We start from the raw sequence: 56,817 nt of genomic DNA, 5'->3' as shown, positions 1-56,817 counted from the left end.
GCGGAACCCGGCGTCGCCCCGCGCGTCAGTTCGGCCGCCAGTCGCAGACGGAACACCGCGCGGATCCTTCCTCGTGGAGCGCACCGCACTCGGGACATTGGAGCTTGTTATAGGATCGCTCCCAGCGTACGATCTCTGTCTCGTGGCCGTGGTCGGACAGGAACTCGTCGAACACGTCGTCGTCCGAGCTGGGTGCACTACTGGACATGCGTGACATGGTATGCCACACCAGCATATATATCTTTCTGCCGTTCTCGTCGCTGCGAATTACGAGAACGAGTGATCAGTTCCCGAGAGAAAACAGTTCGGTACGGAACTTCTCGACGAGCCGCTCGCCGGAGAGCGAACTCCCGCCTCCGCTTACCACGGCTCGTTTTTGACGCCGAGCGCGTACGCGCCGACGTTCGTGACGACGTGGAGGACGGGCGTCATCACGAGGACGACCGCGAGGACGCGCGGCGTGAACACCGCGAGCGCCCAGTCGGCGTCGACGAGGAAGACGAGCCCCAGCGCACCGACGACGAAGTCGAGCTGGTCGAGCCCGGGGAACGCGGCGCCGCGCTCGCGCCCGGACCGCCGCTTGAGGAACGAGGCGCCGATGTCGCCGCACATCGCGCCGAACGCGAGCGCGAACGCCGCCGGGAGCGCGAACGTCGGCAGCTCGGCGCCCAGCGCGGCGCTCGCGGGGTCGTTGAGGCGGTTGAGCGCGAGCGCGAGCAGCACGCCGACCAGGGTCCCCACCGCGGTGCCGCGCCACGTCTTCCCGTCGCCGAGCAGCCGCGCGCCGCGCCACTCGCGGCCGCCGTCGATGGGGCGCCCCCCGCCGGCCAACACCGCGGCGTTGTTCGGGACGTACGCCGGGAGCATCGCCCAGAACGCGGTCGCGACAAGTGTTCCGATCATGTCTCCACGGGCGACGCGCGGCGTGTTATAAAGCTCGGATCCGGCTCCCGGTCACGGCCGCCGGGTCGGCAAAGGTAAAGTTCGCTCCGTCCGGAAGTCATCGTATGATCCCCCCCATCGCCCGGCGGTTCGTCGCCGGCGAGAGCGTCCCGGCGGCCCTCGACCACGCCCGCGCCGCGAACGAGGGCGGCGTCGCGGTCATCCTGAACCTGCTCGGCGAGCACTACGACGACGCCGCGGACGCCCGCGCGGACACCGACGCCTACCTCGGGCTGCTCGACGACATCGCCGACAGCGGCCTCGACGCCTGCGTCTCGGTGAAGCCCTCCCAGATCGGGATGGACGTCTCGGCGGACCTGTTCGAGGAGCACTACCGCGAGATCGTCGCGCGCGCCGACGAGCTCGACGCGTTCGTCTGGTGCGACATGGAGGACGCAGACACCACCGACGCCACCCTCGACGCCTTCGAGTCGATCGCCGCCGACTACCCGTGGAGCGTCGGCCAGTGTATCCAGTCGAACCTCAAGCGGACCGCCGACGACCTCGACCGTCTCGTCGACGTTCCCGGCAAGATCCGGCTCGTGAAGGGCGCCTACGACGAGCCGTCGTCGATCGCGTACACGGACAAGGCGCGCGTCGACGAGGCGTACCGCGACGACCTCCGATCCCTCTTCGAGCGGCGGGACCGAGGGATCGCGGTCGGCAGCCACGACCCCGAGATGATCTCGCTTTCGGACCGGCTCGCGCGCGAGCACGGCGCCGACTACGAGATCCAGATGCTGATGGGGGTCCGCGAGGACGCCCAGCGCGACCTCGCCGCGCAGGGGGTCGACGTACACCAGTACGCGCCGTACGGCGACAAGTGGCTCTCGTACTTCTACCGTCGCGTTCGCGAGCGCAAGGAGAACCTGACGTTCGCGGCCCGGGCGGTGTTGGGGCAGTAGGCGGGGTACTCTCGACCCCGGTGACCGCGCGCCGTCGGCGCGTAGAAGCCCCTTTAAGGATTGCCGACACATACCAACGCGATAGATGTCCACGTGGAAACGCGACTTCGCCAGCGGCCTCATCGTGCTGGCGCCGCTCCTCGTTTTACTGCTCGTCCTCCGCTGGATCTACCAGTACATCGCGTCGATCCCGCTGATCGAGGGGCTCCAGCCCGAGGTCATCCCGGCGCCGCTGGAGCCCGTCTCTCGGGTGGTGATCGCGTTCGCGGTGTTCGCGACCGTCGTCCTCGCGGTCGGGTACTTCATGCGGACCACGGTCGGCCGCTTGGCGGAGTCGGCGGTGGACGACGCGATAAACCGGATCCCGGCGCTGCGGGTGGTGTACAACGCCTCGAAGCTCGCGATCGAGACGGCGATCTCCGGCACCGACGAACTGCAGAGCCCGGTGTACATCGAGACGTGGCCCGGTATCCGGATGACCGCGTTCCGGACGGGGAAGAAGACCCGCGACGGGAAGATCGTCCTGTTCATGCCGACCGCCCCGAACATCACCACCGGCTTCGTTATCGAGGTCGAGCCGGAGCGGATCGAGGAGACCGGCGAGACCGTCGAAGAGGGGATGACGCGGGTCCTCTCGGCCGGGTTCGCGGAGTCGGCCCACCAGGTCCCCGTCCACGAGGAGAGCCCGGGCGAGGGCGACGGCGCGGACACCGCCGACGGGTTCGGACACGTCCGGACCGACGGGACCCCCGGCGACGGGGAGGGGTCGGCGGCCGAGGGACGAGGGTCGGCGAGTAGCGGTTCGGGGAAGTAGCGGTTCGAGTGACCGACGGTTCGGGAAAAACTAACCCTGCGAAACGCGGATGAGGCGGGTTACAGGTACGTGAACCACTCGTCGTGGTCGTCCGTCCGCCGCTCGACCAGGTCGAAGAAGGCGCTCTGGAGCTCCTCGGTCACCGGCCCGCGGGTGCCCGCGCCGATCTCGGTGTCGTCGACCGAGCGGATCGGGGTGACCTCGGCGGCGGAGCCGGTGAAGAACAGCTCGTCGGCGGTGTACAGCTGGCCGCGCGAGATGACGGCCTCGTCGTGGACCTCGTAGCCGCGCTCCTCGGCGAGGGCGATCACGGTGTCGCGGGTGATCCCCTCGAGGATGGACTGGGCGGGCCCCGTGGTGTAGATCTCGCCGTCGTTGACCATGAAGATGTTCTCGCCCGGCCCCTCCGCGACGTTCCCCTCCTTGTTGAGGACGATGGCCTCGACGTAGCCGTTCCGGCGCGCCTCCTCGCCCGCCAGCATGGAGTTGACGTAGAGGCCGGTGGTCTTCACGTTCGTCGGCACCTGCGAGGAGGCGTGCTTCCGCCACGAGGAGACCATCACGTCGACGCCCTCTTCGAGGGCCTCCTCGCCGAGGTACGCGCCCCACGGCCACGCGGCGAGGACGAGGTCGGTCGGGCAGTCCTTCGGCGAGACGCCCAGCGAGTCGTAGCCGTAGTAGGCGATCGGCCGGACGTACGCGGAGTCGAGGTCCTGCCGGTCGAGGAGTTCGAGGGTGGCCTCGGTGATCTCCTCCCGGGAGTGCTCGATCTCCATGTCGTACATCTTCGCGGAGTCGAACAGCCGGTCGAGGTGCTCCTCCCACCGGAAGATCGCCGGCCCCTGCTCGGTGTCGTAACAGCGGACGCCCTCGAACACGCCGCTCCCGTAGTGGAGCGCGTGGGTCAGAACGTGGGTCGTCGCGTCCTCCCAGTCGAGGAACTCCCCGTTCTTCCAGATCGTGTCGACGTCCATCTCATCGAATCCCATAGTGCGTGGTTGCGGCCGGCGGGCTTAAAACTGTGACAACCGGTCGGGGTTGTCGCGACGGATCGAGTTCTGATCCCTCTGACGAAGCAACGATAACCGCTTACAAAGCTCAGCCGCTCGGCGATACGTGATCGACGATTCCGCGGTGAACACCTCCAAAGCCCCAGCCGGGAGGACTCGCGCGACTCGTTGCGCTCCTCAGTCAGTCGCTACCGCTCCTTCCTTGCGGTGCTTACGTCGTCGNTCCAAAGCCCCAGCCGGGAGGACTCGCGCGACTCGTTGCGCTCCTCAGTCAGTCGCTACCGCTCCTTCCTTGCGGTGCTTACGTCGTCGTGCTTCGTCCTCCAGGCTGCCCCTTTGAGTCCCACCCACAACCGCACGGCAACCGCACCTCTCACCTCCCCAGCCTCGTCGGTCGCCGTCGCTTCGCTCGGCGACCGACTCCCTCGCACGCGCTGGCTCGCGGTCGCCGAGGGCGACCGCTCGCAGGCGCGCGCCGACCGCAGCGGCGGTCGATTATTTCAGCGCCTCGACGAGGGCCGCGCCCTCGACGTACGGGATGTCGCGGCGGGCCGCGTAGGCGGCGGCGTCGGCGGGCGAGAGCGCGTCACCCGTCTCGTCGTCGAGCATCTCGCAGACGACGGCGGCGGGCGCGGCCCCCACGGCCTCGGCCATCGCGAGGCCGAGTTCCGTGTGGCCGGTCCGCCCGGCGAGACCGTCGCGGTCGCCGCGCAGGACGTGGACGTGGCCGGGGGCGCGGAACTCCGCGGCGAAGTCCTCGGGGCCGTAGCCCGTCGGGTCCTCTCGGACGCGGCCGGCGGCGTTCGCCACCTCGACGATGGTCTTCGCGCGGTCCGCGTCCGTGATCCCGGTGAACGTGTCGCGGTGGTTCACGGGGAGCGAGAACGAGGAGCGGTCGTCGTAGTCGGGGTCGTCGTCGACCGCGGGGTGGTCGAGCGCGTCCGCGAGGAACGGCAGGTCGAACGCGTCGCCGACCGCGTCGCTCACGGCCACGCAGATCAGGCCGCCGGCGTCGTTGCGCATGTGCGCGACCGCGGCCTCATCGACTGCGCCCGCGGGGTAGACGATGTCCGTCTCGCCCTCGCGGTCCGCGAAGTCGTGGACGCAGACGGGGTCGCCCGCGCGGAACGCGTCGAGCGCGCGCTCGACGGAATCGCTAGTCTCCGCGGCGTCCGCCTCGGTGGCGTCGGCCTCGCCGGCCGCGCCCGCGTTCGCCTCCGCGTCGGCGTCGACGTCGGCGCGCATCAGGCGGCCTCCGTCTCGACCGCGGTCGCTTCCGGCTCGTCCGCGCGCGTCGTCGGCTCGACGCGGACCTCCACCGCGTCGCCGTCCGCGAGGTCGAGCGCGTCGCGGAGCCGGTCCGGCGCGATCAGCTCGAGCTGGTCGTCGTCGTGGTGGGTGCGGTCGGGGACGATGGCGTGGACCGCCTCGTAGCGCTCGCCGTCCGCGACGAGGGTGACCCCGTAGCAGGTGGCGGCGCCGTAGGTGCGGTCCTCGCCCTCCCACGCGTCGATGGGGACGGCGTCGATGCCGGCCATCTCGCCGCGGCGGCGGACGCTCTCCTCGGTGAGGTCCACGTTCAGCGTGCCCGGGAACGGGTCGTAGCCGAGGCGCTCGCGGAACTGCTCGGCGTACCCCGGCAGCGTGATGTAGTGGCGCCCCTCGCCCATTCCGCCGGTGACCGAGCCGCGGAGCGAGAGCTCGACGTCCGACTCGAACAGGCGGCGGTAGTCGGCGTACTCCGCGCGGAGCGCGGCCTCGCCCGCGTCCGTCACCCGGACCCACTGCCCGTCGCTGACCACGTCGCGCTCGACGTAGCCCGCGGATTCGAGCGTCTGGAGGCGCCGGGAGGCGGTCTGCGTGGAGGCGTCGAGTCGGTCGCCGAGCGCCGCGCACGACACCTTCGTCTCGGAGAGGCCGCCGACGAGCCCGACGTGTTTGAGGGCCGCGAGCGCGGCCGGATCCACGTCGGTGTCCGCGTTCGTCGCCGTCGCGTCTGACATACGATACGGTCGGTCGTCCGCGGGCAAAAGGGTAACGAATATGGAACGCATCTCAAAACCGTTAATCGGTCGGAGGAACCGACCGAAGACCGCTGGAATTGTTGGTTCCCGCGCTGGATATGTAATCCCGTCGGTGCCGGTCGGCTTCGCGCCGTCTCCAATGTTTCCCCGAATCGGTTCGGTTCTCGGATGTGAGCGTCTCCCGCACCGGTCAGCGAAAGGTAAGGTACAAATACGAACGGGGATTGATTCGTGATGAGGGCTCGTAGATCAGTGGCAGATCGCTTCCTTCGCAAGGAAGAGGCCCGGGGTTCAAATCCCCGCGAGTCCATTCAGTTTTCGAAGCCGCCGAATGACTGTATTTAGCCCTTAGAGGGCCTACTACATCAATATACGTATTCAGGAACTACCCGAGAAGACCATTTGACTCCGTCTCGCGGCCCGAATTGCCGCCAACATTTGATTCGGTAATGGGGTCGCGGGTGAGCCGTGGTGGGGTTTTGACGAAGGAAGAAGACTGGGGGGAATACCGAGTTCGACAGTCGGTAGCCCCTGTGTAGTCCTCGCTGCGAGAGAAGCCCGCGAGATTGTAGCCGGGTCAGGAGGTGCGACAACGTATCCGTGGAGGACCGCCGGGACGCTCTCGACCGGATGGGCTGAACGTCGGGGCGGTCGGCGTGGGGGTTCCACGGCGGTATCTTGGGGGAACCTCGCTAGAACTCCCCGGTATCGATCGGCACCCACAACTCCGGAAGCTGGACTGGATACGCGTCTTATTTACGGCCCTGTTGGGCTGTATCAGCCGGTAGAATGTGCTTGCGAATTGACTACCTATCTGGAATTTTGGACGACATGAACGATTGCGCCGGTGGCGGCGGCGGCGATGAAACAACCGAATCCATATATAAATGCGATCGAAAAGAACGGTCCCAAACCCTGTGCCAGTAACTCTGGACTCCCCGCCTCGATCGCGGCACGTACACTGCTACCGAATCCGAAAACTCCTGCGAACACGACGGCAGTAAGTACGCCCGCTTTCGAACTCTCGATTACCGATTCCGCGATATCGGTACTTCTCCTGCCGATGGTCCCGCCTGCCACCGCTCCGCCAAGCGCCCACCCGTCCGGGCCGATGAGTACTCCTGCGATAATACCAACTGCCGAACCGACGACTACACCCGCAATGACGGTTCTACTAAAAAATCGCATACTTCGACATGTACTTGTTCTTTTTTAAAATTATGGGGCCGACTCCATTACAGAATCGGATGGAAATACTAACTGGGGTGTAGTACTGAGCGATCTGTGATTCATCTGTGCTAATCGATGCTTGAGTCCCCTGTACTGACCGGATCGGGGAAGGAATCGTATTGCGGTAGAACCGGCCGGCGAAGATGGACCGTTCTGGCGCTCCGGTATGCCGAGCAAAAGACCGCGGGCGGCGGGGTTCTATCCTATTCAGGAAGTTCGCGCGGGCCAGCGGCGTAGCAGTTGAAGCATGGGAGATCCGAGAGGCTGGCACATTCAGTACACTCGGTGTCAGTTGAATCGTCGGCCGGACTCCGACCGCCGTCAGCCTTCAATTTCTCCGAGGCGGTCGTCGTCGTGGTTGCCCCTGTCGGTCCGTGGTTCGGAGAGAACGCCCGCGCAGCTTCCAGTAGAGTCGGACCGCCAACCGTAGCCACGGCCAGCATGTGCTTTCCGACGCGCCCGTTCGGTCCGTGGTGGTACTCGAAACCGGGGCATGTACAGGAGACCGGCACGCCCTGCTCGTCAATCATGACTCGGTACGTGTGGTCCTCCGCGAGGTGGCCGTAACTTAGGTTGCGGACCTCGATCTCGAAAGGCGCGACAATCGTGAAGCTCCACTTGGACCAAGCGACGCGCTTTGCGGTTCTGTTGTCGAACGCGAGTTTCTCAAAAACGTTACTGCTTTCAACCGTGTCGGTGTTAATTTCCATCGGCTTTCTCCCACAGAAGGCCACCGTCCGGCGTCCTACCGCCGGGCGTTTCCGATACGCCCCGAGGGACGGGTCCTCCTTACCACTACCTACGTAGGAATAGGATATAGCTGTATCGGTTGCCCTCGAAGGAACTGGAAACGACTATCTGGTTCGGGAGAGAACCGCCCGATATGGCCGAGGACAATCGCAAGCGGTCAGACGACGGCACCTACTCCGAGACCGTCGCTCCCGAGGACGTACTGGCGCTGTTCACCGATGCCGAACCCCGGACCGCAACCGAGGTGGCGGACGAACTCGGGATCGTCCGTCGGACAGCCTTGAACAAGCTGAACGAACTGGCCGAGGAGGGCCGAATTCATAAGAAGAAGGTCGGCGGTCGGGCCGTCGTTTGGTGGGTTTCGGGCGACGAGAAGTGACCGGGCAGGGTAGCGTCAGACGGCCGAGGATGGCTCCTATGGGCTTCAAGAAACTGACTCGTATGGATGGGTTTCTCTCAATCAAAGACGTACCACGGGGCTCACCGGCAACGTGGTGGCGTATGTAGGGGTCGGCTCAAAGGCCCATGGATGGATTGTACGGCGTCCTGAAACCCGTTAGCATGGAAGGATCTCGTTTGTGGTCTGGCGCGCCCCACGGGCCTCACCGTAAACCCCGCGAGCGACAGAACCGCCCGGTGATTGTTCATCGGTTCGGGGGTGGGTTAGAACACGGTCAGGCCAGCCCTTCGCGTGACACGGAGTTACCCGAGAATTGCTGAGGCGATTTTCGGCCGACCCTATGGGATTCGTGGATGGCGAGCGGAACTGCTCACGGTCAGGGTGCGGGTGTCGACGGGCCTTCCCCTCGGGCCGTCCATGTGGGTAGTTGCGGTTGACTGCGACTTCAGCGGCGTTCTATCCCGGACACGGTCTTCCGGAAACTGTCTAAATTAGGCCTTTTTGGCGACCTTCCACGAAACCGGTGTCTGTCTCCTGATTAACGGGTCCCCGGCTGGTCCGAAATGACACTATTCGGACCATGAACGTAACCATCTCGATAGACCAGCATGCGCCCGTCAAATACATCCGGTTTCTGATATATGTATGCGCCCCCCGAGCCACTCCCTTCACCGCCCGGACGAGTATACGGAACCGTGTTCGACTCTCGAAGTTCTTGAAGACAGCCGCGGAGTCTCCTATTAGTCTTCTTGTCTTCCCCGTACCTACGCTCCACGGCCTCGAAAACGTCGCTGGACTTCCAGCTCCCCTCCGCGAGGTCTTCACGTATCACGGTTAAGACCTGCCCCATACCCTTTGACTGCTCCCATAATCTCGGGTGTAAGATCATCTGTTCCGGTTCAACCCACTCCGGAATCGCGGCCGTGTGTAAGTAGACGTGTGCCGGTTGCTGGTTGCGATTCGGTTCTCGGGCGAACCGCATGGCAACTTGTAGGACCTGATTCTCCCGAAGCGCCACCAGAATCGGGTCGCCGTCCTCGCCAAATGTCTTCCTCGATCCACGGAGAATCGTGCCGTTCTCTCCCTTCTCGGGCTTCAGCGACAGGCCAGCGAACGCACCCCACATCTGAATCCGCGGATGGCTCGGTTCGTTACATCCCGCCACAATACCGATCCGAATGTCGCTGAACTCGTTGCTCCCTTTCAGGTCTCCGTAGTGCCCTCGTACATCCACAAATTCGTCAAGTCCGTAGTCTTCGTAAACCTTGATCGCGCCCTTCGTGGATATGAATCCGAGCGGTCCCGCGTCCGTCTCCTGCTGTGCGATCCACCGGAATGCGAGCATGTCTTTCCGGGCGACTCGGTCATCATCAATATAATCAGAACTACCCTCGGGTCGTTGTCTGGTCAACGAGTCGGCTTTCCCGTAGGGTTTCGTGCTTTCCGAGGTCTGAATAAAGCGGATACCGAGACCATCTCGCAAGTACTTACGTCGGCCTTCGTCGTTCCCGTGGATCGACGCCAATTCGGTATCCTCGCCCAACAATATTCTCCATAGTCCGATTGAAGGAGTACCGTCAAGAGCGACGACGCCCCGAGCGAGAGTCTCGGTCGGTGGCTGACGGAGGATGTGTGCGTTCCCCCCGTTCATCGCAACACGGGCACTTGACCCGAGATCGGCCCGCCACCATCCGTTTTTTAACGGCTCCCGGGATAAGGCTGCCCACAGTAATGCCGGCGCGTTGGGGTCGTCCCTGTCAGTAGGCCCGGATAGCCCGGGATCGAACAAACTACCCCCGTTCTTTGCGATCCATGCGTCGATCAAGGATTGTTCATCGGAATCGAAGCCGGCGTGCGAAGCCACCTCGATTTCGTCGAATGTATCATACGGTAGCTCCGGTATCCGCCCAAGTAGGCCCGTAACCACGTCCTCGTAGCCCTCGATTGTGTTGATTATGTCTTCCTCGGGGAACTCGTCGAACGCGATATACCGGTCTTCGATGTACCTGCCTTCGGGAAATGGAAACTCAGGGTAGCTGGAGTAGACGTGAAGATAATGGCCCGCAATAACGTCGTAATCCGAAGCGTCGAACCCACGGTATCTCTCGACGTAGGGGCAGTCTCCGTCGGTCTGACAAGGAAGACCATCGTGATTTTTGTGGACTTGGAATGCGCTCCCATACTGCGCTAACAGCGTATCGAACTTTTTCTCCCAATCCGTGCCATCGGCCGGTACTTCCACGTCGCCACTATATTTCACACCGAGGGGGCAATCCCGACGTTGAGATGGAACGTGTCCGAAGGAAACACCGAACTCCTCGGCCCACTCCTCATATTGATCCCGTACATCGTGTCGACCGGTCAGGATCGTGAGTTGGTTTCCGGTCTGACTGGCCCATTCGACTACACCCCGACTCTTGCCGCTGGCTGGGAGCGCCTCAACGACGACAGGATGGTCTGCTTCGAATGCGTCTCGAATGGTGTCGTGGAGAGTAGACCGGACGGTTCTGACGACAGCAGGGAGTTCTGATTGAGTTGATGACATGGGTAGACCTCGGCCGGATCCGGATAGACCGAAGTCCACCGACAGCCGGCAAATGAAACACTCCCGCGGGCGAGAATGTTCGTATGCTAATGTCGGCCAGCCAAATTATAGCGTTTTCGTGACACGTGATGGCAGGCACCCCTCGTGAGTGGGACTTACAGGGGCCAAAACACCAAATAACTGATATTTGAACACTAATAATACCTCTTGCGGGATTAAACGGGGATATGGAAAAACCATATCAGCACATTTTGTACTATTCGCCGTCACACATCCAGCAGCTATTTTTTGATCGAATAGATGACAAGACACAAGTCACGAGACAAAAAGAATCGTGGGGAGCCTTGAAGGCTGGATTGAGTGCCTTTCTGCCGGGGAGCATAGGCGGCACGAAAGGGAATCGCAGGAAGGTCATGGAATCCGTGAATCAAAGTGAGGAATATATTCAGACCAAGCGAGTGGTTAATCACCTTCTTGAAGATGAGAACATACCTCGTTTGAAACAACTTGACCCAGACAATCTTTCCTCGCTGTATCGCTTTTCGTGCGAGTGCCAATTCTTGCCCAAAGATGGAAAGGGTACTGAGGACAAGCGGATGATCGAAATTGTTGGCAAGGAAGGTAGTATCGAGTTTAATGGACTCACATCGTATGAAAACTGGAGTTCTCTTAGTGATACTATGATGGCCATGGAAAATGAACTCCCATACCCTCTTGAAGGGATTGTACAAGTACGTGATATACAGGATCAAATGCTGAGAGAAGAACTTAATGGCGAATATACACTTGAACGAGCGACCTGCTTGGTCAACTTTGTTTTTGTCTGTCAATCAAACCGGGACGAGTTTCAAAAGTGGATGAACAGAAAATCTCTGGTAAATGAATACCATCAGCAAGGGTACGATAGCGAATAATACCCGGGTTTCAGATTAGATGTCCTTCAAATATTCCCTCCGCCGTTCGGCCTTCTCGTCGTGCGACCCCTTGTCGTAGTGCCGATCCAAGATCGACCCGCTCATGTTCACCCGATCGCCGGTCACGTCCTTCGGTTGCCCTGCGTTCCGTGCGGCCGTCACGTATCCCCGGCGAAGCGCGTGGGGGCTAACGGAACCCGGACACTTCGAGGCTTGGCCCCACCCGGTTGCCTGACACTCCTGCGGATCCTCGTTGAACGGGCAGGTTCCGCCGTTGTAGAAGCACGGTGACGTGGACAGGTAGACGTGCTTGGTGATGGTCGTTCGACTCGCCCGCCCGTGTGCCGTGGCTATCAGGGGGGTTCTATCGTAATCATCGGTCACGTCCGGGCGCGTGGTTTCGATGTAATCAGCGACCACTTCGGCGGTGTCCGGGGTAATGAACACGTCCCGCTCGCTGTCCAGTTTTCGCTTGAGTGGCGTCCGGGTTCCGGGCCGGTGTCGGATCTCGATCGCGGGCCGTCCCTCATCGAAGTCCTCCACGTCGAGCGCGCGGAGGCCGCTGATCCGCATCCCGCACTTCCAGAGGAGCAGGAAGACGACGTGCCGGGTGCTGGCGTAGTCGAACTTCGAGAGTCGATCCAAGATTGCCACGGCCTCCTCCCGCGTCACGAAGTCGTCGCACACTTCGTCCCCGGGCTTGACCTTCGTGACTTGGATCAGCTCGTGTAGTCTGGCGGGAACGGCCTGAATCGACTCGCAGAACTGGATGAAGTTCTTGACGATCCGCATGTCGTTCCGGCAGGTGATGGGCTTGACAGACCGCAGGCGGTGTTCCTCGAACCGGGCAATCGTGTCGCTGGTCACGTCGCGCATGTCGGCGGTTCCCTCGCTGTCGAGGAAGTCGAGGAACTGACTCAGGGTGGCGTCGTAGTTGTGGATCGTCTTGTCGGTGACGTGGCTACGCTTCTTGTTCAGGAATCGGGTCTTGGCGTCGGTCGGGGGTGTGGTCTTCAGATTCATCGCTGATGCCAGTCACCCGTAATCGGCCTCCTCGCATGGTTCTACCCCGGAGTTCAAATCCCCGCGAGTCCATAATTTTGCGCCGCGAGCAATGTCGCGAGCGGCGCAAATCTGTAACGAGCGCGGATTTGAACCCTACCAGTCGCGCGCAGCGAGCGAAGCGAGCGAGCACGTCTGGTTCTGGTTCAAATCCCCGCGAGTCCACTCCTGCGCTCACTTCGTTCGCTTAGTCGTTCGCTCGCGTGGTCCCACTCGCTCACTCCGTTCGCTCGCGTGGTCCCACTCGCTCACTCCGTTCGCTCGCGTGGTCCCACTCGCTCNGTGGTCCCACTCGCTCACTCCGTTCGCTCGCGTGGTCCCACTCGCTCACTCCGTTCGCTCGCGTGGTCCCACTCGCTCACTCCGTTCGCTCGCGGGACCCCCGCGAGTCCATAATTTTGCGCCGCGAGCAGCGAGCGAGCACGTTTGGTTCCGGTCAAGATCCAGCGAGTCCACTTCCTCCGTTGGAAGCGATTAAATACTCTCGGCTAATCCCTCCGCGTATGGGCGTCTCCGAGATACTCGAGGGCACGAACCTCACGCACCGTCAGATGGGGGTCATCATGGTCGCGTGGATCCTGTTGGTCTCGATCGCCGCAGTCGGGATGTTGCTGTACACCTCCTCGATATAGCGCCGGCGACGGCGTCGGCCGCGAGCGACCGATCCGGCGGACGGGGCCGCGAGCGCAACCCTCTTTTAGTCGTTCGTTGTCGGGGTCGGTATGGCACGCGACAGCGACGCACACGACGGTGACGGGGCCGAGGCGGACGGCGGCGACGCGGGAGAGACGGACCGCCGACTCGTCGGCGGCTGGGAGGGACGCTACTACGAGGACTTCGAGGTGGGGGACGTGTACAAACACCCCTACGGGCGGACGGTGACCGAGACGGACAACGTCTGGTTCACAAACCTCTCGATGAACCTCAACCCGATGCACTTCAACGAGGCGTACGCCGCCGAGACGGAGTTCGGCGAGCGGCTCGTCGACGGCACCTTCGTCATCGCGCTGGCGGTCGGGATGAGCGTCATCGACGTCAGCGCCAACGCCACCGCGAACCTCGGCTACGACGAGATCCGCCACCACGCGCCGGTCTTCCACGGCGACACGCTGTTCGCGGAGTCCGAAGTGATCGAGAAGCGGGAGTCCTCCTCCCGGGACCACGTCGGCATCGTCACCACGGAGCTGCGCGCGTACAACCAGAACGACGAGCTCGTGCTCTCCCTGGAGCGCACGCCGATGGTGCTGAAGCGCTCGCACGCGCAGCCGAGCGCCGCGCAGCCGACTGGCTGGCCCGAGGGGATCGGCACCCAGCCGGAGGACCTGGAGTGACGCCCGCGCCGTCCGGCCCCGCGGCGCCGACGCTCGAGGATCCGGTCCCGGCGACGCGGCTCGGCGGCGACCTGCCGTTCGCCTCCCCCGAGGAGGCGGCCGCGCTCGTCCCCGCCACCGCCACGCTACTCGTCTCCGGGTTCGGCGGCGTCGGCTACCCGAAGCTCGTCCCCGAAGCGATCGCCGCGGCCGACGAGGAGCGCGAGCTCACCGTGGTCTCCGGCGGCGGCGTCGGCGACGAGATCGACCGCGACCTCGTCGAGTCCGGCGACATGGCCCGCCGCTACCCGTTCGTCCCGAACGAGACCTCCCGCGGGGCGGCCAACGACGGCCGGCTCGCCTTCCACGACCGTCACATCTCGCGGCTCGCCGACGAGGTGCGGTTCGGCGGGCTTCGCGCGGGGATGCGCGGCGAGACGATAGCGGTCGTCGAGGCGGTCGCGGTCGGCCCCGACTGGCTCGTCCCCTCCACGTCCATCGGACACACGCCCGCGTACGTGGGCGCGGCCGACCGGATCGTGGTGGAGGTGAACCGCGCGCAGCCGCTCGACCTCGCCCGCGTCCACGACGTCCACGTCCGCGACGACCCGCCGAACCGGTCGCCGATCCCCCTCGACGACCCCCTCGGCGAGACGGGCGGGCCGGCGGTCCGGTTCGACCCCGAGAAGCTCGCCGCGGTCGTCGAGACGGACCGGCCGGACGACCCCTACGAGTTCCGCGAGGTCTCCGCGACCGACGAGGCGATCGCGGCGAACCTCGGCGAGTTCCTGGAGGCGGAACTCGACCGCAACCCCCTGCTCGCCGACGCGGTGAACCTCCAGTTCGGCGTCGGCAGCCTGGGCAACGCCCTGATGGGCGCGCTCGCGGACGTCGACTTCGGCGACCGCGACGTGGCGTACGTGGGCGAGGTCGTTCAGGACGGCCTCCTCGACATGCTCGACGCGGGCGACCTCCGGGGCGCGAGCGCCACCTCGCTGGCGCTGTCGAGCGAAGGCCAAGAGCGCCTGTTCGCGGACGTCGAGCGCTACGCCGAGGACGTGGTGTTGCGGCCGGCGGACGTCTCGAACGCGCCGGAGCTCATCGACCGGTTCGGCGTCGTCGGCGTCAACAGCGCCGTCGAGGTCGACCTGTACGGCAACGTGAACGCGACCCACATCGGCGGCACCCGCGTCGTCAACGGGATCGGCGGCGGCGGCGACTTCGCGCGCAACTGCCGGCTCGGCGTCGTCGCGCTCCCCTCGACGGCGGTCGGCGGCGACGTCTCGCGGGTCGTCCCGCTGACGCCGCACGTCGACCACTCCGAACACGACGCGAGCGTGGTCGTCACCGAACACGGCGTCGCCGACCTCCGGGGGCGCTCGCCTCGCGAGCGCGCGGAGGAGCTGATCGCGGTGGCCGACCCCTCGTTCCGCGAGGACCTCGAGGCGTACCGCGCGCGAGCGGACGACGGCGGCGGCAACACGCCGCACCATCTCCCCTCGGCGTTCTCATGGAACTCGACTGATACGTGATCGAGGGCGATCCGTTTTTCCAACTCGTAAGCGGTGAAAAAACACGGAAAGTAACTCGCTCCGTAGTATCGTTTCCCGGCCGATCCCCTCGCTTTCCGTCAATTCTCGGGTGCGACGATACCCTTTTACCAATCCACAGTATTGCTGAATCTACATGGTAGATAGTGACAAGACGACTCGACGCGACGTTGTGAAGGGCGCGGCCGCGATGGGCGCCGTCGGACTCGCCGGCTGTTCCGGCGGCGACGGCGGCGACGGCGGCGACGGCAGCGGCGACGTGACGGTCACCATCGGCGGGACGTCGACCGGCAGTTCGACGCAGGCGGCGGGGCAGGCGCTCGCCCGCGCCGCCTCCCAGCACAGCGACTTCCTCAACATCTCCGTCCAGGAGACGCAGGGCTGGACGGCGAACCTCTACGCGTACGACAGCGGCGACATCCCGGCGATGGGCGTCGACAACAACTCGCTGTCGAAGGCGCTCAACGAGGAGGGCCCGTTCGCCGACGACCCGGTCGACACGCTCCCCGACCAGGGGTTCCTGTTCACCTCGCTGCAGATCCACTGGGTCGGCTTGGAGAGCAGCGACGTCGAGTCCGTCGCGGACCTCCGCGAGGGCGGGTACACGATCTACCCGATCCAGCCCGGCTTCGGGACGCGGCTGCTCACCGAGGAGATCCTCAAGGAGGCCGGCATGTGGGAGCCGAACGAGATCCTCAACGTCGACACCGGCGACATCCCGGGCGCCGTCGAGGAGGGGCGCGTCGACGCGCTCTGCCTGTACGGCGCCAACGGCGTCAACCTCTCGGGTTGGTGCCAGGAGGTCGACGTGCGCAGCGGCGGCGGCCTGAACCTGCTGGAGGTCGACGACGAGTTCCGCTCGGTCATCGAAGATCACCCCGGCGCGATCCTCGAGGAGATCGACCCGTACGGCTACGAGCAGGAGGTCACCGCCTACACCGACACGATGACGACTTGGTCGCTCGCCGGCCAGTGGGCGTTCAGCCCCGACATCCCGGCCCGCGCGACCGAGGAGATCTGCCGTCTCGCCATCGAACACGAGGAGACGCTCCGCGAGTCCGACCCGACGACCCTGGAGTACTCGCCCGAAGCGATGACCCAGACGGTTATCCCCGACATCGACATCCACGCCGGCGTGGCGAACTTCTTCGAGGACAACGACGTCTGGGACGACTCCTGGAGCCGCGGCGACGAGTAACCCCCTGACCGACGAGCGGCACCGCGCGGAAACCGCCACTTTCACCCGTAACACACGCCCCACCCTTCCGACGGATGGCCACTAACCCAGACACACCGACCGATCCGACCGATCCGCCAGACGACCCGGTACCCGAGGACAGCCTGCTCGGCGACGAGGAACCCCTCGACCTCGCCGACGGCGACCGCGGGAGCAAACAGCTCTGGCTGTACCTCCTCTCGCTGCCGTTTTGGGTGCTCGTCGTCTTCGGTCCCACCGTCGTCGCGCCCGCGCTTCTCGGCGCCGAAATCGACGGCTCGGCGACGATCGTCGGCGTCGTCGGCGTGATCGGTGTCGCCGGGATCGCCGGGCTGATCCTCTGGCTCGGCTCCGGCATCGAAGAGCGGCTCCGCATGGCGCTCATCTCCTACTCGATCCCGTTCTGGATGATCGTCATGTGGTACTCGTACACCCAGCAGATGCCCCGCGGGCAGTACGCGGTCGCGTTCCTCGGCGGCATCCTCGCGCTGTACGTAATCTCCGAGCTCGACGAGCCGCTGATCGAGGGCAACTGGATCGAGACGGGGCTGCTCGTCGTCTCCGGGCTGATCACGCTCGGCACGAGCGGCTACCTCTTCCTGAACTACCAGCAGGTCGCGATCGACACGGTCGGGCGCGCGACGGAGGCGCAGATCGCGATGGCGTTCGCGTTCACGCTCGCGATGATCTACCTCACGTGGCGCTCGTTCGGGATCACCTTCCTCGCGGTCGTGCTCATCGGCATCGGCTACGGGCTGACGGGGCCGTACATGCCCGGTGCCCTGAGTCACGGCGGCCTGAGCCCCTCGCGTATCCTCCGGATCCTCGTGGTGAGCGTCGACGGGTTCTACGGCTTCCTCACTCGGTTGGTGGCCGCGTGGATCGCCTTATTCCTGCTGTACGCGGGGCTGTTGAAAGCGTACGGCGCGTTCGACCTCATCCTCCGGCTGGCGGTCCGCTCGGCGAAGTACGTCGACTCGGGGATCGCCCAGACCGCGGTCATCGCGAGCGCGGTCATCGGCTCCGTCAACGGGAGCCAGACCGCCAACGCCGGGATGACCGGCTCGTTCACCATCCCGCTGATGAAAGAGAACGGGATCAAACCGGAGACCGCCGGCGGGATCGAGGCGGTCGCGTCGACCGCCGGACAGGTGCTACCGCCCGTGATGGGCGCGGGGGCGTTCATCATGGCGTCGCTCATCACCGGCGTCACCTACGTGGACGTCATCATCGCCGGGCTGATCCCGGCCGCAGTACTCGTCGTCTCGATCGCGATGGCCGTCCACTACGTGGCGGCGCCGCAGATCGACGACCCCGAGATGGACGGCCTCATCAACGAGAGCATGGACCGCCGGACGATGGTCCTGGAGTCGGTGAAGTACGGCATCCCGCTTCTAATCTTAATCTACGTGCTGGGCGTGCTCCAGTACACGGTGATGACGGCGGCGCTGTACACCGCGCTCTCGATGATCGTCTTCGGGATCGGCATCCCGCAGATCCAGGCGGCCCTCGACGGCGAGAGCAACCGCGAGGCGCTCGTCGACACGCTCGAACAGACGGTCGACGGCTTCCGCGAGGGCGTGATCGTCGTCGCGCCGGTGACGATCATCCTCGCGGCGATCAACGGCGTCGTCGACATCCTGATGGCGACGGGCGTCCCGACCGCCATCTCGCTCACGCTGCTCGACCTCTCGGGCGGCATCGCCATCGTCGCGTTCGTGCTGGCGATGATCATCTGTATCATCCTCGGCCTCGGCATGCCGACGACGGCCGCCTACACGGTCGTGGCGCTGCTCGTCGCGCCGACGCTGATCAGCCAGTTCGCGGTGCCCGAGTTCGCGGCGCACTTCTTCGTGTTCTACGCCGCCATCCTGGCGGGGCTGACGCCGCCGATCGCGACCTGCGTCGCGGTCACCTGCGGCATCTCCGGCGGCGGGTTCTGGGGGAGCTGTAAGGAGGCGCTGCGCATCTCCGCGCCGCTGTTCGTCCTCCCCTTCGCGTTCGCCTACCACCCCGAGCTCGTCTCCGGGACGTTCAACTACGCGTCGCTGTCGGCCGGCGCGCTCGCGATGCTCGGTTCGATCGCGATCATCCACGGGATCAACTACCAGTTCGTGTTCGGCCGCGGACAGACCTTCGGGCTGCGGATCGCCTTCTTCGTCGCCGGCGTGGTGGCGATGGTCCATCCGATGCAGATCGTTCAGGTGGGGGCGCTGGCCGCCGTCCTCGCGCTGTACGTGCTCCAGACGGTGATCGGCCGGCCGAACCCCCTTCGCACGCTGCGCGGCGCGGCCGGGACGCTGTCCGGTCGGAAGCGGTAGGGGACGCGATTCGTCGGGGGATTTTTTTCGGTCGGCTGACGCGGCGACCTCGACTTCGTTCACTCCGTCGTTATGAATCAACGACTCGGATTGCCGGTAGACACCGCCAAAGCTCCAGTCGATTATTTATAAACAGTTGATCACGATCGGCGGAGAACACCGTCAAAGCCCCAGCCACGAGGACGGCGCACACTCGTTGCGCTCCTCGTTACTCGCTGCGCTCGTTCCTGCGGTGCTTACGTCGTCTGCGCCGTCCTCGCGGCTGCCCCTTTGCGTCCCGCCCCGCATAGCACCGCAGCCTCACACCTCCCCAGCCTCGTCGCTCACTTCGTTCGCGACTCCCTCGCGCGTGCTGCTCGGCCGCGGTGCGGCCTCGCAGGCACGCGCCACGGCGCGCTATTTATAAATGGCAGTCGCTCTCCACCGGCTGTCATTTAAAACCGTACGTCACCGATATCGGTCGCCTCCGGGGCTCGCCTCGGGCTCGGTCAGTACGATCGCGGGAGGTCGAGGACGCGCTCGCCGAGGTAGTTCAGGGCGAGCTGCTGGGTGACGGGGACGAGCCGCGTCAGGCGGGCCTCGCGGAAGTAGCGCTCCACGTCGTACTCGCGGGCGACGCCGAAGCCGCCGTGGGTCTGGACCGCGGCGTCGGCCGCCTCGAACGCGGCCTCCGCGGCCAGGTACTTCGCGACGTTCGCCTCCGCGCCGGCCTCGGTGCGCTCGAGGTCGTCGAGGCGGTCGGCGGCGCTGTAGATCACCTTCTTGGCCGCGAGCAGGTCGGCGTACGCCTCCGCGAGCGGGTGCTGGACCGCCTGGTTGGCGCCGATGGGGCCGCCGAACACCTCGCGCTCGTTCGCGTACTCGATGCCGCGTTCGAGGGCGACCTCGCCGAGCCCCAGGCACTCGGCGGCGATCACCAGCCGCTCCTCGTTGAGCCCGTCGAGGACCTGGTAGAAGCCGCGCCCCTCCTCGCCGATCAGGTTGCGCGCGGGGACCCGGAGGTCGTCGAAGTACAGCTGGTAGGAGTGGACCGCGCGGCTCGCGGTCTTCGGGATGCGCTCGATCTCCAGGCCGTTCCCGTAGGCGTCCTCGAGGTCGACGAGGATCATCGAGATGCCGCGGGTGCGCTTCTCGACCTCCTCGCGGGGGGTGGTCCGCGCCATCAGGAGGAGGTAGTCGCTGTCCTCGACGCGGGAGATCCACACCTTCTCGCCGTTGACCACGTACTCGTCGCCGTCGCGCTCCGCGGCGGTGCCGCTCCGGTCCGAGGCGCGTGGCGCCTCGCGCTCCGCCGACGTCTCCATCGCCGTCGAGTCCGACCCGGCGTTCGGCTCGGTGAGGCCGAACGCCTGGATGCGGGCGTCGCCGTCGGCGACCCGCGGCAGCAGGTCCTCCTTCAGCTCCTCGTCGGCGTACTTCACGATCGGGACGGAGTTGTAGATCCCGCCGTGGATCGACTGCGGGCCGGCGAAGCCGCCGCCGCTCGCGGCGATCTCCTCCATCATCACCACGGCCTCGCTCGTCGACATCCCCACGCCGCCGTACTCCTCGGGCACGAGCATGCCGAGCCAGCCGTCCTCGGCGAGCGCGTCGACGAACTCCGTCGGGTACGTCGCCGTCCGATCGCGCTCGCGCCAGTACTCGTCGCCGAAGTCGGCGCACAGATCGCGGATGCTGCGCCGCACGAGCGACTGCTGTTGGGTGAGCTCGACGGAGTCCCGCCAGTCCTGTGTCATGGTTTCTCCCTCCCGGTCGCGGCTCATAAGGATTCGTGAGCGGGCAACCGGGCCGGCCTCCTTCCGCGGCCGCGACCGGCTCGATTGCCGGGATGCGACCGGCTCGATTGCCGGGATGCGACCGGCTCGATTACCGGGACGGCGCCGGCCCGGTTGCCGCGACGGCACCGCTTATGAACGGGGACGTGGTGGCTGCTGGTGGATGGACCGCTCCTACTGGCGCACCGTCTCGCTGGTGACGCTCTGGCAGGTGTCCGCGAGCATCTGTTACTACACCGTCTTCGCAGCGACGACGTTCTTCCGCGACGAGTTCGGCCTCTCTCGGTTTCAGGTCGGGCTCGTCGTCACGACGCTCACCCTCGGCTACGCCCTGTTCCTGCTGCCGGTGGGAGCGATAACCGACCGCGTCGGCGAGCGCAGGACCCTCTCTTTGGGCCTCGTCGGCCTCGCCGCGGGGATGGTGCTGGTCGCCGGCGCGCCCTCCTACGCGCTCCTCCTCGTCGCCGTCTTCCTGCTCGGCTCCGTCTACAGCACCGCGATGCCGGGGACGAACAAGGCGGTGTACGACAGCGTCCAGCCCGGCCGACAGAACACCGCGATGGGGATCAAACAGGTCGGCGTCACCGGCGGCAGCGGGATCAGCGCCCTGCTCGTCACCGGGCTCGCGGGCTACCTCTTCTGGCAGGCCGGCTTCCTGATCGCCGCGGGGTTCGGCCTCGTCGTCGCGGTCGTCTTCGGCGTCTTCTACCGCGGCGCCGGCGGCGGGTCCGCGAGCCGGCCGGACCTCCGCGGGCTGGCGGGCAACCGGCCGTACGTGCTGCTCGTCGTCGCCGGGCTGTTCCTCGGCGCGGCGCTTTTCACGACCACCGGCTACACCGTGCTCTACGTCGAGGAGTCCGTCGGCGCGTCGGTCGCGTTCGCCGGCACCGTGCTGGCGATCGTCCAGCTGTTCGGCAGCGGCGGCCGGCTCCTCGGCGGGTGGCTCTCCGACCACCTCCCCGGCGAGCCCCAGACCCGGATCGGCGCCATCCTCCTCGTCCAGACCGTCGCGAGCGCGGGTCTGTTCCTCGTGGTCGCGCGGACCTCGACGGCGGCGACCGCCGCGGTCGCGTTCGCCGCGCTCGGCTTCTTCGTCCTCGGCTTCACGGGCGTCTACTACTCCGTCATGGCGACGCTCGTCCCGGCCGACCAGATGGGGAGCGCGACCGCCGGCTGTCAGGTCGCCCTGACCTCCGGGGCGCTGTTCGCCCCGCCCGCGTTCGGCTACCTCGCGGACACGGCGACTTACCGCGCGAGCTGGACGCTGCTCGCGGGGATCTGTCTCGTCGCCGCCGTCATCGTCGTCGCCGTCATCCGCGCCGAGCCGCCGGTCGGCGAGACGGCGATGGCCGAGTAGCCCGGCCGCTGCGCCGGTCGGCGCGGCGCCGCCTCTGAGCGACCGGCCGAGCCGCCGCCCCCGACTCTCGGCAACCGCGGCGGCTACCCCCGACGTTATCAGCCGACCCGACGAACCCCGGACCCACATGGACGCCGCCGAGCGCCGGATCGTCAAATTCACCGCGGGGTCGCACGGGCTCGTCCACACCTACGAGCTGTCGATCCCGATCCTGTTGACGGTGTGGGTCGGGGAGTTCTCGACGACCGCCGCCGCGCTCGGCGTCGTCGTCACGCTCGGCTACGGGCTGTTCGGCGTCGGCGCGCTGCCGGGCGGGGTCCTGGTCGACCGCTTCGGGTCGAAGCCGCTCATCCTCGCCTGCCTCGCGGGGATGGCGGGCTCGTTCCTCCTCGTGAGCGTCGCGCCGACGCTCCCCGTCCTCGCCGCGGCGATCGCGATATGGGGGCTCACCGCCAGCGTCTATCACCCGGCGGGGCTGTCGCTGCTCTCGAAGTCGATCGACCGGCGCGGGACCGCGCTCGGCTACCACGGGATCGGCGGCAACCTCGGCATCGCGCTCGGCCCCCTGGCGACCGCGCTGCTGCTCTTAGCGTTCGACTGGCGGCTGGTGACGGCGGCGCTCGCGTTCCCGGCGGTCGTCGTCGCCGCGTACGGCGTCACCGTGGACGTGGACGCGGCGCTTTCGCCGGGCGAGGTCGATGAGGCGGGTTCGGCCGACGACTCGTCCGGCGGGACGAAGGGCGAGGTCTCGCTGTCGTCGATCGCGACGGACACGCGCGTCCTGATCGCCGGCGGCTTCCTCGTCGTGTTCGCGTTCGTCACGTTCAGCGGGCTCTACTACCGGACGTTCCTCACGTTCCTGCCTGACCTCCTCGGAGACGTGCTCGGCGGCCTCGTCGACGTCCAGCTCGTCGACCCGTCGAGCCCGTACGCCGACCAGTTCGACGTGGGCCGGTACCTCTACGTCGCGGTCCTCACCGTCGGCGTCTTCGGCCAGTACCTCGGCGGGCGGATCGCCGACCGCGTCCCGCCGGAGCGAGGCCTGGTCGCGGTGATGGGCGTCCTGTCGGCGCTCGCGCTGCTCTTCGTCCCGGCGACCGGCGGGGTCGCCACGTTCCTCGCGGTGTCGCTCGCACTCGGCGTCGCGCTGTTCACGGTCCAGCCGCTCTCGCAGGCGACGGTCGCGGCGTACTCGCCGAGCGAGGCGCGCGGCCTCTCGTTCGGCTACACGTACGTCGGGATCTTCGGGATCGGCGCGCTCGGCTCCACGCTGGCCGGGACGGTCCTCACCCGCGCCGGCCCCCGGGAGCTGTTCGTCGTCTTAGCCGGCATCGCGGCGCTCGGCGCGCTGTCGGCGACCGCGGTCGCACGGTTCGCGACGCGTCGGGACTGACCCGGGCCCGCCGGTCGCTCTGCCGGGCAGCGCCTCCGCGCACGACTCGCCGACCGCGCGGCGTTCGCGGGCGCTCGGATCCGGCGGGGGTATTTAAGAGGGGCGACGTTCAACCCCGTCGCATGTACAACGTCCTGTTGCCGGTCGACATCGAGACGGACCGCGCGCTCTCGCAGGTCGACATCCTCGAATCGCTCCCGGCCGACGCGGCCGAGATCGAGGTCACGCTCCTGCACGTGTACGAGTCCGTCGACGCGCCCGCCGACGAGGCGGGCTCGTCCGTGATCGACGACATCAACGAGTCGATCGAGGACCTCCGCGGGATCCCCGACTCGCTGGAGGCCGTGGAGGCGCGGCTCGACGAGCTCGGGATCGCCCACGCCCGCGAGCTCCACGTCGGCGACGCCGCGGACGCGATCCTCGCGGTCGGCGGCGACCGCGACGTCGACGCGATCGTACTCGGGATGCGCAAGCGTTCGCCGGTCGGAAAGGCGCTGTTCGGCAGCGTCAGCCAGTCGGTCATCCTCAACGCCGACCGCCCGGTGATCGTCGGAAAGCCCTCCGACGACTGAGCGGCTCGCCCGCTCACTCTGCGTCCTCACTCTGTCTCCTCACTCTGCGTCCTTACTCCGCTGTCGCCGCGTCGACGAGCTCCGCCACGGACCGTCCGCCGAGCGACTCGACGGTGCTCGCGAGGCGGTCGGCGTCGACGCCACTGCCCGCGAGCAGCCCGGCCGCCTTCTCTTCCGTTTCCGCGGCCGGCATCGGCCGCTCAGGCTCGCCGAGCGGTACGCTCACCGACGCCTCGCGCGTCGCGCCGCCGGCGGTGACGGTCACCCGAGCGCCCCACTCCTCGGGGAACCGCGCTTCGATCTCCGGGTCGGTTCCGACGCTCGTCGCGTCCATCAGCCGGCGGATCTCGGGGTCGTCCCACCGCGGCGGCTCGTCGAGTCGGCCGACGGCTCGCAGGAACGCCTCGGCGTCGGCGGTCCCCTCGGTGAGCGTCAGCGCGGCCGCGAACGGTGCGGAGAACTGACAGTCGACGAACCCGTCGGGCCGGCGCTTCGCGTCGATCGGCTCGCCGGTGAGCCGGACGCCCGCGCTCGGAATCGCGACCTCGACGCTCTCGACCGCGTCGGGGTCGACCTCGGGAGCGATCTCCCGGAGCGCGTCGATCGCCGAGTGGAGGTACCGGCAGCACGGGTAGGGTTTCAGACCCGTCTCCGCGACCGCGTCGCGCTCGCCGATCCGATCGACGGCGGCGGGGTTCGGCTCGTCGGAGTAGCCGGCGAAGAACCCGTGTTCGCCGTCGAGGGGCTCGGCCGCGCCGACGAACCCGGCGGCGGCGAGGTCGGTCGCCTCGATCCCGCGGCGCGCGGCGAGCCCGGGGTGGAGCCGCTTGTTCCACGCGCCGTTCGCGAGGAACTGGAGCGAGCCGGCCGCCTGGCTCCCCGCGATCCCGAACGCGTCCCGGAGCTCGTCGGCGTCGAGGCCGCGGACCACGCCCGCGGCCGCGACGGCCCCGAAGGTCCCGCAGGTCGCGGTGACGTGGAACCCGCGGTCGTAGTGGGCGTCGGGCCCCACCGCCTCCCCGACCGTGCAGGCGACGTCGTAGCCGGCCGCGACGCCCGCGCGGAACCGGTCCGCGGGAATCTCCTCGTCCCCCGTCGCCTCGCCCTCGGCCGCCGCGAGCGCGGCCGCGACCACGGGCGCGCCCGGGTGGAGCGAGGAGGCGAGGTGGGTGTCGTCGAAGTCGAGGCTGTGCGCGAGCGCCCCGTTCGCGAGCGCGGCGTCGGCCGGCGTCAACCGCTCGCCGCTCGGGAGGAGCGTCGCGGTCTCGTCGGTCGCCGGGTCGGGCGTCGGTCCCGCGATCGACCGGACGCCCTCCAGGATCGCCGGCGTGGAGTCCGCGTGGGTCGCGCCGCCGATCGCGACCGCGAACCAGTCGAGGAGGTGCGCCGGGAGGTCCGGTCGGTCGGCGTCGACCGACAGGCAGTGGTCGACGATGCGGTCAGTTACCATGTCGGCGGGTCGTCGCCGCCGGCAATCAAGGTTCGCTCCGCGGCAGTCGCGGTTCGAGGGGCCCGCGCTCGAGTCAGGCCGTGTGCTTCGCTTCCTCGGGGTCCTCGACGACCTCGACGCCGCGGTTGTTGACCGCGTACGGGTCGAGCCCCTGCTCTTGGAGGAACTGCTTGTAGAGCCGCTCGGCGGTCTCGCCGTCCTTCTGCTTGTCGCTGGCGTGGTCGCACAGTTCGACGAGGGTCTCGGGCACGTCGTTCTCGTGGACGATCCAGTGGTTGATCGTGTCCGACAGGCGGCGGATCGGCGAGGTGAAGTGGCCGTAGATGTCGAAGTTGAGCGCGTGGTGGCCCCCGAACGGGTCGTTCATGTACTTCGCGCGGGGCATCACCTTCAGCACGGCGCGCTGTATCTTGTTGAGCTGGCGCTCGGGGGACTCTTCGAGGGCGGCGTTGACCGCCTTCCGGGGGTCGTCGCCCCACGCGTCGCCGGGGATGGAGACGCCGTCGAGCTCCTGGATCTCTTTTAAGGCCTCGTTCCACTGGTCGGGGGTCGGCTGCGGGTGGACGCGGTACATCGCCTCGACGCCGCGGTCCCACATCAGCGTGTGCGTCACCGCCTTGTTCGCCTTCAGCATCGACTCCTCGATGATGGTGTGCGCGCGGTCGCGACGGGGGTTCAAGACGAGCGAGCCGTCCGCCTTGCGCTGCTCGTGCATCCGGTCCGCGAGCTCGAAGGCGAGCTGGTTCTCCTCGCTCAGGGGCAGGTCGGGGTCCTCCAGCCGGTTCTCGCACTCCTTGTAGGTGAGCCGCTCGTCGGAGTTGATGACGGACTTGTAGATGTCGATGTCCTCGAACGAGAGCGTCTCATCGTCGATCTCCATCTCGACGGTGTGCGCGAGCCGGTCCTCGTTCGGGACGAGCGAGCAGACGGTCTCCGCCAGCACCGGCGGGAGCATGTGGATCGTGTAGTCCGGCAGGTAGACGGTGTTGGCGCGCTCGACCGCCTCCTCCCACATCGCGGTGTCGGGCGTGACGTAGTGGGTCACGTCGGCGATGTGGACCCACAGGCGGTAGGCGCCCTCCTCGCGCTGGATGGAGATGGCGTCGTCGAAGTCCTGCGCGTCGACCGGGTCGGTGGTCCACGTGGTGAGGTCGCGGAGGTCCTCGCGCTCGTCGACCTCGGCTTCGATCTCCTCGTAGACGCCCTCGGTCCGGGCCTCGGCCTCGCGGAGGACCTCGCTCGGGAACTCGTCGCGGATCTCGAACTCCTCGAACAGCTCCTCGCGCTTCTCCGCGAGGCGGTCCGCGAGCGCCGGCGTGATCGTCACGGGGCCCTGGTCCTCGGCGGACCCTTGCTTCGGCTCGTCGTCTGACATACCTCCACCAACGCGGGTCCGTTAGAAAGGCCTGTCGGGCGGGGGAGCGCGGCGCTGGCGGCGCGAGCGGCGAGCCCTCCGCGTGCGGCCGGGACGCGCGGCCGGGACGCGGCCCGCGGTCGCAGAGCGGCCTCAGACGAGCGTCGTGACGATCGGCGACAGCAGCAGGGCCCCGACGCCGAACGCGACGGCGCCGAGGAGGATCGGGACCGCCGACCCCCCGACCATTCGGAGCGCGGTCCGCCGCGCGCTCGCGTCGGAGACGACGAACGGCGAGCCGTCCGCGATCCGGGATTTCACCTCGCCGACGGGCGCGTCCGGGAACGCCTCGCTGTCGCCGACGACCGTCACCTCGTCGCCCGGGCGGAGCGTCCGCTGGACGTAGCGGCGCCGCGGGTCGTCGCCGATCGTGAGCGGCCCGACCTCGTACCCCGTCTCCGTGTCGTCGACCTCGTCGACCGCGTCGATGAACCCCCGGACGCGCTCGGGCGGCTCCTCGCCGGCGTCGAGCTTGACCTTCTCGTCGACGGCGAGCGAGAACGCCGCCGCCGCGGGGTCGACCCGGACGCCGGTCCCGCCGTCGTCGACGCGGAAGGGGACGCCGGCCTCGCCCCCGTCGATCGTGACCCACGACTGCCCTTTCCCTTGGCTGCGGAGCTCGGAGACGTCGTACTCGACGCAGCAGCACGGGTCGCCGCCGAACGGCGCGGGGAGGGTCTCGTCGTCGACCGCGGCGACGCGGCCCGTGACCCGTATCCGCCGCTCCGCGCCGTCGAGCCCGGCCGGACTCGTCGCCGTCGTTCGGAGGAGCCGGACCGCGTCGACGGTGCCGCTCGCGCCGCGCGCGAGGAACGCGACGCCGAGGGCCAGTGCGGCGACGCCGATGGCGGTCGGGACTGGGTCGGCGGCGTCAATTGCGATCGAAACAGGGTCGAAAGCGGCGGCTGCCACGTGGAGGGCGCGCATGCGTACGGTCGCGGTACCGGGCCGCGAGGTGTAGGATTATCGGTCGCGGTCGCGGTCGGAACGCGTGCGGTCCGAGGGGCCGCGGTCCGAGCGGCTCCCCGCGCCGCCCTCGCCGGTCCGGTCGTCGGCGTCGTCAGCGACCGCCTCGGCGTAGCGGTCGAGGAACTCCTCGGTGGAGAGGCCGTCCGACTCGATCGAGAGGATCAGCGATTCGAGGCCGTCGCGCGGCTGGTGGGAGATCTCGTCGTCGCAGTCGGCACAGAGGTACTCGAACTCCTTGTCGCGCCGGTTCCAGCGGTCGCCCTCCTTGTCGTACTCGCGGGCGTCCTCCCGCAACACCGAGTCCCCGCACGCGATGCACACCACCGTCCGCCGGTCCCGACTCCCTCGGGAGCGCCACATACGACTCCCCTCGGTCCCGCCCCACTTAGCGTTTGGTGCGCGGCAGACGCCCGTCGGACGGGGATTCTGAACGGCCGCCTCCCGCGGCCCCCGGGGGCCGACGTACAGACATATTACGGTGGGCGCGCTGGAGCCCGTATGACGATCACCGAGTCCGACCTCCCGGGGGTCGGCAAGAAGTTCGAGATCGAGCTCGACGGCGGCGAGGAGATGATCGTCGTCATCCACAACACCGGGAAACGCGAGGTGTTCCGGCGGCGCGACCCGGACGCCGACTCCGAGAAGGCGTTCGAGTTCTCCGACGACCTCGCGCGGACGATCGGCTCGATCATCGAGGGGGCGTACTTCCAGCCGGTCGAGCCCGACACGCAGGAGACGACGCTGCCGGGCGGCATCCTCTTGGAGTGGTACGAGCTCCCGCCCGGGTCGCCGCTGGTCGGCGAGACGCTGGAGAGCGCAGACATCGGTAACCGGACGGGGCTCGCCGTCGTCGCCATCCAGCGCGGCGACGAGGTGCTCGAAAGCCCGGACGCGGGCACCACCCTCCGCGAGGGCGACACCCTGATCGGGGTGGGTACCCGCGAGAACTGCGCGGCGTTCGAGGAGATCCTCACCGGATGAGCGGTCGGGACGGCGCCGCCGGCTTCGGCGCGTCGGGGCGCGGCGGTACGATCCGCGCGCCCGGGGGTGACCGGTAGTGGCGCTGCTCGACGTCGGCGTCATGTTCGTCGCGGTCGCGGCCGCCGGCGCGCTCGCGAACCGCCTCGGCCAGTCCGTGATCCCCGCGTACATCCTCGTCGGAATGCTGCTCGGGGAGTACGTCCTCGGCCGACTCGCGCTCCCGGTGATCGGGACCGCCTACGTCCCCGAGACGGAGTTCATCTCGCTCGGCGCGGAGCTGGGGATCGTCTTCCTCCTCTTCTTCCTCGGCCTGGAGTTCAACCTCGACCGGCTGCTCGCCCGGCGGGGACCGATCGGGACGGCGGGGACGATCGACCTCGCGAACTTCGGGGTCGGGCTCGTCCTCGGCTGGCTCGTCTTCGGCGCGTTCCTCCCGGCGTTTCTGATCGCCGGGATCGTCTACATCTCCTCGTCGGCGGTGATCACGAAGTCGCTCATCGACCTCGGCTGGATCGCCAACGACGAGGCGGAGCCGATGCTCGGCACCCTGGTGTACGAGGACCTGTTCATCGCCGTCTACCTCTCGGTCGCGTCCGCCCTGGTCCTCGGCGGCGGCGACGTCGCCGCGGCCGCGGTCGACGTGGGGATCGCCTTGGGGTTCATCGCCGCGCTGTTCGCGGCCGTCCGGTTCGGCACCCCGCTGTTCGACCGGCTCGTCGCGACGGACAACCGGGAGTTCGTGGCGCTGCGCGCGGTGGCCGCGGTCGTGTTCCTCGCCGGCGCGGCGCTCGCGCTCGGCGTCAGCGAGGCGGTCGCGGCGTTCTTCGTCGGCATGGCGTTCGCCCCGACCGAGCAGGCGCACACGATCGAGACGATCCTGGAGCCGGTCCGGGACCTGTTCGCCGCGGTGTTCTTCTTCTGGATCGGGCTCGTCACCGACCCCGCGCTGTTCGCGGACGTCGCCGCGCTCGTCGCGCTCGCCGTCGTCGTCACCACGCCGACGAAGGTCGTCACCGGCTACCTCGCGGGGCGCGCCTTCGACCTCGACGTCCGCCGGTCGACCCGGGTCGGGCTCGGGATGACCACCCGCGGCGAGTTCTCGCTGATCATCGCGACCGTCGCGGTCACCGGCGCGAACGCCGGCTCGTTCGACCCGGCATTGGCGGGGACGATCAACGCGTTCGCGGTCGGCTACGTCCTCGTGATGGCGGTGCTGGGGACGACGCTGATGGGGTACTCCGCGCCGTTCGAGTCGATCGCGACCACGTGGCTGGACCGTGGTGGCGCGGACGGCAGCGGGGCGAGTGGGTGAAAACGTCGGTGCGGCGGGCGTTTATTTATAAATAGTCGTCAGCTCGTCGGCGGCGAACACCGCCAAGGCCCCAGCGGGCGGCGGAGCCGCCGGCGACTGCCCCTTTGAGTCCCACCCCGCACCGCTCCGCACAGCACCTCACGCCTCCCCAGCCTCGTCGGGCGCGTCCGTCGGGCTCCCTTCGGTCGCCCTCGGCGCGCCCGACTCCCNACTCCCTCGCGCGTGCTCCTCGCGGCCGCCTTCGGCGGCCACTCGGAGGCACGCGCCGACCGCCGATTTATAAATGCCTCTCGTCGTCTCGGCGGCTGTTTATAAATAGAACCCTCGCGTTCGGCGGTTACTCGGTCGCGACCGGGCCGCGGCCGACGACGTCCTCGACCGCCTGGACGAAGTCGCTCCGGCTCTCGAAGAGGGGGACCTCGGACTCCGCGAGCACGTCGTCGAGCGTCTGCGGGCCGTCGGGCGTCCGGATCTCGGCGTCGCCCTCCTGCTCGCGGACGTCGCTGTTCTTCGCGGGCCAGGTGAGCCGCGACGCGACGCGGGCGACCGGCTCGCCGGCCACGTCTGGCCCGTCGCCGAGCTCGACCGCCGGCTCCGCTTCCGCCTCCTCGTCTCCCTCGTCCGCGTCTGTGTCGCTCATGCCCCGCGGTTCCGCTCGGGCGACACTAATGGTTTCGATGCCGCTCGGGGGCTCGCGGGGGCGCACCCGCGAGGCCGCACCCGACGGGGCCGTCGCCGGCTCGGTCCGACTCTGCGAATACACCCGAAATAATTCGGTAATACTGTTATATTATCCGGCCGTAATTTCCGGTTGGGGGCACGGCACACGACTCCCGTATTCGCGTGTCGAGCGCCGACACGCCGGTCTCCGCGTTTTCCTCTCGTACCGCTCGTCACGCCCAACCGCGGTCGGTCTCGTTCAGCCGTTCGCAGCCGTCCTCGGTGACGACCACGAGGTCCTCTATCCGGCAGCCGAACCGCCCGTCGAGGTAGACCCCGGGCTCGACGGAGCAGACCATCCCCGGCTCCAGCGGGCGGTCGTTGCCCGCGACGAGGTACGGCTCCTCGTGGACGTCCAGGCCGACGCCGTGGCCGGTCCGGTGGACGAACGCGTCGCCGTACCCCGCCGCCTCGATCACGTCGCGCGCGGCGCGGTCGACGGCCGACGCGGGGACGCCCGGTTCGACCGCCTCCACGCCGGCCGCCTGCGCCTCGCGCACGACCTCGTGGACCTCGGCGTACGCCTCGCTCGGCTCGCCGCCGAAGACGAGCGTCCGCGTCTGGTCGGACGGGTAGCCGTCGACGCGCGTCCCGAAGTCGAGGACGACCGGCTCGCCCGCCCGGATCTCGCGGTCGCCGTGGCCGTGGTGCGGCTTCGCGCCGTTCTCGCCCGCCGCGACGACCGTCTCGAAGCTGACCCCGCGCCCGCCGCGCTCGGCCAGCCGGTCCGCGATCCGGTCGGCGAGGGCGGCCTCGGTCATGCCGACCGCGTCGTCCCCCAGCTCGCGGAGGTCGCCGACGACCGCGTCCGCGACGCCGGCCGCCTCGCGGAGCGCCGCCAGCTCGGCCTCGTCCTTCCGGACCCGGAGGTCCGCGAGCGCCTCGCTCGCGAGCCCCCACGTCGCGTCGGGCGCCGCCGCGCGCAGGTCCTGCGTGAACCGCGCCCACATCGTGTCGTCGACGAGGAGCCGCCCGGCGTCGAGCCCCCTGTCCGCGAGCAGCTCCCGCGTCGCCGCGACGGGGTCGTCGCCGTCGCTCCACGTCCGTATCTCCGCGACGCTCGTCGCCTCCCGGACCTGCGTCTCGTACAGCGCCGGCGCGAGCAGCGCCGGCTCCGGGTCGGCCGCGCTCGCCGCCGGCACGACGAGGAAGAAGTGGCGCTCGCCGGGCTCCTCGGCGAAGCCGGTGAGGTACTGGAGGTTGCGGCTCGGGAACGCGACCAGCCCCGCCGCGTCCACCTCGTCGAGCCGGCTCGCGGCCCGCTCGCGTCGTCGATCGTGCGGTCTCGTCGACTCCTCCCCCGACAGGTCCGCGTGTGCGTCGTCGGTCACGCGCCGGAATTCGGACTCGGTATATAAGTAGGGTGGCGTTGACCGGGCAGCAAGCGGCGCATAACTACGCCGGATCGGCCGCTACGCGATAGCATGTCAACCGAGAACGCCGCGACGTTCGACTGCCCGGAGTGCGACGTGTCCGCCCCCTCGACGTCGGTGCCGTACGACTCGCTCGGCTACGTCGTCTGCCCGGTGTGCGGATACGCCGCCACGCCGGATCCGGAGCGGTCGCCGAGCGCCGATGGGTCGCCGAGCACGGGGGACTGACTCGGTCCCGGATCGCCTTGCCGAACGCGGCGCCGCGCCGCGGCCTCGGAACCGCACCGCTTTAGCCGCGGGGCGCGTCCGGCCGGGTATGAGCTGGTCGCTGGAGCGCGACGACGGTACGATCTCCGAATGGGAGCGGTCGGACGGGTACGCGACCGTCAGGCTCCGCGAGCGCGCGGCGGGCGGCTTCGTCGCCCGCCTCGACGTGATGGAGCAGGCGGCCGACGAGTCGGCCTACGAGCGGGTCCGGTTCGACGACCGCGAGGCCGCCGAAGCGCGAGCGACCGAGTGGCGCGACGCCCGCGACCTCGACGAGTAGCGCGGACTACTCGATGTCGACCGCGTCGTCGAGGAAGACCTGGCACTCCACGGTCCGGCCCTCGGGATCCTCGGCGAAACACTGGTAGATGTCGTACGTCTCGTTCGCTCGCGGCTCTTTCACGACCGCGTCGCCGAGGGCGTCCGCGGCCGCGTCGACCCCCTCACGGTCCGGGTAGACGAACGTGAGGATGCCGCAGTCGTCGGCCGCGTCGCGCTCGCAGAACCCGAACAGGAACCCGTCGAACTCCAGGATCGTACAGTCGGGCTGTTCGAGGCGCACGGTCGCGTCCAGCCGCTCGCGGTAGAACTCGACGACCGCGTCGCGCCGCTCCGTCGCGTGGAAGACGATTCCGGTCACGTCCGGCCGCTCGCGCGGCGATCACTTCATCGCACCGGAGGCCCGTTGTCACACCAGACGGCTGGTTATCGCTCCGGGTGCGTCGGGGCGTCGAACCCGCCGCGGACGAGCGGTTTCGCGACGTGGCGGCGCGCGCTCGGCGGCACCTCGTACCACCCGGCTTCGAGGTCGCGATCGATCGGCTCCGCGACCTTCCCCGGCGCGCTCGTCCCGCAGTCGCGACACCGGTACCCCTGCCCCTTCCCCGCCGACGACATCGAGCGCCCGCAGTCCGGGCAGGTCGGGACCGCGGGCGCGGTCCGAACGAGGTCGCGAACGGCGAGCTTCTCAAGCTTCAGGGTGCTCTCGGGGCCGTCCGCGTCGTTCCGCACCTCGTGTTCCCCGCAGAGCGTGACCCGGTCGCCCGGTCGGAGCGCACGGACCCGGTCGCGGAACCGGCCCGTAGGCGCGAACGCGACGGCGCGGAGGGAGCCACCGGAACCGACGCGGAGGGAGTCACCGGAATCCAGCGTGTCGCGGTCGCCCGCGACCTCGACGTGGACGTGGCCCCCCTGTTTCGTCTCCGGCGCGCTCGCCACCTTCCCGGCGACCCGGTAGCCGGCGCCGTCGCGGAGGTCGCCGATCCGCCCCGGCGCGAGGTGGGCGTCGGTGCCCTGGTTCGTCAGGAAGGTCGCCGCGCGGTCGACCGCCTCGCCGTCGATGTCGGCCGCGACGTCGCGGCACGCGGTCGGGTCGTCGCCCCGGATCCCGTGGAGGATCGGGCCCGGTGCGTTGGGCACGCAGACCGCGGCGCCCGTCTCGCGGTCGACGGTGTCCCAGACGGTCGGGTACCCCGCGTCGGCGGCGGCGAAGACGCTCTCGGCGTCGACCTCGCGGGGCGTCCCGCAGCGGTCGAGCTCGCGGTATGAGATCCGCTCGAACGTCCAGTCATCGAACGCGGCCGGCGCGCCCACCGCCGCGAGCGCGCCGATCCGCCCCCGTCCCGCGACGGCGTCGGCGTCGTCCGCCCCCACCGCTCCGCCCGCTCCGTTCGCCCCGCCGGCCCCCTCCGCTCCGCCCGCTCCGTTCGCCCCGCCGGCCCCCTCCGCTCCGCCCGCTCCGTTCGCCCCGCCCGCCGAGCCCACCGCGGCGTGTCGGAACCCGTGCTCCTCGGCCAGCTCGACCGCCTCCGCGACGGAGAGCCGCTCGCGGAGCGCGCGTCGCGCGAACGCGGCGACCGCGTCGGGGATCGGCGCCCCGGTCGGGTCGAAGGGGTCGCCGTCGACGTCGCGGTCGGCGACGACGACGCCGGGCGAGGTCCGCGGGTCGGCGGCCGCGGCGAACTCCGCGACCGTCTCGACGGCGACGGTCGCGGCCCGGTCGGCGTCGAGGCCGGAGACGTGGAGCGCGACCGCGGCGTTCCCGCGCGTCTTGTGTTTCACGGCCGGGTTCAGGCGGACGAGCAGCCGCCGCCGGATCCGGCCACCGTCGTCCGCGAGCCGCTCCGCGATCCGCGTCGCCACGTACGTCGTACACATCCCGCGCTCGCGGGAGTCGGTGTCGTCGACGGCGACGATCGGCATGCGACGGGGTTCGTGACGGCGCGACAAGCCCCTTTCGAGGGCGGTCGGATGGCTCCGGAGGCAGCCGACCCGCTCGCGGTGCCGGTCGAGTATTTAACCGTTTCCCGTGCTGAACGCGGAAAATCGCAGGCGGGCGGCAGTTTCGTCGGGAGCGCGACGACACAACGCATATATACGCCGAGCCGCTTGTTCCGGCTATGTCCCGGACTGCGCTCATCGGGAACGTCACCGCGATGCTGGAGGACGCAGGGTTCCTCGTCAGCGACCGGTGTGCGGTCCGGCCCAAGAGCTTCGACGTGGCGGCCCGCCGCGACGAGGACCTCCTCCTCTTAAAGATCCTCGGCAACGTCGACGCCCTCGACGCGGAGACCGGCGCGGAGATGCGCCGGCTCGGCGAGTACCTCAGGGGGACGCCGATGGTGATCGGGATCCGCACCCGCGACGAGGAGCTGAAGCCCGGCGTCGTCTACTTCCGACACGGCGTGCCGGTGATCAACCCCGACACCGCCTACGACCTGTTCGTCGAGGGGATGCCGCCGCTCATCTACGCGGCCCCCGGCGGGCTGTACGTCAGCCTCGACGGCGACCTGCTCGCCGACGAGCGCGAGGAGCGCGGCTGGTCGCTCGGCCGCCTCGCGAACGAGCTGGGCGTCTCCCGGCGCACCGTCTCGAAGTACGAGGACGGGATGAACGCCTCCATCGAGGTGGCGATCCAGCTGGAGGAGCTGTTCGACCAGCCGTTCTCCAGCCCCGTCGACGTGCTCGACGGCGCCGACGAGGTCCGCGACTCCGAGCCGACGCCCTCGGCGCCCGAGGCGGACCCCGACGACGAGCACGTCCTCGGCGTGCTCACGAGCGCCGGCTTCACCGTCCACCCGACCGCCCGCGCCCCGTTCAAGGCCGTCTCGGAGGACGAGGACAGCCCGGCGACGCGCGTGCTCACCGGCCACTCGGCGTTCACCGCCGCGGCCGAGAAGCGCGCCCGGATCATGTCCTCCATCGGCGAGGTGGCACAGACCCGATCGGTGTACTTCACCGAGGAGGACGAGAAGCGCGAGTCCGTCGACGGCACCGCTCTGGTCTCCTGCGAAGAGCTCGCCGCGGTCACCGACCCCGAGGAGATCCGCGAGCTGATCCGCGACCGCGCCCGCGCCCCCTCGGAGGCCTGACGGCGTCACGGCCGTTCGACCAGTTTTCGCGCTCCACCTTTACGGCTGAACAGCCTCCCTCGTCGGCCGGCCTCACCGACCGAGGAGCCGGCTGAAGAACCCGCCGTCCTTCTCCGGCCCCTCGTCGTCGTCCGCACCCGACCCCTCCCCGTTGCCGTCTTCCGCCCGCTCGTCGTCCGCCGCCGTCTCGTCGCCCGCGTCCGCCTGCTCGTCGTCCGCGTCCGCCTCGCTCTCGCCGTCCTCCTCCGACAGCACGGTGTTCATCGTCCCGGTGTCGTCGTCGCGGAACGGGATGCTGCCGGCGAGCTCGTCGTCGATGTCGTCGTCCGCCGCCGTCGGCTCGTCGCCCGCTCGCCTCTCGTCTCCGTCGCGCTCGGCGGCCGACTCGCGCGCCGTCTCGTCCGCGTCGGGGATCGTGTCCGACTCCTCGTCCGTCGCGGCCTCGGGGCCGGTGGCCTCGAGTTCGGCAGCCGCTCTCCCGCCGCTCACGGACTCGTCACCGGCGTCGGGTCTGCCGGCATCGTCGCTCTCGGTCGCCTCTTGATCGGCGTCGATGCCCTCGCGAGCCGCCCCGTCGCCCTCGTCGACGGACTCCTCCGGCTCGTCGCCGTCGTCGGGTGTTCCCTCGTCGGTCGTCTCGCCTCCGTCATCGTCGGAGGCCTCGCTCCTGCCGTCACCCGTGCCGTCGCCGTCTTCGTCGGTGTCGTCGTCCGCGACGTCCCCCGCCGCTTCGCTCTCGCTCGCGACGATGATGTCCTCGCCGTCGCCCGGCTCCGCCACCCCGGCGGCGTCGGGGTCCGCGACGATGATGTCCTCGTCCTCGTCGGTTCCTTCCTCGTCCTCCGGACCAATGTCGTCATCGTCCGAGTCGCCACCGTCCGAGTCGTCGCTCGCCGGCTCGTCATCATCGGCCGCCGGTCCGTCGTCGACGATCACCGCGTCGTCGTCCGCCGCGTCCGGTTCGGCCTCGTCGTCGCCGTGCGCGTCGTCCCCGCCCGCTGCGACCGCGGCCGCGGGCTCGTCGAGCCCGGGCCCCTCCACGTCCGCGCCGGTCAGCGCTCGTGCCAGGTCGCGGTACGCCCGCGTCGCCGGCGCGTCGGGCGCGGCGGAGAGCAGCGGGCGGTTCGCCGCCGCGGCCCGGGCCACGGCCTCGTCGTCCGGGACTCGTCCGAGGACTGCGGCGTCGAGCAGGGCCGTGACGACCTCGTCGGTGTCGTCGGTCACGCGGGTGATCGCGGCGCCCGCGACCGTCCCGCCGAGGCGCTCGGTCAGCTGTCGCGTCTTCTCGGTGTCGCCGAGGGCGCTCCGCTCCGGGGTGGAGACGAGCAGCGTCTCGTCGGCGATCGCGAGCGGGAGCGTCGAGTCGTGCGACAGGCCGGCGCCCGCGTCGACGAACACGTAGTCCGCGTCGTCGAACGCCTCGACGACCCGGCGGAGCCCCGACGGATCAGCGGCCGCGTACGCGTCGAGGTCGGTCGCCCCCGGGACGACCCGGAGCCCCGACGGCCCCTCGCGGACCGCCGCCTCCGGGTCCGCCTCGCCGGCGAGGACGTCGTGGAGGGTGGTCTCGCCCGGGGTCACCCCGACGGCGCCCGCGAGGTTCGCCATGCCGAGGTCGGCGTCGATCGCGACGACGTCGGCGCCCGAGTCCGCCAGGATCGTCGCCAGCGCGGCGGTCGTGGTGGTCTTCCCGACGCCACCCTTCGCCGACGCGACCGCATACACCGTTGCCATACGGTGAGGGTCCGGCGACTGCTACTTAAATGTAGGCGGCGGCGACCGGCGTTGCCGGCCGGGTTCGGTCCGCGACCGGTCTATATCGGCGAGAAACGGGCCGAACCCCCCGCGCACTTTCGCAAACACCTTATACGTCGCTTGTAGAGTTTCAGGCGATTAGTAGCATGGCGAGACCAGAGGTGCTCAACTCGATCAAGGAGGCCGAACGGGAGGCGGACGAGATCATCGCGGACGCGGAGTCGGACGCCGAGGAGCGCCTCGCCGAAGCTCGAAAGCGCGCGGACGAGATCCGCGCCGAGGCCGAGGAGGAGGCGGAAGCGGAGGCCCAAGAGCGGCTCGAAGCGGCCCGCGAGGAGATAGCGGAGCGGCGCGAGGAGATCCTCGAATCGGGGCGCGACGACCGCGACGAGCTCGAACGCGAGGCCCGCGACCGGGTGGAATCGGCCGTCGACTACGCCGTCGAGCAGTTCGAGGCGGCGGTTCACGACCAGGCCGAGGAGGCGGTGGATGCTCAGGCCTGAGCAGATGAGCCGGGTGTCGGTGACGGGCTCGAAGCGCGTCATCGACGACGTCATCGAGGCGGCGTACGCCCACCACTCCCTGCACGTCACGGACTACGACGACCGGTACGAGGGGTTCGACCCCGGAACGTCGCTCGAGGGCGCCGAGACGGTTAACGAGCGCCTCGTGACCGTCCGGTCGCTTGAGAGCATCCTCGACGTCGACGAGGACGACGCCGACGTCGCCCGGTCGCTGGACGACGACGAGCTCGTCGACGAGCTCGAACGCGTCCGCGAGCGGGTCAACGAGCTCAACGACGAGCGCGACGAGCTCCAGGCCGCGATCCGCGACCGGCAGGAGGAGATCGACCGGCTGGAGCCGTTCGCCGAGCTCGGGATCGACCTCGAGTACCTGCGCGGCTACGACTCGGTCGAGGTCGTCGTCGGCGAGGCCAAGCCCGCGGCCGTCGAGGCCGCGCTCGGAGACGCCGACTCGATCGACGTCTTCGACGTGTTCGTCGGCGGCGACGTGGTCGCCATCGTCGCGCGGCCGACCGACCCGGACGCCGAGGGCGTCGTTCAGGACGCGCTCGTCGGCGTCGACATCGCGCTGCTCGACGTCCCCGACGCGGACGCGAGCCCCGAGGAGTACGTCGCGGAGCTGGAGGCCGAGCAGGCCGACCTCCGCGACGAGCTCGACGCCGTCGAGCGCGAGCTCGAATCGGTGAAGGAGGAGGCGGCGGGCTTCCTGCTTCGCGCCGAGGAGGAGCTCACCATCGAGGCCGAGAAGAAGGAGGCGCCGCTCTCCTTCGCGACCACCGAGAACGCCTTCGTCGCGGAAGGGTGGGTGCCGACCGAGTCGTACCCCGACTTCGAGGCGGCGGTCGTCGACGCGGTCGGCGACCACGTCGAGGTCGAGGAGCTCGAACGCGCCTCGTTCACCCCCGACGGCGACCACCACACCGAGTCGGTCGACGACGAGAGTGGCGGATCCGCGGCGGAGAGCGCCGCGTCCGCGGACCGCGAGACGGAAACGGCTGTCGCCACCGACGGCGGCCACGCGGCCCACGGCACCGACGACCCGCCGGTCGTCCAGGATAACGGCAGCGCGGCCGGGCCGTTCGAACTGCTCGTTCAGGCGTTCGGTCGCCCGAAGTACTCGGAGTTCGACCCGACGCTCCTCGTCTTCCTCACGTTCCCGGCGATGTTCGGGTTCATGATCGGCGACGTGGGGTACGGCGTCCTCTACGCCGCCATCGGGTTCTTCATGTACTCCAAGTTCGACGGCGCCTTCCGCGAACTGGGCTCCGTCGCGATGTGGGCCGGCGGCTTCACGATACTGTTTGGCATCTACTACGGTATCGACCTGTTCGGCTACCACGCCTACCAGCTGCTCGGGATCCACTGGCCGGTCGAAGTCAAGGGGCTCTCGCCCGCCGACCTCGACTGGGGCCTGTCTTTCCTCGTCGTGAGCGTCGTGTTCGGGATCCTTCACCTGAACGTCGGCCACGTGCTCTCGTTCGTGAGCACCGCCCAGCAGCACGACCTGAAACACGCCGTCTACGAGGCCGGCTCGTGGCTGTTGATCCTCAACGGCGCGTGGATCTGGATCTTCAGCCGGGTGTTCCCCAACGCGAAGCCCGACTTCCTGTTCGAGGCCGTCTCGGTCCTGACGTTCGGCGCCGTCTCGTTCGGCGGGTTCCCGGTGCTGATCGGTTGGGCCGGCGCGGCCGCCGCGGTGCTCGGGCTCGTCCTGCTCGGGATCGGCGAGCCGCCGGAGCTGGCCGAGTTCCTCTCGCCCGTCGTCAACGTCATCTCGTACGCCCGGCTCATGGCCGTCCTGCTCGCGAAGGGCGGGATGGCGCTCGCGGTGAACCTGCTCGCGTTCGGCGCGTACATCGACGACGGCGGCGACGGGAGCTTCCACTTCATCTTCAGCGCGGATTACCTCTCGTACGTCCAGAGCCACCCGGAGGACTACGAGCTCGTCTTCGCGGGGATCACCACGGCGTTCGACCCCGCCTCGATCGGGCTCGTCGGGGTCGTCGCCCTCGTGGGCGGCATCGTCGTGGCCGTCGTCGGCCACATCGTCGTCCTCCTGCTCGGGGTCACCTCCGCCGGCATTCAGGCGGTCCGCCTTGAGTACGTGGAGTTCTTCGGGAACTTCTACGAGGGCGGCGGTCGCGCGTATCTCCCGTTCGGTCGCGACCGGAAGTACACCCGCGACGACTGACGGCCGGATCGGTCTCCGGCCGACGGTCGGTCTCGTCGCCTCGCGTGCGGTCGAACCCGGCAATCACGTCGGGTTTTGACGCGAATAGCACCCGCTTTCCCGCTGTTCTCCCGGATTCTGTTCGGTCGTTTTGGGAAGCTTTATGACTCCAGTAGGGGCAAATAGCAACCGTTCGGAGACGAGCAACAGCAACTACTACCAATGTTTGAAGCTACCAACGAACTCGGGAACCTCGTACTGTCGACCGGTGGAACGCTGACTGACCCCAACGCCGCGGCGGCGCTCGCCGTCGGGCTCGCGGCGCTGGGCGCAGGCTACGCGGAGCGCGGTATCGGGTCGGCCGCCGTCGGCGCGATGGCCGAGGACGACGACCTCTTCGTCAACGGGCTCATCCTGACGGTCCTTCCCGAGACGATCGTCATCCTCGCGCTCGTCGTCGTCTTCATCGTCGGGTAACTCTCCAGCGTTTTTCAACCAATGAGTTTGGAAACCGTCGTTGAGGACGTTGAAGATGAGGCCCGCGCGCGTGCGGAGGAGATCCGCGAACAGGCCGAGGCGGAGGCCGACGAGATCGTCGCCGACGCCGAGGCCGACGCGGAGCGCATCCGCGAGGAGCGGCTCACCGAGGTCGAGAGCCAGATCGACCAGGAGCGCGAGCAGACGCTCTCCTCGGCGAAGCTCGAGGCCAAACAGGAGCGGCTGGGCGCCCGCCGCGACGTCTTGGAGGACGTCCGCGACGACGTCGAGGCGGCGATCGCCGGCCTCGACGGTGACGACCGCCGCGAGCTCACCGAGGCCCTACTCGACGCGAGCCTCGCGGAGTTCGACGACGACGAGGACGTCGCCGTCTACACCCGCGCCGAGGACGTCGAGCTGCTCGAGGAGCTCGTCGCGGACCGCAACGCCGAGGTCGACGGGGAAGTCGACTGCCTCGGCGGCGTCGTCGCCGAGAGCGACACCTCCCGCGTTCGCGTGAACAACACGTTCGACTCGGTCCTGGAGTCCGTCTGGGACGACGAGTTGAAGAACATCTCGGAGCGGCTGTTCGACCAATGAGCGCCGCCGGTAGCTCGAACCCCGAGTACGTCGTCGCGCGGGTTCGTGCCCGCCGCGGCAGCCTCTACGGGGACGAGGAGTACCGCAAGCTCACCCGGATGGGGCCGGCCGAGATCGCTCGGTTCATGGAGGAGTCGACGTACGGCGCGGAGATCAACGCGCTCGGCAGCCGCCACGGCGGCGTGGACCTGATCGAGTACGCGTTGAACCGGAACCTCGCCGAGCAGTTCGACGCCATCCTCGACTGGAGCGAGGGGTCGCTGTACGACCTGATCGCCCGGTACCTCCGGAAGTTCGACGCCTGGAACGTGAAGACGGTCATCCGCGGCGCCTACACCGACGCGGACCAGTCGGCCGTCGAGGTCGACCTGATCCGCGCCGGCGAGTTCGACGACCGCCGGATCCGCCGCCTGCTGGAGGCGGACTCGATCGACGCCGTGATCGAGGTCCTCGAAGACACGATCTACGGGGAGCCGCTGCGTGAGGCGTACGCGGAGTACGAGGAGACGGACGTGCTGGTGCCCTTGGAGAACGCGGTCGACCGCGCGTTCTACGAGCGGCTCCTCTCCGGGCTCGGCGGCGACGAGCCGACCCGGCAGTACGAGTCGTTCCTCAAGGCGGAGGTCGACTTCCGGAACGCGACGAACGCGCTCCGGCTCGCCCGTTCGGGCGCGGACATCGACCCCGCGGCGTACTTCATCGAGGGCGGCGACCTGTTCACCCGGTCGTCGCTCGCTCGGCTGGCGCAGAACCTCGACGAGCTCGTCGAGTTCATCGGCGACAGCCAGTACGGCGACGAGCTCGGGCCCGCGCTGCGCGAGCTCGAGGAGGCGGACAGCCTCATCGCGTTCGAACACGCGATCGACGGCGCCCTGCTCGCGTACGGCGACCGGCTCGGCACGATCCACCCGGTGTCGGTCACCCCGGTTATCTCGTACATCCTCGCGAAGGAGCGCGAGACGGAGAACATCCGGGCGATCGCTCGCGGGAAGGAGGCCGGCCTCTCGCCCGACGAGATCGAATCGGAGCTGGTGATAACATGAGCCAGGAGATAGCGGTCGTCGGCAGCCCGGAGTTCACGACCGGATTCCGCCTCGCCGGCGTCCGGGCGTTCGAGAACGTCCCGGACGACGAGAAGGAGGAGAAGCTCGACGACGCCGTCGAGCGGACGCTCGACGACGAGGGCGTCGGCATCATCGTGATGCACGACGACGACCTCGACCACCTCTCGCGGGGGACCCGCGAGGCGGTCGAGGGGAGCATCGAGCCGGTCCTCGTGACGCTCGGCGGCTCCGGCGCCGGCAGCGGCGGGCTGCGCGACCAGATCAAACGCGCCATCGGCATCGACCTGATGGAGGAAGACGACTAATATGAGCAAAGCAGACACAACCGACGCCGAGACGGACAACGGCGTCATTCAGAGCGTGAGCGGTCCGGTCGTGACCGCCCGCGATCTCAACGCCCGCATGAACGACGTCGTCTACGTCGGCGACGAAGGGCTCATGGGGGAAGTGATCGAGATCGAGGGCGACCTCACGACCGTTCAGGTGTACGAGGAAACCTCCGGCGTCGGCCCCGGCGAACCCGTCGAGAACACGGGCGAGCCGCTGTCGGTCGACCTCGGCCCGGGGATGCTGGACGCCATCTACGACGGCGTTCAGCGCCCCCTGGACGTGCTGGAGGGCAAGATGGGCAGTCCGTACCTCGACCGCGGGGTCGACGCGCCCGGCATCGACCTCGAGGAGAAGTGGGAGTTCGAGCCCGAGGTCGAGGAAGGCGACGTCGTCGAGCCCGGCGACATCGTCGGCGTCGTCGAGGAGACAGTCACCATCGACCACAAGGTCATGGTGCCGCCGGACTACGAGGGCGGCGAGGTCGTCGCCGCCGAGGCCGGCAGCTTCGACGTCACCGAGACGGTCGTCGAGCTCGACAACGGCGAGGAGGTCTCGATGCACCAGGAGTGGCCGGTGCGCGAGGCCCGCCCCGCCAACGACAAGAAGACGCCCCGGACGCCGCTGGTGTCCGGCCAGCGCATCCTCGACGGCCTGTTCCCCATCGCGAAGGGCGGGACGGCCGCGATTCCCGGCCCCTTCGGCTCCGGGAAGACGGTCACCCAGCACCAGCTCGCGAAGTACGCCGACGCGGACATCATCGTCTACGTCGGCTGCGGCGAGCGCGGCAACGAGATGACCGAGGTCATCGAGGACTTCCCCGAGCTGGAGGACCCGGCCAACGGCAACCCGCTGATGGCCCGCACCTCGCTCATCGCGAACACGTCGAACATGCCCGTCGCGGCGCGTGAGTCCTGTATCTACACCGGGATCACGATCGCCGAGTACTACCGCGACATGGGGTACGACGTGGCGCTGATGGCCGACTCCACCTCGCGGTGGGCGGAGGCGATGCGCGAGATCTCCTCCCGGCTGGAGGAGATGCCCGGCGAGGAGGGGTACCCCACGTACCTCGCCGCCCGGCTCGCGCAGTTCTACGAGCGCGCCGGCTACTTCGAGAACATCAACGGGACGGAGGGCTCCGTCTCGGCGATCGGCGCGGTGTCGCCGCCCGGCGGCGACTTCTCCGAGCCGGTCACCCAGAACACCCTGCGGATCGTGAAGACGTTCTGGGCGCTCGACGCGGACCTGGCGGAGCGCCGCCACTTCCCGTCGATCAACTGGAACGAGTCCTACTCGCTGTACAAGGACCAGCTGGACCCCTGGTTCGAAGACGAGGTCGCCGACGACTGGGCGGAGCGGCGCCAGTGGGCGGTCGACGTGCTCGACGAGGAGACGGAGCTGCAGGAGATCGTCCAGCTCGTCGGGAAGGACGCCCTGCCCGACGACCAGCAGCTCATCCTGGAGGTCGCGCGCTACCTGCGCGAGGCGTACCTCCAGCAGAACGCGTTCCACCCGGTCGACACCTTCTGTCCGCCGGAGAAGACGTACCTCATGCTGACGACGATCCAGAAGTTCAACGACGAGGCGTTCGACGCCCTCGACGCAGGCGTCCCCGTCGAGGAGATCGTCGACACCGAAGCCGCCCCGCGGATTAACCGCATCGGCGTCCAAGAGGACTACAAGGAGTACGTCGAGGATCTCAAAGCCGAGATCACCGAGGAGCTCCGGAGCCTCTACTGACCATGAAAGAGTATCAAACCATCACCGAGATCAGCGGCCCCCTCGTGTACGCCGAGGTCGACGAGGCGATCGGCTACGACGAGATCGTCGAGATCGAGACGGCACAGGGCGAGACGCTGCGCGGACAGGTGCTCGAATCCTCGGAGGACGTGGTCGCGATCCAGGTCTTCGAGGGCACCTCCGGTATCGACAGAGACGCGTCCGTCCGCTTCCTGGGCGAGACGATGAAGATGCCCGTCACCGAGGACCTCCTCGGGCGGGTGCTGGACGGCTCCGGCCGCCCGATCGACGACGGCCCGGAGATCGTTCCCGAGGAGCGCCAGGACATCGTCGGCGCGGCGATCAACCCGTACTCCCGGGAGTACCCCGAGGAGTTCATCGAGACGGGCGTCTCCGCTATCGACGGCATGAACACCCTGGTGCGCGGCCAGAAGCTCCCGATCTTCTCCAGCTCCGGCCAGCCGCACAGCGAGCTGGCGATGCAGATCGCGCGGCAGGCCAGCGTGCCCGAAGAGGAGGAGGCCGGCGACGACGAGGAGGGCTCCGAGTTCGCCGTCATCTTCGGCGCGATGGGGATCACCCAAGAGGAGGCCAACGAGTTCATGGAGGACTTCGAGCGCACCGGCGCCTTGGAGCGCTCGGTCGTCTTCATGAACCTCGCGGACGACCCCGCGGTCGAGCGGACGGTCACGCCGCGGATGGTCCTGACGACCGCCGAGTACCTCGCCTTCGAGAAGGACTACCACGTCCTCGTCATCCTGACGGACATGACCAACTACTGCGAGGCGCTCCGCGAGATCGGGGCGGCCCGCGAGGAGGTGCCCGGCCGACGCGGGTACCCCGGGTACATGTACACCGACCTGGCGCAGCTGTACGAGCGCGCCGGCCGGATCAAAGGGCGTGAGGGGTCGGTCACGCAGATCCCGATCCTCACGATGCCTGGCGACGACGACACCCACCCGATCCCGGACCTGACCGGGTACATCACGGAGGGGCAGATCTACGTCGACCCCGACCTGAACAGCCAGGGCCTGCAGCCGCCGATCAACGTCCTCCCCAGCCTGTCGCGGCTGATGGACGACGGGATCGGCGAGGGGCTCACCCGCGCCGACCACGCCGACGTGAAAGACCAGATGTTCGCGGCGTACGCGGAGGGCGAGGACCTCCGCGACCTCGTGAACATCGTCGGTCGCGAGGCGCTGTCGGAGCTCGACAACAAGTACCTCGACTTCGCGGACGCGTTCGAGTCCGAGTTCATCGACCAGGGCTTCGAGACGAACCGCGACATCGACGAGACGCTCTCTATCGGTTGGGACCTCCTCTCGATGCTGCCGAAGGACGCCCTCAACCGGATCGACGAGGAGTTCATCGAGGAGCACTACCGCGAGGACGACTCCGAGCGCGAAGTCCTCGAAGCGGCCGACTGACGCCGCGACTCACTTTTTGCCGCCCGTCGCACGCTCGCCGGACAGCGACGGCGCCGCCGGAAGTCGGCCGTCGACGGGGTCGGATCGATCCCCGCTCGCCGGCCCGCCGAACCGACGCGTCTGAAAAGAATTATCCGCCTCGGAGCGGAACCTTCCCTCAAGATGGCCAAGGACGTCAAACCGACGCGGAAGAACCTGATGGCGATCGAGGACCGCATCGAGCTCTCCGAGCGCGGTCACGACACGCTCGAACAGAAGCGCGACGGGCTCATCATGGAGTTCATGGACATCCTCGACCAGGCGCAGGACGTCCGGTCGGAGGTCTCCGAGAACTACGAGACGGCCCAGCGCAAGATCGACATGGCCCGGGCGATGGAGGGCGACGTCGCCGTCCGCGGCGCGGCCGCGGCGCTGAAAGAGCACCCCGAGATCACGACCCAGTCGAAGAACATCATGGGCGTCGTGGTCCCGCAGATCGAGTCCTCGAAGGTGAAGAAGAGCCTCGACGAGCGGGGCTACGGCCTGCTCGGCTCCTCGGCGCGCATCGACGAGGCGGCCGACGCCTACGAGGAGCTCTTAGAGAAGGTCATCCTCGCCGCCGAGGTCGAGACGGCGATGAAGAAGATGCTCACGGAGATCGAGACGACCAAGCGCCGCGTCAACGCCCTGGAGTTCACCCTGCTCCCGACCCTCTACGAGAACCAGGAGTACATCGAGCAGAAGCTCGAAGAGCAGGAGCGCGAGGAGATCTTCCGCATGAAGAAGATCAAGGCGAAAAAGGAGGAAGAGGAGAAGGCGGAGGCCGAGGAGGCGGCCGCGGCGGTCGCGGCCGCGGAGACCGAAGAGCCCGAACCCGCCGACTGACGCCCCGCCGCGGCGCCGGGTTCCGAACTGCCATCACCGCTTGCGCGTCGGTCGCCGTTTCTCTCTCTGCCGTCGACTTTTAATTGAGTCCGTCCGTACCGACGAGCGTGTCCTGTCCACACTGCGACGCCGACGTCGTCGCGTTCGCCGTGCCGCCCGCGCTCCGCGAGCACGCCCCGGCCGACGCGGCCGCGATCTGTACCCGGTGTCTGCGGGTCGTCGCCGCGGACGAGGCGGGGGTCGTGGGTGAGATGTCGGAGGGTTCCGACCTGTCGGCGGTCGACTCCGCGTTCCCGTCCGGCGAGGCCGGCGTCGCGCTGGCGCTCTGCTGCGGGAAGCTGGACTCGTTCGCGCTCAACCGCGCGTCGATCGAGGCGCTGATCGCCCACGCGGAGCGGGCTGGCGCCGACGCGTTCGCCTTCTTCGACCGGCTCGACGCGCCCGAGGCCGCGTTCGACTTAGAGAGGCGGCGGGCGGCGCTCCGCGACGCGATTTAGGACTGATAGATTTTGTTGAAACTCGACGTTGACGGCGGTAGTTTATAAGTAGCTGATTGCGGATCGACGGGGAACACCTCCAAAGCCCCAGTCGCGAGGACGCCGTACGCTCGCTGCGCTCCTCGGTCGCTCGTTTCACTCGCTCCCTGCGGTGCTTACGTCGCCTACGGCGTCCTCGCGACTGCCCCTTTGAGCCCCACCCGACAGCGACCGCACCACCGGAAGACGGTCCTGCTCGCTCCCTTCGGTCGCTGCGCGGGCTGCGACTTCCGTACTCCCGCTCGCTCCCTCCGGTCGCTCGCGGGACCGCGCCTCACGCCTCCCCAGCCTCGTCGCTCACGCCCTACGGGCGTTCGCGACTCCCTCGCGCGTGCTGTCTCGCGGCCGCCCCCGGCGGCCGCTCGCAGGCACGCGCCACCGCATCGCTATTTATAAATATCGACCCCTCTCGCTCTCCGAGATTTAAATATCGCATCGCTCGTCGGCGTCTCCGTGCTGACCGGGATCCGTCCAGTCGTTCCGTCAGAGGTCGACGCCGTCCGGATCGTTCCACTCGTCGTCGCCGTTGTCCGCGTCGTCGTCGTCCGCCTCCGTCCCCGCCGGGCCGAGGCGTTTCTCGCCTTGGCGCGACTCGTGGACCGCGAAGCCGCCGGTCCGGCCGTCGTCGCCGCCGGCGTACGGGTCCTCCTCGGGGTCGTAGTCGAGTTCGTCGCGTTCGAAAATGTACGCGAGGAAGCCGAACAGCGGGACGGCGAACGAGATGAGCGCCCACTTGCGCGGGTTCATTCCGTACTTGGGCGCGTCGACGTACGCGTAGGCGGCGAAGCCGACGAGCCACGCGAGCGGGACGCCGACGAGGATGACGGCGACGAGCGGCTGCATACCGACGCTTCGGGTGCGTCGTAATAAGGCTGCGGTCGAGGCCGCGCTCCGTCGGGGCCTAGAGGAACGGCCGCCAGTAGTACGGGCTGACGAACCCCTCGATGACGGCGGCGACGGCGAACAGGATCTGTCTCTTATACACATCTCTGATGGCNGGGGAGCCGCTCGCGGCTCGCGCGGCCGCGGAGCGTCCGCCACGAGACCGCCCCGAGGTGGACGCCGAGCGCGCCCGAGACGACGAGCGCGGGGATCTCGAAGATCCCGTGCGGGACCACGAACGCGACGAGCGCGAGGAGGTTCTCCTCCAGGGCGGCGGTGGCGCCGAGCGCGAGGCCGTTGAACGCGAGCGACGAGAGCGCCGGGAGGACGAACCCCGCCCCGGAGAAGGCGGTCGCGATCGCGACCCCCCAGTTGTTCCCGAAGTACGTCAGCGTCGCCACGGGCGGGATCTGTCCGGCGATCCGCCCCTCGATCGAGGTCGGGACCGCCTCGGCGAACGGCGCGGCGGCGTACCACCCGACCGCGCCGAACCCGACCGCCACCGCGAGCGCGAGGGCGTGACTGCCCGGCGTCGACCGGACGAACCCGGCCAGCTCTCGCCACCCGCGGCGGAGGCCGCCGACGAACTGCGCCCTGACGCCGGCCTCGGGCGGCGAGACGGGGTCGACCGTCCCGCGGTAGTCGCCGTAGAGGACGGTCTTCAACAGGTCGAGCGCGGGCGCGACGACGACCGCGCTGGCGAGCGCGACGACGGGGCCGCCCCCGAGGAACGCGATCCCCGAGGCGACCGACGCGACGGCGACCAGCGCGCCGATCGCGACCACGAGGTAGGCGGCGGCGTCGACGGGGTTCGAGCGCACGAAGCCGCCGGCCCCCTCGATCCCCCCGACCACGCCGGCGTCGTCGACGACGACGGCCACCGGGGCGAACGCGAAGAGGATCCGGACGAGCGCGAGGGCGACGAGGCCGACGAGGAGGGCGGCGACCGCGACCGCCGCGCCGAGGAACGGGTTCGCGAGGAACGCCGCGCCGACCGCGATCGACCCGAGCGCGACGACGGCGATCCAGAGGAGCAGCTCGGCGACGTAGAGGCCGAGGAACGTGAGCCAACGCGATCGGGCGCCTGCGACTCCCCCGACGAGCCCCCGCTCGTCGCGGAGGCTCGCGATGACCGCGGAGAGCTGGCCGGCCGAGACGACGGCGTACGCGACGACAGCGAGGACGAACGTGGCGAGCACGCCGGCGGCGAAGAGGATCCCGGCGGTCGGCGTGAGCAGGGGTTCGAACGCGGGCGCCACCCCCTCGGCCCACGCCTGAAACGCCTCGGCGTCCTGCGGGTCCGGGGGCGACTCGACCCCGGCGAGCGCGTCGCCGACGGCCGCGAGTCTCCCGGTGAGTTCGAGGTGGAGATAGATCCCCGCGAGCGCGGCGAACGTGCCGAGGCGGGCGATCACCGGCACCGCGGTGCCGAGGAGGTAGAAGGGGAGGACGTCGGCGGGGCGTCGGCGGAGGGTCGCTGTCGTTGCCGTGACGGCGGCGGAGAGGTCCATGTCACTCGATCGGCCGTCCGATACTTAAAAACGGTCGTGTCGTGGGGTCGGCGGCTGCTCGGCCGCGAGTCAGTCCCAGAACGACTGCGTGCGGGCGTACTCGCGCTCCTGGCGGAGCACGTCGCGGTAGAACTCGTCTTCGTCCTCGCGGAGCTTATTGATGATCCGCGCGGCGTTGTGCGGGCCGACGCCGCGCGCGGCGAGGGCGATCACCGCCCGCTTCCCGTGCGTCTGGACGAGGCTCGCGGCGCGGTGGGCGCGCTCGGTGCGGCGCTCCTGCTCGTCGTCCTTCTCGGGCGCGCGCACCGCCTCGACCGTCTCCTCGTCCCACGGGTTCAGCGCCGCGATCCGGGTGGAGCCGCAGTCGGGGCACTCGGGCTGGTCGCGGACGCGCCGGACCTTCGTCGTGTGTTTCCAGTCCGTACAGTGGAGGCAAAAGAGGATGACGCGGTCGTCCCGAATCCGCTCTCTGACCGTCTCGATCACGTCGGCGTCGGCGTTGTCGGGCACGAGGAACTCCGTGCCGGCGGAGCGGCCCGCGGTGCCCAGGGGGGTGCGCTCGCGGGCGATCGCCAGGTCGAGCGAGCCGTCGCGGCCGCCGTCTCCCGACTGGATCCCGGCGAGCAGGTCGGCGGTCTCCGGCACCGCGAGGTCGGCGTGGAACACCTCGCGGAGCGCCTCGTCGTAGACGGGGGTGTCTTCGAGGGCGGCGAGTAAGCGGTCGCCGCCGAACTTCCCTCGCCCCTCCTTGTACCGCTTGACGGCGCCGAACTTCGCGGCGACCTGCGCGAGCGTGAACTTCAGCGCGTCCGACTTCTTCACCGCGAGCTCGAGGTACGCCTCCAGCCGGTCGGGGTCGGTCGTCTCCAGCACCTCGCGGAACGTTCCGGGATCGACCCCGTGAGGCACCTCGAACTCGATCCGGTACGGGTCGACGTCCATCCCGACCGAGGAGCCGGCGCGCTGGCCGACCAGCGCCGCGAGCAGGCGCGCGAGGGTCTCGTTGACCTCGTGGCCGAAGGCGGCGTTGACGGCGACGGTGCGCGCGCTCCCCTCGATCACGATCCGCTCGTCGGTCGGCACCGGGTGGCCGGCGTCGACGTGGTCGACGACCGACGTCAGGGCGGCCGCGACCGTCTCCTCGCCGGTCGGGTACCGTTCCGCGAGGTCGGCGGCGACGGCTTCGGGCGTCGACCCGGCCGCCAGTGCGGTCGCGGCCTCGCCGCGTATCCGCCCGACCTCCTCGGCGACGGGCTTGGGGACCGGGATCTCCTGGCCCACCCACGAGGGCACCTCGCCGGTCGGGTCGGGGATCGGCGTCACGTTCACGCGCTCCTCCTCCTCGTCGATCTCCGTAATCCGCCACATCTCGCCGCGCTGGACGAACGTCTCGCCCGGGCCGGCGAAGTTGACGACGAACTGCTCGTCGAGGGTGCCGATGCCGCGTCTGGAGGACATGTCGTACACCTCGTAGGTGGCCTCGTCGGGGATCATCGAGAGGTTCGCGTAGAAGTACTGCCAGGTGCCGCCCGACTTCTCGAGCGTGTCCGTCTCCTCGTCGAGCCACAGGAGGCGGTTCCCGTCGAGCTCGCGGACCACCTCCTGGAACTGCGGCTCCGAGAGGTCGGCGAACGGGTAGGCGTTCGTGACCGTCTCGTACGCCTCGCGGGCGTGGACCTCCCCCTCGTCCATCACGACCCCGACGATCTGGTTCGCGACCGTGTCGAGGCTGCCGTGGTGGATGTTCGCGGGCTCGACGAGCTCCTCGCCCGCTCGGCGCGCGATGGCGAGGGCTTCGAGCGTGTCGTCGCCGCCCTGCGTCACGACGGTCCCCTCGGAGACGAGGTCGCGGCGGTGGCCCGCGCGCCCGACGCGCTGGAGCAGGCGGGCGACCTCGCGGGGGCTCCCGTACTGGACGACGTGGTCGACGCGCCCCACGTCGATCCCGAGCTCCATCGAGGAGGTGCAGACGAGCCCGTCGAGGTCGCCGGACTTGAACCGGTCTTCCACGTCGATCCGCACCTCCTTCGACAGCGAGCCGTGGTGGAGCTCGATCTCGGTGGGATTCTCGGTTCCCTTGTCTCGCTCGTTCTCCGCGAGCGTCTTGAACCGCGAGCCCAGCGCCTCCGCGGTCTGTCGCGTGTTGACGAATATCAGCGTCGACTCGTGGTTCGCGACGATCTCCCGGATCGTCCGCACGTGGCTCGCGGTCGTCTCGTCGACCGCGAGTTCGCCCGCGAGGCCCGTGTCGCGGTCGGTTATTTCGGGGTCGAGAACGCGCACGTCGGTCCGGGTCCCGGCCGCGACCTCGACCGTCTCGAACTCGCGGTCGCCGGGGCGGTCCGGGTCGCGTTTCCCCGTCCCGACGAGGAACCGGCCGACCTCCTCCGGGTCCCCCACCGTCGCGGAGAGGCCGACCCGCTGGAACGGCCCCGCGACGCGGCGGAGGCGTTCGAGCCCTATCGTGAGCTGCGCGCCGCGCTTCGCCGACGCGAGTTCGTGGACCTCGTCGATCACGACGTGTGCGACGTCTTCGAGGGCGACCCGCATCTTCGAGCCGGTCAAGATTGCTTGGAGGCTCTCCGGCGTCGTGATGAGCACGTCGGGCGGGTCGTCGGCCTGCTTGCTCCGCTCGTACTGGGTGGTGTCGCCGTGGCGCACCGCGACCTCGACGCCGAGCGTCTCGCCCCACCACTCCAGCCGGTCCATCATGTCGCGGTTGAGCGCGCGGAGGGGGGTGATGTAGAGGGCGGAGATCCCCTCTCGGGGCTGGTCGCCGGGCGAACTCCGGGCGGCCACGATCGCGTCGAAGACGGGGAGCATCGCGGTCTCCGTCTTCCCGGTGCCCGTCGGCGCGAGGACGAGGGCGTTCTTCCCCTCGGCGAGCGGCGGAATGGCTTCGCGTTGGGGTTCGGTGGGCGTGGTGAACCCCCGGTCCGAGAGCGCCTCGCGGATCTCGCTCCCGAGGTTCGCGAACGCGTCCATCCCCGAGGGTTCCGCCATGCTGTGATCGTCTATGGTTGGGCGCTCGGGCGATTAAGCCCGTCGCCCCGGGAAGTTCGGACGGTCGACCGCGCGGCCGAGCGCTGCCGTCGCCGGAGGGGCCGCGCGCCGATCACTCGGCGAGCGGCAGCTCGACGACGAACACGCTCCCCGTCGGCTCGTTGTCCTCGATCCACACGTCGCCGTCGTACCTGTTGATGAGCGTCTTGACGAGGTACAGGCCGATCCCGGTTCCGCCGCTCTCCAGTCCCTTCTCGCCCTCCTGAAAGATCTGCTCTTTGTGATCGTCCGGGATTCCGGGCCCGTTGTCTGCGATCGAGACGCACACCGCGTCCTCCGACACGCTGGTCGAGATCGTGATCTCGGCCACCTGCTTGTCGTTGTGGACGACCGCGTTCGTCAGCAGGTTCCGGAACACCGCCTCCAGCAGGCCGTCGGCCAACACCGTCACGTCCGGGATCGCTCCGTTCACCGTGACCGTCGCGCGGTCTTTCTCGGACCGGATCCGTTCGATCTGCTGGTTGAGTTCGGCGCGGAGATCGACCGGCTCTTGGTCGGTTCCGACCTGTAGCAACACGTCGGTGACGTCCCTGGCGGTCTCCGTGATGTCGGCCGCCTGCTTCGCCGCCCCGATGACCGTCCGCGCGTACGTCCGGCTCTGGTCGTCCGGCAGCGAGTCCTCGAGCAGTTCGGTGTACGACTTGACGACCATCAGCTGATTCCGGATGTCGTGGCGCACGACTTGGTTGAGCAGCATGAGGGTGTCCCGCTGCTCTTCGAGCGTCTGCTCGTACCGCTTGAGGTCGGTGACGTCGCGGGCGTATCCCAGAACGGCGTCTTCACCCGTTTCCGGAACCTTGTAGGGGATCTTCACCGTCTGGAGGATGCGCGTTTCGCCGGCCGCCGTCGTCAACGTCTCCTCGCCGACGTTCTTCGGTTCCCCGGACTCGATCACCTCCAAGTCGTCCTGTCGGAACTCGTCGGAGTCGTCGACGTCCGGGATGATATCGCCCTCCGACCGCCCCTCGACCTCCTCGGGCGACAGCCCGTACGCCGCTGCGGTCGCCTCGTTGGCCAGGAGGTACTCGCCCTCGCGGTTCTTCACGAACACGAGGTCCGGCACGAGGTCGATGACCGTCCGCAGCTCCTCGCGCGTCGACTCGAGGGCCATCTCGTACCGCTTCCGCTCGGTGATGTCTTGAAACAGTCCGAGCGCCCCGACGACCTCCCCCGCGCCGTCGAACTGCGGATCGCCGATCGTCCTGACCCACCGGGTTCGTCCGGTCGCCGTGACGATCCGCAGTTCGAGGTCGTACGACTCGCCCTCCTCCGTCAGCCGCTCGAACGCCCGTTCGATCGCGTCCCGGTCGTCCGGGTGATAGAACTCTATTCCGTCTTCCAGCTCGACCGTCTCGTCGGCCGGCACCTCGTGGATCCGGTACACCTCGTCGCTCCACGTGAGCGACTCGGCGACCAGGTCGACCTCCCACCAGCCGATCGACGCGCTCTCTTGGGTGCGCTCGATGAGGGCTCGCGTGCGCTCCAGCTCCGCCTCTCGCCGCTTCCGGTCGTCGATGTCGAGGTGGATTCCGACGGCTCGGACCGGCTCCCCGTCGTCGTCGCGCTCGACGACCCTTCCGACGTCGCGGATCCACTTCCACTCGCCCGCCGCGGTTCGCATCCGGTGTTCCGCGTCGTAGTACTCCGCCTCGCCCGCCATGTGTTCCGACAGGGCGTCTTCGACCGCCGCGAGGTCGTCGGGGTGGACGCGCCGCTCCCACGCGTCGAGGCGCGGTTCGATCTCGTCGGGCGAGTGGCCAAGCATCTCGGCCCACTGATCGTTGAACTCGACCTCGTCGGTGGTCATGTCCCAGTCCCAGACGCCGATCTGCGCGCCCTCGACCGCGAGCTCGAGCCGGTCTTTGATCTGCTGGAGGGTTCGCTCCCGCTCTCTCTGCTCGGTGATATCGGTCGAAACCCCACACACTCCGCGGATCGATCCCTGCTCGTCGTATACGGGAGACTTCCGCGTCAGTCGAATGCTCTCTCCGGCGGGGGTCGGAACCGTCTCCTCGATCTCGATCGACTCGCCGCCCTCGATCACTCTGCGGTCGTCCGCTCGGGCCTGCGCCGCGACGGCCTCCGGGAAGAGGTCCTCGTCGGTCATTCCGACGGGGTCCTCGTCGATGTCGAACACGTCGCGGCACGCCTGGTTCATGAGGAGGTACCGCCCGTCGGTGTCTTTCAGGAACACCGCCGCGGACATCGTCTCCAACACGGTCTGGAACCGGCGGTACGTCTGCCGGAGTTCCCGCTCGCGTTCCTTCTGCTCCGTGATGTCGCGAGCGATGCCGATGATCTGCGTCACCGTTCCGTCCTCCGTGACCGGCGTCAGCTTCGTCTGCCAGTCCGTTGTCCCGGCCGGGAAATCGAGCCGCTCTTCGTACTCGATCGTCGTCCCCTCCTCGACGCACCGGCGGTAGTTCGCTTCGACCGCGATCCCCTGTTCGTCCCCGAGGAGCTCCCGCGGCGTCTGTCCGAACATCGCGTCCTCGGTCAGCCCGGTCTGCTGCTGGTACGCGGTGTTGTTCTGCTTGAACGTGAACTCGTATTCGCCGTCCCTTCGCACCACGTCAACGAGAAATATCGCGTCGTCCGCCGCTCGGAACATCGCCTCGTAGGCGTTGGTCACCCGGTCACCGTCCGTCCCGGACCGACCGGCTCCGTCGGTTGCGTGTGACTCCTTTCCCATTGGTTCTCTTATGCTATCTACGCCACCTCGACTGATAATACTGCGGATGTCAACGGCAGAACCATCTCGTCGGTCGACCCCGCCCGCGGACTCCCACGTTCCGCGCCCGCTAAGTCACCCCGCCCTCGCTCGTCGCGTACGCCTCGTGCGCGCCGCTGTCGAGAATCGCTTCGATCTCGTCGACGACTTCCAGCACGTCGGCGAAGGAGGTGTACGGTGCGGCCGGACAGACGCGCACCACGTTCGGCGGCCGGAAGTCGACGACGACGCCGCGGTCCCTCAGCGCCTCGCTCAGCCGCTCGGCCTCGGGATGCTCTAAGGCGACGTGACCGCCGCGGGACGCGTGACCGCGGGGCGTGCCGACCGACACCGCCGGGAGTCGCTCGTCGACGAGCGCGATCAGGAAGTCGGTCAGGGCGAGCGACTTCTTCCGAACGCGCCGGATCCCGGCCTCCCGGAGGAGTTCCGCGGCGCCTTCGAGCGGCGCGGCCGACAGCAGCGGCGGCGTGCCGATCTGCCACGCGCCCGCGGAGTCGGCCGGGGTGTAGGTCATGTTCATCTCGAACTGCGTCGCCTTCTCGTGACCCCACCACCCGGCCAGCGCGGGCGCGAGCCCGTGGTGGCGCTCCGCGACGAACAGCGCGCCGATCGACCCCGGCCCGGCGTTGAGGTACTTGTAGGTGCACCAGACCGCGAAGTCGACGCCCGCCTCGTCGAACTCGTGGGGGACGGCGCCCGCGGAGTGGGCCGCGTCGAAGCCGGCGTACGCGCCCGCCTCGTGGGCCGCCTTGGCGATCCGCGGCACGTCGAACAGCTGTCCCGAGCGGTACAGCGCGGTCGGCATGAAGACGATCCCGACGTCGTCGTGTTCGGCCAGCGCGGCCTCGATGTCCCGCGGGTCGATCGTGCGCCCGTCCCGGCTCGGAACGACCCGGAGCTTCTCGTCGGGGTCGATCCCGCGCTGCCGGAGCTGCGCCCGGATCGCGTAGTGGTCGGAGGGGAAGTCGAGCTCGTTGACGAGGACCGCGGGGTCGGCCTCGGGGTCCCCGTCCGGCGTCCACTCTCCGTCGGCGGCCGGGACGCCCTCGCGATCGGGGCCGTTCCCGGCCAGCAGTTCGTCGAGGAAGGTGCCGACGAGCGTGTGAATGTTCACCGTGATCGAGTTGCCGACGACCACCTCCTCGGGCTCCGCGCCCACCAGCGGCGCGAGGGCGTCGCCGAGCCGCTCGCCGACC

The 56,817-nt window shown here is 68.6% G+C and carries 49 protein-coding genes, 1 tRNA gene and 1 pseudogene; 28 read left to right on the top strand and 23 right to left on the bottom strand.

All coding sequences use genetic code 11. The features are described 5' to 3' along the window. Window positions 1-25: 25 nt before the first annotated feature. Window positions 26-208 (bottom strand): HVO_0416 family zinc finger protein, encoded by a 183-nt coding sequence (locus C470_RS07700; protein WP_017341975.1) that lies wholly within the window; start codon window positions 206-208, stop codon window positions 26-28. Window positions 209-360: 152 nt separating this feature from the next. Next, the gene (locus C470_RS07695) at window positions 361-903 is read right to left on the bottom strand and encodes a CDP-2,3-bis-(O-geranylgeranyl)-sn-glycerol synthase (RefSeq protein ID WP_004598731.1); all 543 of its coding nucleotides are present in this window, start codon (window positions 901-903) and stop codon (window positions 361-363) included. A gap of 104 nt (window positions 904-1,007) precedes the next feature. On the opposite strand from C470_RS07695, the gene C470_RS07690 reads away from it, so the two are divergent. Further along, window positions 1,008-1,847: a proline dehydrogenase family protein gene (locus C470_RS07690; protein WP_008366437.1), complete on the top strand. Its 840-nt coding sequence runs from the start codon at window positions 1,008-1,010 to the stop codon at window positions 1,845-1,847. Between the two features lie 85 nt (window positions 1,848-1,932). Continuing rightward, on the top strand, window positions 1,933-2,661 hold the full coding sequence (locus tag C470_RS07685) for a DUF502 domain-containing protein (RefSeq protein ID WP_007345834.1): 729 nt from the start codon (window positions 1,933-1,935) through the stop codon (window positions 2,659-2,661). Between the two features lie 59 nt (window positions 2,662-2,720). On the opposite strand, the gene C470_RS07680 is transcribed toward C470_RS07685, so the two are convergent. From C470_RS07680 to C470_RS07670, 3 genes are all read right to left on the bottom strand, one after another. Continuing rightward, window positions 2,721-3,650: a branched-chain amino acid transaminase gene (locus C470_RS07680; protein WP_004598734.1), complete on the bottom strand. Its 930-nt coding sequence runs from the start codon at window positions 3,648-3,650 to the stop codon at window positions 2,721-2,723. A 516-nt stretch (window positions 3,651-4,166) separates the two neighbouring features. Then, window positions 4,167-4,916, bottom strand: coding sequence for a 3,4-dihydroxy-2-butanone-4-phosphate synthase (ribB, locus tag C470_RS07675; protein ID WP_004598735.1), 750 nt, complete (start codon window positions 4,914-4,916; stop codon window positions 4,167-4,169). After that, a complete protein-coding gene (locus C470_RS07670) occupies window positions 4,916-5,674 on the bottom strand; it encodes a DUF120 domain-containing protein (protein WP_004598736.1) in 759 nt (252 codons plus the stop codon). The genes ribB and C470_RS07670 overlap by 1 nt, the downstream gene beginning before the upstream one ends. A 259-nt stretch (window positions 5,675-5,933) precedes the next feature. Between C470_RS07670 and C470_RS07665 the strand changes: the two genes are divergently transcribed. Further along, window positions 5,934-6,005: transfer RNA gene (locus C470_RS07665), tRNA-Ala, on the top strand. 1,123 nt (window positions 6,006-7,128) lie between these two features. On the opposite strand, the gene C470_RS15700 is transcribed toward C470_RS07665, so the two are convergent. Next, window positions 7,129-7,635, bottom strand: coding sequence for an SWIM zinc finger family protein (locus C470_RS15700; RefSeq protein ID WP_008366433.1), 507 nt, complete (start codon window positions 7,633-7,635; stop codon window positions 7,129-7,131). Window positions 7,636-7,808: 173 nt separating this feature from the next. Here C470_RS15700 and C470_RS07660 point away from each other — a divergent pair, with 173 nt between their 5' ends. Next, window positions 7,809-8,054 (top strand): helix-turn-helix transcriptional regulator, encoded by a 246-nt coding sequence (locus C470_RS07660; RefSeq protein WP_008366431.1) that lies wholly within the window; start codon window positions 7,809-7,811, stop codon window positions 8,052-8,054. A gap of 559 nt (window positions 8,055-8,613) precedes the next feature. On the opposite strand, the gene C470_RS15695 is transcribed toward C470_RS07660, so the two are convergent. Next, the gene (locus C470_RS15695; protein WP_152418654.1) at window positions 8,614-10,620 is read right to left on the bottom strand and encodes a hypothetical protein; all 2,007 of its coding nucleotides are present in this window, start codon (window positions 10,618-10,620) and stop codon (window positions 8,614-8,616) included. Between the two features lie 227 nt (window positions 10,621-10,847). On the opposite strand from C470_RS15695, the gene C470_RS15690 reads away from it, so the two are divergent. Then, window positions 10,848-11,534: a hypothetical protein gene (locus tag C470_RS15690; protein WP_152418653.1), complete on the top strand. Its 687-nt coding sequence runs from the start codon at window positions 10,848-10,850 to the stop codon at window positions 11,532-11,534. A 15-nt stretch (window positions 11,535-11,549) separates the two neighbouring features. Here C470_RS15690 and C470_RS07645 read toward each other — a convergent pair whose 3' ends face one another. Beyond that, on the bottom strand, window positions 11,550-12,557 hold the full coding sequence (locus tag C470_RS07645) for a tyrosine-type recombinase/integrase (RefSeq protein ID WP_008366425.1): 1,008 nt from the start codon (window positions 12,555-12,557) through the stop codon (window positions 11,550-11,552). A gap of 542 nt (window positions 12,558-13,099) precedes the next feature. Here C470_RS07645 and C470_RS16385 point away from each other — a divergent pair. From C470_RS16385 to C470_RS07625, 5 genes are all read left to right on the top strand, one after another. After that, window positions 13,100-13,228: a hypothetical protein gene (locus C470_RS16385; RefSeq protein ID WP_004598741.1), complete on the top strand. Its 129-nt coding sequence runs from the start codon at window positions 13,100-13,102 to the stop codon at window positions 13,226-13,228. A 90-nt stretch (window positions 13,229-13,318) separates the two neighbouring features. Beyond that, on the top strand, window positions 13,319-13,927 hold the full coding sequence (locus tag C470_RS07640) for a MaoC family dehydratase (RefSeq protein WP_008366423.1): 609 nt from the start codon (window positions 13,319-13,321) through the stop codon (window positions 13,925-13,927). Next, entirely contained in the window at window positions 13,924-15,438 is a 1,515-nt protein-coding gene (locus C470_RS07635) for an acetyl-CoA hydrolase/transferase C-terminal domain-containing protein (RefSeq protein ID WP_008366421.1), read from the top strand. The genes C470_RS07640 and C470_RS07635 overlap by 4 nt, the downstream gene beginning before the upstream one ends. Window positions 15,439-15,628: 190 nt before the next feature. Beyond that, window positions 15,629-16,654: a TAXI family TRAP transporter solute-binding subunit gene (locus tag C470_RS07630; RefSeq protein WP_007345839.1), complete on the top strand. Its 1,026-nt coding sequence runs from the start codon at window positions 15,629-15,631 to the stop codon at window positions 16,652-16,654. A gap of 74 nt (window positions 16,655-16,728) precedes the next feature. After that, a complete protein-coding gene (locus C470_RS07625; RefSeq protein ID WP_008366419.1) occupies window positions 16,729-18,993 on the top strand; it encodes a TRAP transporter permease in 2,265 nt (754 codons plus the stop codon). A 488-nt stretch (window positions 18,994-19,481) separates the two neighbouring features. Here C470_RS07625 and C470_RS07620 read toward each other — a convergent pair whose 3' ends face one another. Then, window positions 19,482-20,729: an acyl-CoA dehydrogenase family protein gene (locus tag C470_RS07620; protein WP_004598746.1), complete on the bottom strand. Its 1,248-nt coding sequence runs from the start codon at window positions 20,727-20,729 to the stop codon at window positions 19,482-19,484. Between the two features lie 202 nt (window positions 20,730-20,931). Between C470_RS07620 and C470_RS07615 the strand changes: the two genes are divergently transcribed. From C470_RS07615 to C470_RS07605, 3 genes are all read left to right on the top strand, one after another. Next, window positions 20,932-22,125 carry an MFS transporter gene (locus tag C470_RS07615; RefSeq protein ID WP_004598747.1) on the top strand — a complete coding sequence of 398 codons (1,194 nt, stop codon included), beginning with the start codon at window positions 20,932-20,934 and terminating at the stop codon, window positions 22,123-22,125. A gap of 127 nt (window positions 22,126-22,252) precedes the next feature. Next, complete coding sequence (locus C470_RS07610; protein ID WP_008366417.1) at window positions 22,253-23,518, top strand: MFS transporter; 1,266 nt, start codon at window positions 22,253-22,255, stop codon at window positions 23,516-23,518. Between the two features lie 122 nt (window positions 23,519-23,640). Next, entirely contained in the window at window positions 23,641-24,090 is a 450-nt protein-coding gene (locus C470_RS07605) for a universal stress protein (protein ID WP_004598749.1), read from the top strand. Window positions 24,091-24,142: 52 nt separating this feature from the next. Here C470_RS07605 and C470_RS07600 read toward each other — a convergent pair whose 3' ends face one another. The 4 genes from C470_RS07600 to C470_RS07585 all read right to left on the bottom strand — a co-directional run bounded on the left by C470_RS07600 (window position 24,143) and on the right by C470_RS07585 (window position 28,283). Continuing rightward, window positions 24,143-25,540: an MmgE/PrpD family protein gene (locus C470_RS07600; protein WP_008366415.1), complete on the bottom strand. Its 1,398-nt coding sequence runs from the start codon at window positions 25,538-25,540 to the stop codon at window positions 24,143-24,145. 73 nt (window positions 25,541-25,613) lie between these two features. Next, window positions 25,614-26,915, bottom strand: a complete 1,302-nt coding sequence (locus C470_RS07595; protein ID WP_004598751.1) for an RNB domain-containing ribonuclease — start codon at window positions 26,913-26,915, stop codon at window positions 25,614-25,616. A gap of 132 nt (window positions 26,916-27,047) precedes the next feature. Beyond that, complete coding sequence (locus C470_RS07590) at window positions 27,048-27,881, bottom strand: GIDE domain-containing protein (protein WP_008366413.1); 834 nt, start codon at window positions 27,879-27,881, stop codon at window positions 27,048-27,050. 36 nt (window positions 27,882-27,917) lie between these two features. Next, a complete protein-coding gene (locus C470_RS07585; RefSeq protein ID WP_007345843.1) occupies window positions 27,918-28,283 on the bottom strand; it encodes a DUF7562 family protein in 366 nt (121 codons plus the stop codon). Between the two features lie 138 nt (window positions 28,284-28,421). On the opposite strand from C470_RS07585, the gene C470_RS07580 reads away from it, so the two are divergent. Together C470_RS07580 and C470_RS07575 are read left to right on the top strand one after the other, a co-directional pair. Beyond that, the gene (locus tag C470_RS07580; RefSeq protein WP_004598754.1) at window positions 28,422-28,904 is read left to right on the top strand and encodes a cation:proton antiporter regulatory subunit; all 483 of its coding nucleotides are present in this window, start codon (window positions 28,422-28,424) and stop codon (window positions 28,902-28,904) included. 76 nt (window positions 28,905-28,980) lie between these two features. Continuing rightward, window positions 28,981-30,216: a cation:proton antiporter gene (locus C470_RS07575; RefSeq protein ID WP_008366410.1), complete on the top strand. Its 1,236-nt coding sequence runs from the start codon at window positions 28,981-28,983 to the stop codon at window positions 30,214-30,216. Between the two features lie 337 nt (window positions 30,217-30,553). On the opposite strand, the gene C470_RS07570 is transcribed toward C470_RS07575, so the two are convergent. Both C470_RS07570 and C470_RS07565 read right to left on the bottom strand, forming a co-directional pair. Continuing rightward, window positions 30,554-30,856 carry a DUF5789 family protein gene (locus C470_RS07570; RefSeq protein ID WP_007995162.1) on the bottom strand — a complete coding sequence of 101 codons (303 nt, stop codon included), beginning with the start codon at window positions 30,854-30,856 and terminating at the stop codon, window positions 30,554-30,556. Window positions 30,857-31,109: 253 nt separating this feature from the next. After that, window positions 31,110-32,267, bottom strand: coding sequence for an aminopeptidase P family protein (locus C470_RS07565; protein WP_008366409.1), 1,158 nt, complete (start codon window positions 32,265-32,267; stop codon window positions 31,110-31,112). A gap of 93 nt (window positions 32,268-32,360) precedes the next feature. Between C470_RS07565 and C470_RS16075 the strand changes: the two genes are divergently transcribed. Both C470_RS16075 and C470_RS07560 read left to right on the top strand, forming a co-directional pair. Beyond that, window positions 32,361-32,537, top strand: coding sequence for a hypothetical protein (locus C470_RS16075; RefSeq protein ID WP_004598758.1), 177 nt, complete (start codon window positions 32,361-32,363; stop codon window positions 32,535-32,537). Window positions 32,538-32,625: 88 nt separating this feature from the next. Continuing rightward, entirely contained in the window at window positions 32,626-32,856 is a 231-nt protein-coding gene (locus C470_RS07560) for a DUF7543 family protein (protein ID WP_008366407.1), read from the top strand. 6 nt (window positions 32,857-32,862) lie between these two features. Here C470_RS07560 and C470_RS07555 read toward each other — a convergent pair whose 3' ends face one another. Continuing rightward, entirely contained in the window at window positions 32,863-33,216 is a 354-nt protein-coding gene (locus C470_RS07555) for a hypothetical protein (RefSeq protein WP_004598760.1), read from the bottom strand. Window positions 33,217-33,281: 65 nt separating this feature from the next. Next, a complete protein-coding gene (locus C470_RS07550) occupies window positions 33,282-34,778 on the bottom strand; it encodes a tRNA(Ile)(2)-agmatinylcytidine synthase (protein ID WP_008366404.1) in 1,497 nt (498 codons plus the stop codon). A gap of 197 nt (window positions 34,779-34,975) precedes the next feature. Between C470_RS07550 and C470_RS07545 the strand changes: the two genes are divergently transcribed. Continuing rightward, on the top strand, window positions 34,976-35,947 hold the full coding sequence (locus C470_RS07545; RefSeq protein WP_004598762.1) for a transcriptional regulator: 972 nt from the start codon (window positions 34,976-34,978) through the stop codon (window positions 35,945-35,947). A 72-nt stretch (window positions 35,948-36,019) separates the two neighbouring features. Here C470_RS07545 and minD read toward each other — a convergent pair whose 3' ends face one another. Beyond that, the gene (gene minD, locus C470_RS07540) at window positions 36,020-37,681 is read right to left on the bottom strand and encodes a cell division ATPase MinD (RefSeq protein WP_008366402.1); all 1,662 of its coding nucleotides are present in this window, start codon (window positions 37,679-37,681) and stop codon (window positions 36,020-36,022) included. Between the two features lie 167 nt (window positions 37,682-37,848). Between minD and ahaH the strand changes: the two genes are divergently transcribed. The 10 genes from ahaH to C470_RS07490 all read left to right on the top strand — a co-directional run bounded on the left by ahaH (window position 37,849) and on the right by C470_RS07490 (window position 47,395). Next, window positions 37,849-38,205, top strand: coding sequence for an ATP synthase archaeal subunit H (gene ahaH, locus C470_RS07535; protein ID WP_007995154.1), 357 nt, complete (start codon window positions 37,849-37,851; stop codon window positions 38,203-38,205). Window positions 38,206-38,209: 4 nt separating this feature from the next. Then, window positions 38,210-40,417 carry a V-type ATP synthase subunit I gene (locus C470_RS07530; RefSeq protein WP_049908663.1) on the top strand — a complete coding sequence of 736 codons (2,208 nt, stop codon included), beginning with the start codon at window positions 38,210-38,212 and terminating at the stop codon, window positions 40,415-40,417. 201 nt (window positions 40,418-40,618) lie between these two features. Then, window positions 40,619-40,873 carry a hypothetical protein gene (locus C470_RS07525; protein ID WP_004598766.1) on the top strand — a complete coding sequence of 85 codons (255 nt, stop codon included), beginning with the start codon at window positions 40,619-40,621 and terminating at the stop codon, window positions 40,871-40,873. A gap of 21 nt (window positions 40,874-40,894) precedes the next feature. Further along, window positions 40,895-41,473 (top strand): V-type ATP synthase subunit E, encoded by a 579-nt coding sequence (locus C470_RS07520; protein ID WP_007344169.1) that lies wholly within the window; start codon window positions 40,895-40,897, stop codon window positions 41,471-41,473. Next, a complete protein-coding gene (locus C470_RS07515) occupies window positions 41,470-42,516 on the top strand; it encodes a V-type ATP synthase subunit C (protein WP_007344170.1) in 1,047 nt (348 codons plus the stop codon). Before C470_RS07520 ends, C470_RS07515 begins: the two co-directional genes overlap by 4 nt. Next, complete coding sequence (locus C470_RS07510; RefSeq protein ID WP_004598769.1) at window positions 42,513-42,842, top strand: V-type ATP synthase subunit F; 330 nt, start codon at window positions 42,513-42,515, stop codon at window positions 42,840-42,842. The genes C470_RS07515 and C470_RS07510 overlap by 4 nt, the downstream gene beginning before the upstream one ends. 1 nt (window position 42,843) lies before the next feature. Continuing rightward, a complete protein-coding gene (locus C470_RS07505) occupies window positions 42,844-44,607 on the top strand; it encodes an ATP synthase subunit A (RefSeq protein WP_008366397.1) in 1,764 nt (587 codons plus the stop codon). A 2-nt stretch (window positions 44,608-44,609) separates the two neighbouring features. Further along, window positions 44,610-46,034 carry a V-type ATP synthase subunit B gene (locus C470_RS07500; protein ID WP_008366396.1) on the top strand — a complete coding sequence of 475 codons (1,425 nt, stop codon included), beginning with the start codon at window positions 44,610-44,612 and terminating at the stop codon, window positions 46,032-46,034. A 162-nt stretch (window positions 46,035-46,196) separates the two neighbouring features. Beyond that, the gene (locus C470_RS07495; protein ID WP_004598772.1) at window positions 46,197-46,898 is read left to right on the top strand and encodes a V-type ATP synthase subunit D; all 702 of its coding nucleotides are present in this window, start codon (window positions 46,197-46,199) and stop codon (window positions 46,896-46,898) included. 107 nt (window positions 46,899-47,005) lie between these two features. Further along, complete coding sequence (locus tag C470_RS07490; protein WP_008366394.1) at window positions 47,006-47,395, top strand: DUF6276 family protein; 390 nt, start codon at window positions 47,006-47,008, stop codon at window positions 47,393-47,395. Window positions 47,396-47,917: 522 nt separating this feature from the next. On the opposite strand, the gene C470_RS07485 is transcribed toward C470_RS07490, so the two are convergent. From C470_RS07485 to kynU, 5 genes and pseudogenes are all read right to left on the bottom strand, one after another. Then, the gene (locus C470_RS07485) at window positions 47,918-48,277 is read right to left on the bottom strand and encodes a hypothetical protein (protein ID WP_004598774.1); all 360 of its coding nucleotides are present in this window, start codon (window positions 48,275-48,277) and stop codon (window positions 47,918-47,920) included. 58 nt (window positions 48,278-48,335) lie between these two features. Continuing rightward, window positions 48,336-49,827: pseudogene (locus C470_RS07480) on the bottom strand (stage II sporulation protein M). A 69-nt stretch (window positions 49,828-49,896) separates the two neighbouring features. Continuing rightward, window positions 49,897-52,830 carry a DEAD/DEAH box helicase gene (locus C470_RS07475; protein WP_008366390.1) on the bottom strand — a complete coding sequence of 978 codons (2,934 nt, stop codon included), beginning with the start codon at window positions 52,828-52,830 and terminating at the stop codon, window positions 49,897-49,899. 112 nt (window positions 52,831-52,942) lie between these two features. Further along, window positions 52,943-55,582, bottom strand: a complete 2,640-nt coding sequence (locus C470_RS07470) for a PAS domain-containing protein (RefSeq protein WP_008366389.1) — start codon at window positions 55,580-55,582, stop codon at window positions 52,943-52,945. A 109-nt stretch (window positions 55,583-55,691) separates the two neighbouring features. Next, a partial coding sequence (kynU, locus tag C470_RS07465; RefSeq protein ID WP_008366387.1) for a kynureninase occupies window positions 55,692-56,817 on the bottom strand: 1,126 nt, incomplete at its 5' end.

The sequence above is a fragment of the Halorubrum distributum JCM 13561 genome (assembly GCF_000337395.1).
GTDB lineage: Archaea > Halobacteriota > Halobacteria > Halobacteriales > Haloferacaceae > Halorubrum > Halorubrum distributum.
The sequence above is the reverse complement of the archived record's forward strand: the minus strand, read 5'-3'. Positions and strand labels throughout refer to the sequence as shown.

Coding starts and splice junctions, on each gene's coding strand:
- C470_RS07700 (WP_017341975.1), bottom strand. CDS start 208: ATGTCCAGTAGTGCACCCAGCTCGGACGACGACGTGTTCGACGAGTTC.
- C470_RS07695 (WP_004598731.1), bottom strand. CDS start 903: ATGATCGGAACACTTGTCGCGACCGCGTTCTGGGCGATGCTCCCGGCG.
- C470_RS07690 (WP_008366437.1), top strand. CDS start 1,008: ATGATCCCCCCCATCGCCCGGCGGTTCGTCGCCGGCGAGAGCGTCCCG.
- C470_RS07685 (WP_007345834.1), top strand. CDS start 1,933: ATGTCCACGTGGAAACGCGACTTCGCCAGCGGCCTCATCGTGCTGGCG.
- C470_RS07680 (WP_004598734.1), bottom strand. CDS start 3,650: ATGGGATTCGATGAGATGGACGTCGACACGATCTGGAAGAACGGGGAG.
- ribB (WP_004598735.1), bottom strand. CDS start 4,916: ATGCGCGCCGACGTCGACGCCGACGCGGAGGCGAACGCGGGCGCGGCC.
- C470_RS07670 (WP_004598736.1), bottom strand. CDS start 5,674: ATGTCAGACGCGACGGCGACGAACGCGGACACCGACGTGGATCCGGCC.
- C470_RS15700 (WP_008366433.1), bottom strand. CDS start 7,635: ATGGAAATTAACACCGACACGGTTGAAAGCAGTAACGTTTTTGAGAAA.
- C470_RS07660 (WP_008366431.1), top strand. CDS start 7,809: ATGGCCGAGGACAATCGCAAGCGGTCAGACGACGGCACCTACTCCGAG.
- C470_RS15695 (WP_152418654.1), bottom strand. CDS start 10,620: ATGTCATCAACTCAATCAGAACTCCCTGCTGTCGTCAGAACCGTCCGG.
- C470_RS15690 (WP_152418653.1), top strand. CDS start 10,848: ATGGAAAAACCATATCAGCACATTTTGTACTATTCGCCGTCACACATC.
- C470_RS07645 (WP_008366425.1), bottom strand. CDS start 12,557: ATGAATCTGAAGACCACACCCCCGACCGACGCCAAGACCCGATTCCTG.
- C470_RS16385 (WP_004598741.1), top strand. CDS start 13,100: ATGGGCGTCTCCGAGATACTCGAGGGCACGAACCTCACGCACCGTCAG.
- C470_RS07640 (WP_008366423.1), top strand. CDS start 13,319: ATGGCACGCGACAGCGACGCACACGACGGTGACGGGGCCGAGGCGGAC.
- C470_RS07625 (WP_008366419.1), top strand. CDS start 16,729: ATGGCCACTAACCCAGACACACCGACCGATCCGACCGATCCGCCAGAC.
- C470_RS07620 (WP_004598746.1), bottom strand. CDS start 20,729: ATGACACAGGACTGGCGGGACTCCGTCGAGCTCACCCAACAGCAGTCG.
- C470_RS07615 (WP_004598747.1), top strand. CDS start 20,932: ATGGACCGCTCCTACTGGCGCACCGTCTCGCTGGTGACGCTCTGGCAG.
- C470_RS07610 (WP_008366417.1), top strand. CDS start 22,253: ATGGACGCCGCCGAGCGCCGGATCGTCAAATTCACCGCGGGGTCGCAC.
- C470_RS07605 (WP_004598749.1), top strand. CDS start 23,641: ATGTACAACGTCCTGTTGCCGGTCGACATCGAGACGGACCGCGCGCTC.
- C470_RS07600 (WP_008366415.1), bottom strand. CDS start 25,540: ATGGTAACTGACCGCATCGTCGACCACTGCCTGTCGGTCGACGCCGAC.
- C470_RS07595 (WP_004598751.1), bottom strand. CDS start 26,915: ATGTCAGACGACGAGCCGAAGCAAGGGTCCGCCGAGGACCAGGGCCCC.
- C470_RS07590 (WP_008366413.1), bottom strand. CDS start 27,881: ATGCGCGCCCTCCACGTGGCAGCCGCCGCTTTCGACCCTGTTTCGATC.
- C470_RS07585 (WP_007345843.1), bottom strand. CDS start 28,283: ATGTGGCGCTCCCGAGGGAGTCGGGACCGGCGGACGGTGGTGTGCATC.
- C470_RS07580 (WP_004598754.1), top strand. CDS start 28,422: ATGACGATCACCGAGTCCGACCTCCCGGGGGTCGGCAAGAAGTTCGAG.
- C470_RS07570 (WP_007995162.1), bottom strand. CDS start 30,856: ATGAGCGACACAGACGCGGACGAGGGAGACGAGGAGGCGGAAGCGGAG.
- C470_RS16075 (WP_004598758.1), top strand. CDS start 32,361: ATGTCAACCGAGAACGCCGCGACGTTCGACTGCCCGGAGTGCGACGTG.
- C470_RS07560 (WP_008366407.1), top strand. CDS start 32,626: ATGAGCTGGTCGCTGGAGCGCGACGACGGTACGATCTCCGAATGGGAG.
- C470_RS07550 (WP_008366404.1), bottom strand. CDS start 34,778: ATGCCGATCGTCGCCGTCGACGACACCGACTCCCGCGAGCGCGGGATG.
- C470_RS07545 (WP_004598762.1), top strand. CDS start 34,976: ATGTCCCGGACTGCGCTCATCGGGAACGTCACCGCGATGCTGGAGGAC.
- minD (WP_008366402.1), bottom strand. CDS start 37,681: ATGGCAACGGTGTATGCGGTCGCGTCGGCGAAGGGTGGCGTCGGGAAG.
- ahaH (WP_007995154.1), top strand. CDS start 37,849: ATGGCGAGACCAGAGGTGCTCAACTCGATCAAGGAGGCCGAACGGGAG.
- C470_RS07530 (WP_049908663.1), top strand. CDS start 38,210: ATGAGCCGGGTGTCGGTGACGGGCTCGAAGCGCGTCATCGACGACGTC.
- C470_RS07525 (WP_004598766.1), top strand. CDS start 40,619: ATGTTTGAAGCTACCAACGAACTCGGGAACCTCGTACTGTCGACCGGT.
- C470_RS07520 (WP_007344169.1), top strand. CDS start 40,895: ATGAGTTTGGAAACCGTCGTTGAGGACGTTGAAGATGAGGCCCGCGCG.
- C470_RS07515 (WP_007344170.1), top strand. CDS start 41,470: ATGAGCGCCGCCGGTAGCTCGAACCCCGAGTACGTCGTCGCGCGGGTT.
- C470_RS07510 (WP_004598769.1), top strand. CDS start 42,513: ATGAGCCAGGAGATAGCGGTCGTCGGCAGCCCGGAGTTCACGACCGGA.
- C470_RS07505 (WP_008366397.1), top strand. CDS start 42,844: ATGAGCAAAGCAGACACAACCGACGCCGAGACGGACAACGGCGTCATT.
- C470_RS07500 (WP_008366396.1), top strand. CDS start 44,610: ATGAAAGAGTATCAAACCATCACCGAGATCAGCGGCCCCCTCGTGTAC.
- C470_RS07495 (WP_004598772.1), top strand. CDS start 46,197: ATGGCCAAGGACGTCAAACCGACGCGGAAGAACCTGATGGCGATCGAG.
- C470_RS07485 (WP_004598774.1), bottom strand. CDS start 48,277: ATGCAGCCGCTCGTCGCCGTCATCCTCGTCGGCGTCCCGCTCGCGTGG.
- C470_RS07475 (WP_008366390.1), bottom strand. CDS start 52,830: ATGGCGGAACCCTCGGGGATGGACGCGTTCGCGAACCTCGGGAGCGAG.
- C470_RS07470 (WP_008366389.1), bottom strand. CDS start 55,582: ATGGGAAAGGAGTCACACGCAACCGACGGAGCCGGTCGGTCCGGGACG.